Annotated in this window: 61 protein-coding genes and 1 riboswitch (2 of these 62 running past the window's edge); of the genes, 19 read left to right on the top strand and 42 right to left on the bottom strand. The window is 68.9% G+C overall.

The features are described 5' to 3' along the window. Positions 1 to 240, bottom strand: the start of a protein-coding gene (locus AC07VX_RS08865; protein WP_493164337.1) for a sigma-70 family RNA polymerase sigma factor. It extends 351 nt beyond the left edge of the window; 240 of the gene's 591 nt are visible here — the first part of the coding sequence; it begins with the start codon at positions 238 to 240; its stop codon lies beyond the left edge, outside the window. A 100-nt stretch (positions 241 to 340) separates the two neighbouring features. On the opposite strand from AC07VX_RS08865, the gene AC07VX_RS08860 reads away from it, so the two are divergent. The 4 genes from AC07VX_RS08860 to AC07VX_RS08845 are packed head-to-tail and all read left to right on the top strand — an operon-like array spanning position 341 to position 2,640. Next, entirely contained in the window at positions 341 to 604 is a 264-nt protein-coding gene (locus AC07VX_RS08860; protein ID WP_493164336.1) for a BufA1 family periplasmic bufferin-type metallophore, read from the top strand. Between the two features lie 4 nt (positions 605 to 608). Beyond that, positions 609 to 1,460 (top strand): MNIO family bufferin maturase, encoded by an 852-nt coding sequence (gene bufB, locus AC07VX_RS08855; RefSeq protein WP_493164335.1) that lies wholly within the window; start codon positions 609 to 611, stop codon positions 1,458 to 1,460. Further along, positions 1,457 to 2,155, top strand: coding sequence for an HvfC/BufC family peptide modification chaperone (locus AC07VX_RS08850; RefSeq protein ID WP_493164334.1), 699 nt, complete (start codon positions 1,457 to 1,459; stop codon positions 2,153 to 2,155). Before bufB ends, AC07VX_RS08850 begins: the two co-directional genes overlap by 4 nt. Then, a complete protein-coding gene (locus AC07VX_RS08845) occupies positions 2,152 to 2,640 on the top strand; it encodes a DoxX family protein (protein ID WP_493164333.1) in 489 nt (162 codons plus the stop codon). The genes AC07VX_RS08850 and AC07VX_RS08845 overlap by 4 nt, the downstream gene beginning before the upstream one ends. On the opposite strand, the gene tolA is transcribed toward AC07VX_RS08845, so the two are convergent. From tolA to AC07VX_RS08765, 16 genes are all read right to left on the bottom strand, one after another. Further along, entirely contained in the window at positions 2,618 to 3,484 is an 867-nt protein-coding gene (gene tolA, locus AC07VX_RS08840) for a cell envelope integrity protein TolA (RefSeq protein ID WP_493164332.1), read from the bottom strand. The genes AC07VX_RS08845 and tolA overlap by 23 nt on opposite strands. Further along, the gene (gene tolR, locus AC07VX_RS08835) at positions 3,484 to 3,918 is read right to left on the bottom strand and encodes a protein TolR (RefSeq protein ID WP_493164331.1); all 435 of its coding nucleotides are present in this window, start codon (positions 3,916 to 3,918) and stop codon (positions 3,484 to 3,486) included. Before tolR ends, tolA begins: the two co-directional genes overlap by 1 nt. A 1-nt stretch (position 3,919) precedes the next feature. Further along, entirely contained in the window at positions 3,920 to 4,594 is a 675-nt protein-coding gene (tolQ, locus tag AC07VX_RS08830; protein ID WP_493164330.1) for a protein TolQ, read from the bottom strand. Continuing rightward, complete coding sequence (gene ybgC, locus AC07VX_RS08825; RefSeq protein WP_493164329.1) at positions 4,591 to 4,986, bottom strand: tol-pal system-associated acyl-CoA thioesterase; 396 nt, start codon at positions 4,984 to 4,986, stop codon at positions 4,591 to 4,593. The genes tolQ and ybgC overlap by 4 nt, the downstream gene beginning before the upstream one ends. After that, positions 4,983 to 6,161, bottom strand: a complete 1,179-nt coding sequence (locus tag AC07VX_RS08820; protein ID WP_493164328.1) for a pyridoxal phosphate-dependent aminotransferase — start codon at positions 6,159 to 6,161, stop codon at positions 4,983 to 4,985. Before AC07VX_RS08820 ends, ybgC begins: the two co-directional genes overlap by 4 nt. Continuing rightward, on the bottom strand, positions 6,161 to 6,649 hold the full coding sequence (gene nusB / locus AC07VX_RS08815; protein WP_493164327.1) for a transcription antitermination factor NusB: 489 nt from the start codon (positions 6,647 to 6,649) through the stop codon (positions 6,161 to 6,163). The genes AC07VX_RS08820 and nusB overlap by 1 nt, the downstream gene beginning before the upstream one ends. Beyond that, entirely contained in the window at positions 6,646 to 7,119 is a 474-nt protein-coding gene (gene ribH, locus AC07VX_RS08810) for a 6,7-dimethyl-8-ribityllumazine synthase (protein ID WP_493164326.1), read from the bottom strand. Before ribH ends, nusB begins: the two co-directional genes overlap by 4 nt. 15 nt (positions 7,120 to 7,134) lie before the next feature. Continuing rightward, a complete protein-coding gene (gene ribBA / locus AC07VX_RS08805; RefSeq protein WP_493164325.1) occupies positions 7,135 to 8,232 on the bottom strand; it encodes a bifunctional 3,4-dihydroxy-2-butanone-4-phosphate synthase/GTP cyclohydrolase II in 1,098 nt (365 codons plus the stop codon). A 24-nt stretch (positions 8,233 to 8,256) separates the two neighbouring features. Then, positions 8,257 to 9,294 (bottom strand): bifunctional diaminohydroxyphosphoribosylaminopyrimidine deaminase/5-amino-6-(5-phosphoribosylamino)uracil reductase RibD, encoded by a 1,038-nt coding sequence (ribD, locus tag AC07VX_RS08800; RefSeq protein WP_493164324.1) that lies wholly within the window; start codon positions 9,292 to 9,294, stop codon positions 8,257 to 8,259. A 20-nt stretch (positions 9,295 to 9,314) separates the two neighbouring features. Further along, positions 9,315 to 10,622: a prepilin-type N-terminal cleavage/methylation domain-containing protein gene (locus tag AC07VX_RS08795; RefSeq protein WP_493164323.1), complete on the bottom strand. Its 1,308-nt coding sequence runs from the start codon at positions 10,620 to 10,622 to the stop codon at positions 9,315 to 9,317. A gap of 13 nt (positions 10,623 to 10,635) precedes the next feature. Further along, positions 10,636 to 11,946: a pilus assembly PilX family protein gene (locus AC07VX_RS08790; protein ID WP_493164322.1), complete on the bottom strand. Its 1,311-nt coding sequence runs from the start codon at positions 11,944 to 11,946 to the stop codon at positions 10,636 to 10,638. Continuing rightward, on the bottom strand, positions 11,943 to 12,683 hold the full coding sequence (locus AC07VX_RS08785) for a PilW family protein (protein ID WP_493164321.1): 741 nt from the start codon (positions 12,681 to 12,683) through the stop codon (positions 11,943 to 11,945). Before AC07VX_RS08785 ends, AC07VX_RS08790 begins: the two co-directional genes overlap by 4 nt. After that, positions 12,674 to 13,270, bottom strand: coding sequence for a pilus assembly FimT family protein (locus AC07VX_RS08780; RefSeq protein ID WP_493164320.1), 597 nt, complete (start codon positions 13,268 to 13,270; stop codon positions 12,674 to 12,676). The genes AC07VX_RS08785 and AC07VX_RS08780 overlap by 10 nt, the downstream gene beginning before the upstream one ends. Further along, positions 13,267 to 13,743, bottom strand: a complete 477-nt coding sequence (locus tag AC07VX_RS08775) for a type IV pilin protein (RefSeq protein WP_493164319.1) — start codon at positions 13,741 to 13,743, stop codon at positions 13,267 to 13,269. The genes AC07VX_RS08780 and AC07VX_RS08775 overlap by 4 nt, the downstream gene beginning before the upstream one ends. Before the next feature lie 99 nt (positions 13,744 to 13,842). After that, positions 13,843 to 14,049 carry a hypothetical protein gene (locus AC07VX_RS08770; protein WP_493164518.1) on the bottom strand — a complete coding sequence of 69 codons (207 nt, stop codon included), beginning with the start codon at positions 14,047 to 14,049 and terminating at the stop codon, positions 13,843 to 13,845. After that, positions 13,971 to 14,192, bottom strand: a complete 222-nt coding sequence (locus AC07VX_RS08765) for a hypothetical protein (protein WP_493164509.1) — start codon at positions 14,190 to 14,192, stop codon at positions 13,971 to 13,973. The genes AC07VX_RS08770 and AC07VX_RS08765 overlap by 79 nt, the downstream gene beginning before the upstream one ends. Here AC07VX_RS08765 and AC07VX_RS08760 point away from each other — a divergent pair. Continuing rightward, the gene (locus AC07VX_RS08760) at positions 14,130 to 14,420 is read left to right on the top strand and encodes a hypothetical protein (protein ID WP_493164517.1); all 291 of its coding nucleotides are present in this window, start codon (positions 14,130 to 14,132) and stop codon (positions 14,418 to 14,420) included. The genes AC07VX_RS08765 and AC07VX_RS08760 overlap by 63 nt on opposite strands. A gap of 116 nt (positions 14,421 to 14,536) precedes the next feature. Here the strand turns inward: AC07VX_RS08760 and nrdR are convergent, their stop codons facing one another. From nrdR to AC07VX_RS08745, 3 genes are all read right to left on the bottom strand, one after another. Beyond that, on the bottom strand, positions 14,537 to 14,980 hold the full coding sequence (gene nrdR / locus AC07VX_RS08755) for a transcriptional regulator NrdR (protein WP_493164318.1): 444 nt from the start codon (positions 14,978 to 14,980) through the stop codon (positions 14,537 to 14,539). Positions 14,981 to 14,989: 9 nt separating this feature from the next. After that, positions 14,990 to 16,243 carry a serine hydroxymethyltransferase gene (glyA, locus tag AC07VX_RS08750; RefSeq protein ID WP_493164317.1) on the bottom strand — a complete coding sequence of 418 codons (1,254 nt, stop codon included), beginning with the start codon at positions 16,241 to 16,243 and terminating at the stop codon, positions 14,990 to 14,992. A gap of 57 nt (positions 16,244 to 16,300) precedes the next feature. Then, a riboswitch (ZMP/ZTP riboswitch) is annotated at positions 16,301 to 16,426 on the bottom strand. A gap of 15 nt (positions 16,427 to 16,441) precedes the next feature. Beyond that, entirely contained in the window at positions 16,442 to 17,287 is an 846-nt protein-coding gene (locus AC07VX_RS08745) for a lytic transglycosylase domain-containing protein (protein ID WP_493164316.1), read from the bottom strand. Positions 17,288 to 17,506: 219 nt separating this feature from the next. Between AC07VX_RS08745 and ubiD the strand changes: the two genes are divergently transcribed. Next, complete coding sequence (ubiD, locus tag AC07VX_RS08740) at positions 17,507 to 19,045, top strand: 4-hydroxy-3-polyprenylbenzoate decarboxylase (RefSeq protein WP_493164315.1); 1,539 nt, start codon at positions 17,507 to 17,509, stop codon at positions 19,043 to 19,045. A gap of 160 nt (positions 19,046 to 19,205) precedes the next feature. Here ubiD and AC07VX_RS08735 read toward each other — a convergent pair whose 3' ends face one another. After that, on the bottom strand, positions 19,206 to 19,997 hold the full coding sequence (locus AC07VX_RS08735) for a YdcF family protein (protein WP_493164314.1): 792 nt from the start codon (positions 19,995 to 19,997) through the stop codon (positions 19,206 to 19,208). A 36-nt stretch (positions 19,998 to 20,033) separates the two neighbouring features. On the opposite strand from AC07VX_RS08735, the gene AC07VX_RS08730 reads away from it, so the two are divergent. The 5 genes from AC07VX_RS08730 to AC07VX_RS08710 are packed head-to-tail and all read left to right on the top strand — an operon-like array spanning position 20,034 to position 26,365. Beyond that, the gene (locus tag AC07VX_RS08730) at positions 20,034 to 23,492 is read left to right on the top strand and encodes a DUF748 domain-containing protein (RefSeq protein ID WP_493164313.1); all 3,459 of its coding nucleotides are present in this window, start codon (positions 20,034 to 20,036) and stop codon (positions 23,490 to 23,492) included. An 11-nt stretch (positions 23,493 to 23,503) separates the two neighbouring features. After that, positions 23,504 to 24,040, top strand: a complete 537-nt coding sequence (gene msrA / locus AC07VX_RS08725) for a peptide-methionine (S)-S-oxide reductase MsrA (RefSeq protein WP_493164312.1) — start codon at positions 23,504 to 23,506, stop codon at positions 24,038 to 24,040. After that, the gene (locus AC07VX_RS08720; RefSeq protein WP_493164311.1) at positions 24,040 to 24,681 is read left to right on the top strand and encodes an ABC transporter ATP-binding protein; all 642 of its coding nucleotides are present in this window, start codon (positions 24,040 to 24,042) and stop codon (positions 24,679 to 24,681) included. The genes msrA and AC07VX_RS08720 overlap by 1 nt, the downstream gene beginning before the upstream one ends. Continuing rightward, entirely contained in the window at positions 24,678 to 25,859 is a 1,182-nt protein-coding gene (locus AC07VX_RS08715) for an ABC transporter permease (RefSeq protein ID WP_493164310.1), read from the top strand. The genes AC07VX_RS08720 and AC07VX_RS08715 overlap by 4 nt, the downstream gene beginning before the upstream one ends. Before the next feature lie 20 nt (positions 25,860 to 25,879). After that, a complete protein-coding gene (locus AC07VX_RS08710) occupies positions 25,880 to 26,365 on the top strand; it encodes a DUF3299 domain-containing protein (RefSeq protein ID WP_493164309.1) in 486 nt (161 codons plus the stop codon). Here the strand turns inward: AC07VX_RS08710 and pdxH are convergent. Beyond that, positions 26,362 to 26,997, bottom strand: coding sequence for a pyridoxamine 5'-phosphate oxidase (gene pdxH, locus AC07VX_RS08705; protein WP_493164308.1), 636 nt, complete (start codon positions 26,995 to 26,997; stop codon positions 26,362 to 26,364). The two genes, AC07VX_RS08710 and pdxH, sit on opposite strands and share 4 nt — an antisense overlap. 133 nt (positions 26,998 to 27,130) lie before the next feature. Here pdxH and AC07VX_RS08700 point away from each other — a divergent pair, with 133 nt between their 5' ends. Beyond that, entirely contained in the window at positions 27,131 to 27,739 is a 609-nt protein-coding gene (locus AC07VX_RS08700; protein WP_493164307.1) for a nucleotidyltransferase family protein, read from the top strand. 1 nt (position 27,740) lies between these two features. Here the strand turns inward: AC07VX_RS08700 and AC07VX_RS08695 are convergent, their stop codons facing one another. Beyond that, on the bottom strand, positions 27,741 to 28,364 hold the full coding sequence (locus AC07VX_RS08695) for a gamma-glutamylcyclotransferase (protein ID WP_493164306.1): 624 nt from the start codon (positions 28,362 to 28,364) through the stop codon (positions 27,741 to 27,743). A 102-nt stretch (positions 28,365 to 28,466) separates the two neighbouring features. Here AC07VX_RS08695 and edd point away from each other — a divergent pair, with 102 nt between their 5' ends. Next, positions 28,467 to 30,296 carry a phosphogluconate dehydratase gene (edd, locus tag AC07VX_RS08690; RefSeq protein ID WP_493164305.1) on the top strand — a complete coding sequence of 610 codons (1,830 nt, stop codon included), beginning with the start codon at positions 28,467 to 28,469 and terminating at the stop codon, positions 30,294 to 30,296. 16 nt (positions 30,297 to 30,312) lie between these two features. Further along, the gene (eda, locus tag AC07VX_RS08685) at positions 30,313 to 30,933 is read left to right on the top strand and encodes a bifunctional 4-hydroxy-2-oxoglutarate aldolase/2-dehydro-3-deoxy-phosphogluconate aldolase (RefSeq protein WP_493164304.1); all 621 of its coding nucleotides are present in this window, start codon (positions 30,313 to 30,315) and stop codon (positions 30,931 to 30,933) included. Positions 30,934 to 30,942: 9 nt separating this feature from the next. Here eda and AC07VX_RS08680 read toward each other — a convergent pair whose 3' ends face one another. From AC07VX_RS08680 to AC07VX_RS08670, 3 genes are all read right to left on the bottom strand, one after another. Further along, on the bottom strand, positions 30,943 to 31,641 hold the full coding sequence (locus AC07VX_RS08680; RefSeq protein WP_493164303.1) for a substrate-binding periplasmic protein: 699 nt from the start codon (positions 31,639 to 31,641) through the stop codon (positions 30,943 to 30,945). Between the two features lie 68 nt (positions 31,642 to 31,709). After that, positions 31,710 to 31,928 carry a hypothetical protein gene (locus AC07VX_RS08675; RefSeq protein ID WP_493164302.1) on the bottom strand — a complete coding sequence of 73 codons (219 nt, stop codon included), beginning with the start codon at positions 31,926 to 31,928 and terminating at the stop codon, positions 31,710 to 31,712. A gap of 22 nt (positions 31,929 to 31,950) precedes the next feature. Next, entirely contained in the window at positions 31,951 to 32,370 is a 420-nt protein-coding gene (locus tag AC07VX_RS08670) for a DUF4902 domain-containing protein (RefSeq protein ID WP_493164301.1), read from the bottom strand. Between the two features lie 102 nt (positions 32,371 to 32,472). Here AC07VX_RS08670 and AC07VX_RS08665 point away from each other — a divergent pair, with 102 nt between their 5' ends. Both AC07VX_RS08665 and AC07VX_RS08660 read left to right on the top strand, forming a co-directional pair. Further along, on the top strand, positions 32,473 to 33,186 hold the full coding sequence (locus AC07VX_RS08665) for a helix-turn-helix transcriptional regulator (protein WP_493164300.1): 714 nt from the start codon (positions 32,473 to 32,475) through the stop codon (positions 33,184 to 33,186). Positions 33,187 to 33,527: 341 nt separating this feature from the next. Then, complete coding sequence (locus AC07VX_RS08660) at positions 33,528 to 33,746, top strand: hypothetical protein (RefSeq protein WP_493183882.1); 219 nt, start codon at positions 33,528 to 33,530, stop codon at positions 33,744 to 33,746. A 10-nt stretch (positions 33,747 to 33,756) separates the two neighbouring features. Here the strand turns inward: AC07VX_RS08660 and AC07VX_RS08655 are convergent, their stop codons facing one another. Further along, positions 33,757 to 35,358 carry a methyl-accepting chemotaxis protein gene (locus AC07VX_RS08655; RefSeq protein WP_493164298.1) on the bottom strand — a complete coding sequence of 534 codons (1,602 nt, stop codon included), beginning with the start codon at positions 35,356 to 35,358 and terminating at the stop codon, positions 33,757 to 33,759. A 90-nt stretch (positions 35,359 to 35,448) separates the two neighbouring features. On the opposite strand from AC07VX_RS08655, the gene AC07VX_RS08650 reads away from it, so the two are divergent. Together AC07VX_RS08650 and AC07VX_RS08645 are read left to right on the top strand one after the other, a co-directional pair. Next, on the top strand, positions 35,449 to 36,096 hold the full coding sequence (locus tag AC07VX_RS08650) for a CatA-like O-acetyltransferase (RefSeq protein ID WP_493164297.1): 648 nt from the start codon (positions 35,449 to 35,451) through the stop codon (positions 36,094 to 36,096). A 59-nt stretch (positions 36,097 to 36,155) separates the two neighbouring features. Then, positions 36,156 to 36,365: a DUF4287 domain-containing protein gene (locus AC07VX_RS08645; protein ID WP_493164296.1), complete on the top strand. Its 210-nt coding sequence runs from the start codon at positions 36,156 to 36,158 to the stop codon at positions 36,363 to 36,365. 1 nt (position 36,366) lies between these two features. Here AC07VX_RS08645 and xth read toward each other — a convergent pair whose 3' ends face one another. Both xth and AC07VX_RS08635 read right to left on the bottom strand, forming a co-directional pair. Beyond that, positions 36,367 to 37,137, bottom strand: coding sequence for an exodeoxyribonuclease III (xth, locus tag AC07VX_RS08640; protein ID WP_493164295.1), 771 nt, complete (start codon positions 37,135 to 37,137; stop codon positions 36,367 to 36,369). Between the two features lie 10 nt (positions 37,138 to 37,147). Beyond that, complete coding sequence (locus AC07VX_RS08635; RefSeq protein WP_493164294.1) at positions 37,148 to 38,026, bottom strand: LysR family transcriptional regulator; 879 nt, start codon at positions 38,024 to 38,026, stop codon at positions 37,148 to 37,150. Positions 38,027 to 38,134: 108 nt separating this feature from the next. Here AC07VX_RS08635 and AC07VX_RS08630 point away from each other — a divergent pair, with 108 nt between their 5' ends. Then, a complete protein-coding gene (locus tag AC07VX_RS08630; RefSeq protein ID WP_493164293.1) occupies positions 38,135 to 39,136 on the top strand; it encodes a zinc-dependent alcohol dehydrogenase family protein in 1,002 nt (333 codons plus the stop codon). Positions 39,137 to 39,143: 7 nt separating this feature from the next. On the opposite strand, the gene AC07VX_RS08625 is transcribed toward AC07VX_RS08630, so the two are convergent. The 13 genes from AC07VX_RS08625 to AC07VX_RS08565 form a co-directional block, all read right to left on the bottom strand. Next, positions 39,144 to 39,911 (bottom strand): SDR family NAD(P)-dependent oxidoreductase, encoded by a 768-nt coding sequence (locus AC07VX_RS08625; RefSeq protein ID WP_493164292.1) that lies wholly within the window; start codon positions 39,909 to 39,911, stop codon positions 39,144 to 39,146. A 93-nt stretch (positions 39,912 to 40,004) separates the two neighbouring features. Beyond that, complete coding sequence (locus tag AC07VX_RS08620; protein WP_493164291.1) at positions 40,005 to 41,426, bottom strand: dihydrolipoyl dehydrogenase; 1,422 nt, start codon at positions 41,424 to 41,426, stop codon at positions 40,005 to 40,007. Between the two features lie 49 nt (positions 41,427 to 41,475). Next, positions 41,476 to 42,429 carry a LysR family transcriptional regulator gene (locus AC07VX_RS08615; RefSeq protein WP_493164290.1) on the bottom strand — a complete coding sequence of 318 codons (954 nt, stop codon included), beginning with the start codon at positions 42,427 to 42,429 and terminating at the stop codon, positions 41,476 to 41,478. Further along, entirely contained in the window at positions 42,426 to 43,193 is a 768-nt protein-coding gene (locus tag AC07VX_RS08610; protein WP_493164289.1) for an SDR family oxidoreductase, read from the bottom strand. Before AC07VX_RS08610 ends, AC07VX_RS08615 begins: the two co-directional genes overlap by 4 nt. Further along, positions 43,186 to 44,133, bottom strand: coding sequence for an L-arabinose ABC transporter permease AraH (gene araH / locus AC07VX_RS08605; protein ID WP_493164288.1), 948 nt, complete (start codon positions 44,131 to 44,133; stop codon positions 43,186 to 43,188). The genes AC07VX_RS08610 and araH overlap by 8 nt, the downstream gene beginning before the upstream one ends. Before the next feature lie 35 nt (positions 44,134 to 44,168). Next, entirely contained in the window at positions 44,169 to 45,680 is a 1,512-nt protein-coding gene (gene araG, locus AC07VX_RS08600; RefSeq protein ID WP_493164287.1) for an L-arabinose ABC transporter ATP-binding protein AraG, read from the bottom strand. Position 45,681: 1 nt separating this feature from the next. Next, a complete protein-coding gene (locus AC07VX_RS08595; RefSeq protein WP_493164286.1) occupies positions 45,682 to 46,662 on the bottom strand; it encodes an arabinose ABC transporter substrate-binding protein in 981 nt (326 codons plus the stop codon). Positions 46,663 to 46,675: 13 nt separating this feature from the next. Then, complete coding sequence (locus AC07VX_RS08590; RefSeq protein ID WP_493164285.1) at positions 46,676 to 47,569, bottom strand: SMP-30/gluconolactonase/LRE family protein; 894 nt, start codon at positions 47,567 to 47,569, stop codon at positions 46,676 to 46,678. Further along, positions 47,566 to 49,962, bottom strand: coding sequence for a beta-galactosidase (locus AC07VX_RS08585; protein ID WP_493164284.1), 2,397 nt, complete (start codon positions 49,960 to 49,962; stop codon positions 47,566 to 47,568). Before AC07VX_RS08585 ends, AC07VX_RS08590 begins: the two co-directional genes overlap by 4 nt. A 42-nt stretch (positions 49,963 to 50,004) precedes the next feature. Next, the gene (locus tag AC07VX_RS08580; RefSeq protein WP_493164283.1) at positions 50,005 to 50,622 is read right to left on the bottom strand and encodes a 2-dehydro-3-deoxy-6-phosphogalactonate aldolase; all 618 of its coding nucleotides are present in this window, start codon (positions 50,620 to 50,622) and stop codon (positions 50,005 to 50,007) included. A gap of 1 nt (position 50,623) precedes the next feature. Beyond that, positions 50,624 to 51,520, bottom strand: coding sequence for a 2-dehydro-3-deoxygalactonokinase (locus tag AC07VX_RS08575; protein ID WP_493164282.1), 897 nt, complete (start codon positions 51,518 to 51,520; stop codon positions 50,624 to 50,626). Continuing rightward, positions 51,514 to 52,662 carry a galactonate dehydratase gene (dgoD, locus tag AC07VX_RS08570; protein ID WP_493164281.1) on the bottom strand — a complete coding sequence of 383 codons (1,149 nt, stop codon included), beginning with the start codon at positions 52,660 to 52,662 and terminating at the stop codon, positions 51,514 to 51,516. The genes AC07VX_RS08575 and dgoD overlap by 7 nt, the downstream gene beginning before the upstream one ends. A gap of 526 nt (positions 52,663 to 53,188) precedes the next feature. Next, a protein-coding gene (locus AC07VX_RS08565; RefSeq protein WP_493164280.1) for a hypothetical protein crosses the window boundary here: on the bottom strand, positions 53,189 to 53,416 show its 3' portion. Its footprint extends 69 nt past the window's final position; only the last 228 of its 297 coding nucleotides appear in the window; its start codon lies off the right edge, out of view — the gene reads right to left on this strand; it ends in the stop codon at positions 53,189 to 53,191.

Here is a 53,416-nt window from a genome sequence, read left to right as displayed (position 1 = left end):
GCGGCTGTTCTTGCGAATCTGGTCGACGAGCTTGTGCTTGAGGATGCCGATGAGCCAGGTCTTGAGCTGGCTCTGGCCCGCGAAGGCCTGGGGCTTTTCCAGCGCGGCGAGCAGGGTGTCGGACACCGCGTCCTCGGCCCAGGCCGGGTTGCGCAGTTGCAGCCGCGCGTATTTCAGCAAAGCGGGGCGCAGGGTTTCGATCTGGCGGCAGTAGTCCGCTGATGCGGTGTTGGCACTCATGGCGACGGCAGTGTAAGGACTGGCAGGTGTCTTGCGACTTCGTTCTCGCCGCCGGATGATCGGCCGCCTTCCATCCCCCCAACCCTTCGGAGAACTGTCCATGAAGACCCAAGCCCTCGTGTCCTCGGCCCTCGCTGCCGCCCTGTCCCTCGGTCTCGTCGCCCAGGCCCAAGCCGCCGACTCCGGCAAGGAAAAGTGTTACGGCATCGCCAAGGCCGGCCAGAACGACTGCGCCAACGCCAGCGGCAGCCATTCCTGCGCCGGCCAGTCCAAGGTGGACAAGGGCGCCGACGAATGGAAGTACGTCGCCAAGGGCACCTGCGAAAAGGAAGGCGGCTCGACCAAGGCCCCCGCCAAGAAGTGACCGCTTGACCACGACTCCCATGGCGCCGGCCGACCCCTGCGTGGGCATAGGCTGGCGCCAGCCTCACTATGAGGCCTTGCTGGCCGAGCGCCCCGCGCTGGGCTTCCTCGAGGTCCATTCCGAGAATTTCTTTGCCGACGGTGGGCTCACGCTGGCCGTACTTGATGCCGGCCGCGAGACCTACCCGCTGAGCCTGCACGGTGTCGGCCTAGGCCTGGGCTCGGCCGCGGGGCTGGACGACTGGCACCTGGAGCGCCTGGCGCGGCTGGTGCAGCGGGTGCAGCCGCGGTGGGTGTCCGACCACGCCTGCTTCGCCCGCGTCGCCTCGGGCCTGCATGCCGGCGACCTGCTGCCCATCCCCTTCAACGACGAATCGCTGGCGCTGATGGTGAGGCATGTCGAACAGGTGCAGCAGCGCCTGAGCCGCCCCATGCTGGTGGAGAACATCAGCGCCTACGTCGGCTGGGCCGGCGATACGCTGGCCGAGCCCGAGTTCTTCAACGAACTCACGCGCCGCAGCGGCTGCGGCCTGCTGCTGGACGCCAACAATCTGTTCGTCAACGCCCGCAACGAAGGCCTGGCGCCGGACGCCGCCGCGGCGCAGGCCATGCGCTGGGTCGACGCGATCCGCCCGGGCAGCGTCGGCGAGATTCACCTCGCCGGTCATTGCGAACTGGCTGACGGGCTCGTCATCGACGATCACGGCAGCCGCGTGCGCGACGAGGTCTGGCAGGTTTATGCGCATGCGATCCGGCGCTTCGGCCCCACGCCCACACTGATCGAGTGGGACACCGCCGTGCCCGGACTGGACGTGCTGCTGGCCGAGGCCGGGCGGGCGAAGGCCTTGCAGCCATGAAGGCCGATCAACAGGCCTTTGTCGACGCGCTGCTCGGGCGTGATGACGCACCGCCATCCCTGCGCGGCAGTGAGCGCGGCCTGGCGGCCTACCGCAACAATCTCCGGGCCCTGTCGGCCCAGGCGCTGACCGTGCCTTTCGCGCGGCTGCGCAGCGAACTCGGCGAGGACGAGTTCGCTGCGCTGGCCTGGACCTTCTGGCGCCACCACCCGCCCGAGCGCGGGGACCTGGGCCAATGGGGCGGAGCGCTCGCAGGCTTCCTGATCGAGCGTGCTGGCGAGCACTCCGGGCTGCCCGATCTGGCCCGGCTCGACTGGGCATTGCACCGCGCCGAGCGTGCGGCCGATGCCGAACTGGACGCCGGCTCGCTCGCCCTGCTGGGCTCCAAGCCGCCCGAACAGCTGTGGCTGGCGCTGCGCCCGGGCGTCGCGCTGCTGGCCCAGCGTGACGGGCCGGTGCTCGTCTGGCGCCAAGGCTGGCGGGGCGAGTCGCAGGCGTTGCCGGCCGGCGAGGCCGCCTTCGTGCGCGCGGTCTTGGACGGTGTGAATCTTGCCGACGCGCTGGAGGGACCGGCAGTGAAAGGTTCCGGCCCGGCAGCCGACTTCGACTTCGGCGCGTGGCTGCAAGCCGCGCTGCGCAACGCCTGGCTTCAAGGGGTCAGGGTCACACCACCGAACCTCACCACGACACCATGAAAGCTCTGATCAACACCGCGCTGCGCGCCTTCACCGACCCCGGCCTGCAGCCGACCCGACTGCCGGCGCCGCTGGACACGCTGGTCAGCCATCTGCAGTCGCTGGCGCTGCTGGCGGCGCGGCTGTATGTGGCCAGGATCTTCTTCATGTCGGGTCTGACCAAGCTGCGCGACTGGTCTTCCACGTTGGCCTTGTTCAACGACATATACCAGGTGCCGCTGCTGCCGCCCACGCTGGCCGCCTACATGGGCACGGCGGGCGAGCTGGCGCTGCCGGTGCTGCTGGTGCTGGGCCTGGCCGGGCGCTTTGCGGGCTCGGGCCTGTTCGTCGTCAACCTGATGGCGGCGCTGTCGCTGATGGCCGATGACTTCACGCCGGCCGCCGAGGCGCAGCACACACTGTGGGGCGTGCTGGCCCTGGTCATCGCCTTGTTGGGCTCCGGCCGCTGGTCAGCCGACCGCTTCATTCGCGTGGGCGGAAAGTAAGGATCAGCACCGGCGGCACGCGGCCGTCGACGTCGCGCGGCAGGGTCTCGGCCTTTTCGATGGCACGCAGCACGGCGCGGTCCCAGTCGCCGTCAACGCTGGCCTTGAGCACCTTGGTGCCCAGGATGCGGCCGTCCGGTCCGAGCGTCACCTGCACCTCGGCGGTCGGGTTGGCGGCACCGTCGTCCGCGTAGATGATGAGCGGGCGGATCTTGCCCTTGATGCGGCCGGCATAGCCTGCCGACGGCGCGGAGTTCTGAGCCGCCGCGCCGGTGGAGCCCGGCGTGCCGCCGGCCATGCCCTGGATACGGCGCAGGTTCTCCTGGCGCAGCGCCTCGCGGCGGGCGTCGGCGTCCTTGGCTTCCTTGGCCTCTTTCGCGTCCTTGGCCGCCTTGTCCTTCTTGCGCTGCTCCTGCTCTTCCTTGGCGGCCTTTTCCTTCGCCGCCTTCTCCTTGGCTTCCTTGGCCTCTTTTTCCTTGGCGACCTTCTCGCGTTCGAGCTTGGCGGCCTGCTCGCGCGCCTTCTCTTCCTTGAGCTTCCTGGCCTTGGCGATGGCGATCTCGGCCTCGCGCTGCTCCGCGGCTTCTTCCGCCGCGCGTTGTTGCGCGGCCTTCAGGTCCGGCTTGGGGGCTTCGGGTTCGGGCTCCGGCGGGGCCTCTTCGCGCGGCGCGGCCACCTGGGGCACGGCGGACCACAGCTCGGCCTCGAAGGCGGCCGACGTGTCGCTGCGCCAGTGCAGGCCGTAGCTCAGCGCCAGGATCAGCAGGCCGTGGGCGATCAGCGCCAGCGTCAGGCCGCGGCCCATGCCGGCGGCTTCTGGCGGACGCAGCGTGGCGGCGGTCATCAGTTGGAGGACGCGCCGCTCTTCACGGCCAGGCCCACGCGCTGGACGCCGGCTCGCTGCAGCGTGTCCATGACCTGCACGACGGCCTCGTACTTGACGTTCTTGTCGGCCGAGATGACGACGGGACTGGTGGCGTCCTTGCCCTGGCCCTTCTTGACGCGCTCGGCCAGCCGGTTCATCGGGATGGACTCGGGCTCCAGCTGGTCGATCTTGATCTTGAGCTTCTCGTCGGTGCCGACGATGACCTGGATGACGTGCTCGGGCTGCTGGCGGCTCTTGCCCACGCTGGGCAGGTCCACGAGGCCGGTGGTGATCAGCGGTGCGCTGACCATGAAGATGATGAGCAGCACCAGCATCACGTCGATGAACGGGACCATGTTGATCTCGTTCATCGTGCGGCGCCGGCGGCCGCCGCGGGCGGAAACCGAGGCCATGTCAGTGCTGCGTAGCGTTGCGTTGCAGGATGTTGGAGAACTCCTCGATGAAGGTCTCCAGCGTGATGGCGCTGCGGTCGATCTGGCGCGCGAAGCGGTTGTAGGCCAGCACGGCCGGGATGGCCGCGAACAGGCCGATGGCCGTGGCGACCAGTGCCTCGGCGATGCCCGGAGCCACGGTGGCGAGCGTGACCTGGGTCAGGTTGGACAGGCCGACGAAGGCGTGCATGATCCCCCAGATGGTGCCGAACAGGCCCACGTAGGGCGACACCGAGCCGACCGAGGCAAGGAAGGACAGGTTGCTTTCCATCGCGTCCAGCTCGCGCTGGAAGCTGGCGCGCATGGCGCGGCGGGCGGCGTCGAGCAGGGCGCCGGCATCGGTGACGCGCTTTTCGCGGAGCTTCAGGAACTCGCGCATGCCGGAGGCGAAGATGCGCTCAAGCGGCGCGCCGTCGGTGCGGTTGCCGACGGCCTGGTAGAGGTCGTTGAGGTTCTTGCCGCTCCAGAACTCGGCCTCGAAGGCGTCGTTGCGGCGCTTGATCTGGCCCAGGCCGATGAGCTTGCCGAAGATGACGCTCCAGCTCGCCAGCGACACGAGCAGCAGGCCCGCGATGACGAGCTGCACGGCAAAGCTGGCGTGCAGGATCAGGGAGACGATAGAGAGGTCTTGGTTCATTGGGCAATGGCCTGCACGACGGCATCGGGCAGGCGTTGGGGTTTCAGGTCGCCGGCGCGCACGCAGCCGATGCGGATCTCGCCTTCGCACAGCAGGGTGTCGCCGCGCAGCGCACGCTGGCGCACGATGAGGCTGGCGCGACCGGCCGGCTCTGGCTCCACGGTGACAGTCAGCATGTCATCCAGCCGTGCCGGCGCGAGGTAACGCAGGCTGGTGGCAGCGACGACGAACATGACGCCCGTGTCCTCGCGCAACTGGTGCTGCTCGACGCCGGCCGCGCGCAGCCATTCGGTGCGGGCGCGCTCGAAGAACTTCAGGTAGTTGGCGTAGAACACGATGCCGCCTGCATCCGTGTCCTCCCAGTACACCCTGATCGGGAACTGGAAGTTCATGCCAGCACCCTGCGCAGCCGGGCCACGGCTTCCTGCAGGTCTTCGATGGACGAGGCGAACGACAGGCGCATCCAGCGCTGCGGATCGGTGAGGCCGAAGTCGCGGCCGGGCGTCAGCGCCACCTGGGCGCTCTCCAGCAGTTCGTGCGCGAACGCCCAGCTGTCGGCATGCAGGCGCGACACTTCCATCCAGACGTAGAAGGCACCATCGGGCGCGACTGGGACGCCGAAGCCCAATTCGCGCAGCGCCGGCACGATGTAGTCGCGGCGCTCGCGCAGCACGGCGCGGCGGCGCTCGAACTCGGCGATGGACTCGGGCTCGAAACAGGCGAGCGCCGCCTTCTGCGCCAGCGTGGAAGGGCAGATGTAGAGGTTTTGCGCCAGCCGCTCGATGGCGGGCACGAGGGCCGGGGGCAGCACCAGCCAGCCCAGGCGCCAGCCCGTCATGCCGAAGTATTTGGAGAAGCTGTTGACCGAGACGATGTCGTCGCCCAGCGCCAGGGCGCTGTGGCCGAAGTGCTCCTCGTAGCTCAACGGCAAGTAGATCTCGTCGACGACGGTGACGCCGCCGCGCCCGCGCACGAAGCCCGCCATGTCGGCCAGCACTTCGGGGGCGATGGAGGTGCCCGTCGGGTTGCTCGGCGAGGCCAGCAGCACGCCGCGCGTCGCCGGCGTCCAGGCCTGACGGACCTGGGCCGCATCGAGCTGGAAGCGCTCCGCCGGGCCGGTGGGCAGCAGGCGCGGCGTGGCGTCGGCTGCCGTCACGAAGTGGCGGTTGCAGGGGTAGCAGGGGTCGGGCATCAGCACCTCGTCGCCGCGCTCGAAGAGCGCGAGGCAGGCGAGTTGCAGGGCAGCGGAGGCGCCCGCCGTGACGGCGATGCGCTCCGGTGCAACGACCAGGCCGAAACGCTGGCCATACCAGTGCGAGATGGCCTCGCGCAGGGCCGGCAGGCCGAGGGCGTCCGTGTAGGGCGTCGGGCCCTGGGCAACGCGGGCGGCGGCTTCGCGCACCGCCGGCGCAGCGCCGAAGTCGGGCTCGCCGATGTTGAGCCGGATCATGCGCCGGCCGCCCCGGGCGGGATCACAAAGCGGCCCGGCCGCGACCCGGGCCGCGGCCTTGGCCAGCTCCATCACGTAGAAGGGCTCGATGCGGTCGAGCCGACCTGCAAGCTTCATCAGCGCTTGGCCGCCACCTCAACGGGGCGCAGGTCCCCGGCCGCTCGGTCCAGCACGCCGTTGACGTATTTGTGGCCGTCAGTGCCGCCGAAGGCCTTGGCCAGTTCGACGGCCTCGTTGATGGCGACCTTGTAGGGGATGTCGACGCAATGCTTGAGCTCGTACGCGCCGATCATCAGGATGGCGTGCTCGATGGGCGAGAGCTCGGTGGTCTTGCGGTCGACGTGGCGGGACAGGATGGCGTCGAGGTCGGCGGCCTCATGCACGCAGCCTGCCAGCAGGGCGTCGTAGTGCTTGACGTCGAGCTTGGCGTAGCCGTCCTGCTCACGGCCCAGGGCCGTGATGGCGCCGAGGTCTTCGCCGGTGAGCAGCCACTGGTAGAGGCCTTGCACGGCTGCCTCGCGCGAGCGGCGGCGGGCGGACTTGACGGGAGCGCGCTTGACGCCGGGCTTCGAGGCCGTCTTGGATGCGGTCTTGGGTGCGTTCACTCGATCTCTTTCAGCAGATTAGCCATCTCGACGGCGACACGGGCGGCGTCGCGGCCCTTGGGCTCGGCGCGGGCCCAGGCCTGCGCTTCGTTCTCGACGGTCAGGATGGCGTTGGCGATCGGGATGCCATGGTCCAGGCCGACGCGGGTGACGGCCGAGCCACTCTCGTTGGCCACCAGCTCGAAGTGGTACGTCTCGCCGCGGATGATGCAGCCCAGGGCGATCAACGCGTCGTAGTCGTTGCTCTCGGCCAGGGCCTGCAGGGCCAGCGGCACTTCGAGGGCGCCGGGCACGGTGATGTGGCGGACGGCCTCGGCCGGCACGCCCAGCACCGACAGCTCGGCCAGGCAGGCACTGGCCAGGGCCGAGGTGATGGAGTCGTTGAAGCGGGCCTGCACGATGGCGACGCTGAGTTCGCTGCCGTCGAGTGCGCCCTCGGAACCGGGCAGGCCTTGGTCGGAGTCTTGCATCGCTTGCCTCTCGGGTCAGCAGGAAGGGGGAGCGACGAAGCCGGTGACTTCGAGGCCATAGCCGGTCATGCTGGGCATGCGGCGCGGGCTGCCCAGCAGCTTCATGCGGTGCACGCCGAGCGCCTTCAGGATCTGCGCGCCGACGCCATAGGTGCGCAGGTCCATCGCGCCCTTGGAGGCGGGCGCAGGCTCGCTGGACTGCACGCGGGCGAGCACGCCGGCAGCGTCTTCGCCACAGTTCAGCAGCACGGCCACGCCGGCGGGACTGGCCTTGAGCGCAGCCAGTGCCGCGGGCAAGCCCCACGAGTGGCCGCAGGAACCGGCTTCGAGCAGGTCCATGACCGACAGCGGCTCGTGCACGCGCACGAGAACTTCGCCATCCGGCTGCCATTGACCGTGGCTCAAGGCAAGGTGGGTGCCGCCCGTGCGGTCGGTGAAGACCTGGCAGGTGAACTCGCCCTGGGCCGTGTTCAGGCGGCGCTCCGCGACGCGGGTGATCAGGCTTTCGTGGCGGCTGCGGTACTCGATGAGGTCGGCAATGGTGCCGATCTTGAGGCCATGCTCGGCCGCGAAGATCTCGAGATCGGGCAGGCGGGCCATCGTGCCGTCATCCTTCATGATCTCGCAGATCACGGAGGTGGCCGACAGACCGGCCATGCGGGCCAGATCGCAGCCGGCCTCGGTATGGCCGGCGCGCATCAGCACCCCGCCGTCCTGGGCCTGCAGCGGGAAGATGTGGCCGGGCTGGACGAGGTCGCTGGCCTTGGCGTCCGCGGCGACAGCGGCCTGCACGGTGCGCGCACGGTCGGCGGCCGAGATGCCGGTGGTGACGCCGGTGGCGGCCTCGATGGACACGGTGAAGGCCGTGCCATGCTGGGTGCCGTTGCGGCGAGTCATCGGCGGCAGCTGCAGGCGCTCGCAATGCTCGCGCGGCAGCGTCAGGCAGATCAGGCCGCGGCCATGCTTGGCCATGAAGTTGATGGCCTCGGGCGTGACAAGGTCGGCGGCGAGGACGAGATCGCCCTCGTTCTCGCGGTCTTCCTCGTCAACCAGGATGACCATGCGGCCGGCGGCCAGCTCGGCGACCAGCTCGGGGATGGGGGAGATGGGCATAGCCGGCGATTGTAGGTGGCGACCCTAGGTTGGGCGCAGGCGAAGGCGAAGGCGCAGATCCTGGCCGACGGGTGTGGCTTCGACAAGCCGCCAGCGGCGGGCGCTGCCGAGATCGTCCAGCGCAGCCAGTGTCGCCAGCGGACGCCCCTCGCCAATCAGCACCGGCGCCTGGTAGACGAGCAGTTCGTCGACGAGGCCGGCGTCGAGAAAAGCGCCGGACAGCGTCGGGCCGGCTTCGACGTGAAGCTCGTTGATGCCCTGGGTGCCGAGGTCGGCGAGCAGGGCGGGAAGGTCGGCGCGGCCCGGGCCGATGACGCGGGCCTCGCCGGGCGGCTGCAGGATGCGGGCCCCAGCAGGCATGCGGCCCCGAGGGTCGAGCACGATGCGCAGGGGTTGCCTTGTAGCCGGCACGAGGCGCACGTCCAGGCGCGGGTCGTCCGCCAGCACGGTGCCGATGCCCGTCAGCACGGCACCGGCACGCCGCCGCCAGGCATGACCGTCCGTGCGGGCCGGCTCGCCGGTGATCCACTGGCTGTGTCCATCGGGCAGGGCGGTGCGGCCGTCAAGGGAGATGGCTGACTTGAGCCGCACGAAGGGGCGGCCGCGCTGCATGCGCGAGAAGAAGCCGATGTTGAGTTCGCGTGCCGCGTCGGCGATGGCCGCACCGGCCAGCTCGACCTGGATGCCGGCGGCCTTCAGCCGCGCCAGGCCCTGGCCGGCCACCTGGGGGTTGGGGTCCTGGATGGCGGCGATGACGCATGCAATGCCGGCGCCGATGAGCGCGTCGCAGCAGGGCGGCGTACGGCCGTGGTGGGAGCAGGGTTCCAGCGTGACAACGGCCGTGGCGCCGCGGACGTCATGGCCGCGGGCGGCAGCTTCGCGCAGCGCCATCACTTCGGCATGGGCCTGCCCCGCCGCCTGGGTGTGCCCCGCGCCCAGCTCTCGGCCATCAGGCGACAGGATGACGCAGCCGACGCGCGGGTTGGGGTCGCTCAGCCCCACGGCCTGCTCGGCCAGGGTCAGCGCGCGCTGCAGCGCAGCAGTGATGTCCGACGGATTCATGCCGCCAGTCTAGCCAGCGGTCAGGGCTGCAGCTGGACGGTGGAGTAGTTTGCAAAGATACCGTTCGCCGCATCGACGGCGGGCGCGGTGGGGCAGCTGAGGTCGCCACGCACCACCAGGAAATTCTGGCGCGCCAGGGAACCTATGACCTTGCCATAGACGGCCGGGTGCTCGAAGTTCTCCAGCGATTTCTTGTCCGGCGTGTAGGCGTCGCCACTGCCGTCGTAGTCGGCGCTGTAGCGGCAGACACGGTAGTCCGACGCTGTCGTGCCGGTGCTGAAACCGGTCAGCACGAGCTTGCCGGACCATGTCGGCGGCGTGCCCGTGGGGTAGACGATGCAGTAGTAGTTGACGAAGGGCTGAGCGCTGGGCGCGCTGCCGGGCGAGTCGTTGAAGCAATCAAAGCTCGGCGCCGTGGCGGTGTAGCCGTCAGTGAGGATGTTGCCGTAGGCATCCTTGAGCGGGGTGCCGTTGGCGTCGAGACGGGGCAGCACATAGTTGCCTGCAACGATGTCCAGCCCGAGCGGGATGGCACTTGCCTCGGGGGCCGCGGGATTGGCCGGGTTCGAGTTCGAGAAGCTGATGGTGCCCCGCAGCAGGTAGCCGACGGTGTTGTTGTTGCAGCTGGCCACGTCCGCCGCGGTCAGCGAGGACACCGGTGTGCCGGCGGGAATCGAGCATTTGCCGACGATGACGCCGGTCAGGTTGTTGAAGACCCAGACCACGCTGCCCAGGCTGCTGGGGCGGAAGGCGCTGTTGTTCTTGTCCAGCTGCTTGGCCCCCTCGGGGATGACCGGGTTGCGCGCCGACGGCAGTGTGACGGCGCCGGCCTGGGGCGTGAAGCCCACGACCGCGCTGAAAACCGGGTCCACGGCGGCGATGACGGTGTCCAGATTGATGAACTGCGGATCGCCCGCACGGTCATTCCAGCTCACCGACACGCGGACGGTCACGCCCTGGCCGCCGGAGGCCAGCGGGCTGACCAAGCGCTGCACGTTATACGTCGTGTTGGAGTCGGCGGGCGTCCTCGCAGTGGGTTGGGTCTGGTTGGTGATCTCGCCGTAGACCTTGGCCGTGGCCGGCGTACCGGCGCCACGCGATAGTTCGGAGTAGGCCCGCAAAGTGGCGATCTCCGCGCGGGCGATGCGCATGGCCTCGCTGCGCTGCTTGGCCAGGTCGGCACCAAAGCGCAGGTTGCTCATCAGGCCCACGAGGGCCAGCATGCCGAAAGACATCACCAGCAAGGCCACCAGGGCTTCGATGAGGGTGACGCCGCGCTGGCGCACCGAGGCAGCGCGGAGGAGTGGGGGAGGGAGCAGCTTGGGCATCGGCGAACCTCGGTCAGAAGCTGACGCCGTCGATCCAGCCGCCGGAAACCCGCACATAGCTGCCCTGACGATTGCGGAGCTGGTTTGCGACGGATTGAAGGTACTGGATGTCCATGTTGCCCGTCGCAGTCATGTTGCCCTGGACCAGCACCATGCCGGTGATCAACGACGTCAACCCGCCGGTGTTGGTCCAGTCCAGATCGCCCAGCGCCACCAGCATGCCGTTGATCTGCATGGGCCCGGTCAGTGTGACGGCGCCGTTCACGACGATCAGGGGCGGGTCGTTGACGGCACCGACGACGACGTTGGTGCTGACGGTCATGGCGCCTTCGACCCAGAGGATGCGGCTGCCGGCGTTGTAGGCGTTCTGCAGCGCAGGGCCGCAATCACCCGCGGCGCAGTTGACGACGCGCAGCGACGGGTGGTTCCTGTAACGACTGGCGGCCATGCCCATGTAGAGCCGGAAGAACGCGTCGGTCGTCATGTTCTTCAGGCCGGTGTCGTCGAAAACCCGTGCCTGGCTGGACGGCGTGCCCGGCACGCTGTCCATGCGGCTGTCGATGAGAGCGGGGGGCGCCTCGCCGGACACCACCAGCGTGCCGACGGAGGCCGGATCGGTGTTGTGCAGGCCGAGGCCGCCGCTGCCCGACGTCGTCAGCGCGCCCTTGACGGTCAGGGGGCTGGCCGGCGACGACGGCACGGCAGGAACGAACGCGATGGATGCCACCTGGGTCGATGTCGCGATGGCCCCGAGGCTGCGCGACTCCGCGCCGGTCGTGCAGCTGTCGGCACTGCTGTCGGTACAGCCTTGCGACGTGACCAGGAAGTTGCCGAAATGCGGATTCGGGCTCTCGGAGCCGAGGGCGATGCCGACGCTCGGCACGAGATTGCCGGCCACGACGGTGGCGGGCTGGGTCGTCCGGTTGTCGGGCGCCGGGCATCGGCAGACCAGCCCGGCATTCGAGCGAACGCAGTCCACGGCGAAGCTGGTCGCAACCGCGCTCTTGCTTTGCGCGCTGCGGTCCGCGGCCGACACGGCGAGGTATTTGTCGACGAAACGCGTTCCGCCGCTGTTGACCGGTTGGCAGTTGGCGTCGATGCCCGTGCCGTTGAGCATGGCGACGGCCCATTCCAGGCCGCCCTCGGCCATTTCCTGCGCCATGCTGGCCCGGTAATAGCTGCCGGAGATGCGCTGCTCAAACATCAGGCTGCGGTTGGCGTAGGCCGCGAGCAAGGCCATGACGAGGAAAAGGATCATGACCACGACGAGCGTGGCCGCGCCTCTTTGCGCCAGCGGCTTGCGGGTGTTCAGCGGACGGATCATGTTGGGCAAGCCCCACTGATGTCGTCAGCACGAATCTTTTCGCTGACCGTCAGGGTACGTTTGACGTTGCTGTCGGACTTTGAAATGGCCTTGATCGTGAAATCCACGCGCCTCACCGTCAGCGTCGGGCAGACACTGCCGGCTGGGCAGTTGCAAAGGTCTGCCAGCGATACCTGCTGGGAGTCGATGACCGGAATGAAGTCATCGATCAGCACCGTGTCCGGATCGGTGATGGGTTGCCAGTTGGGCTGGCCGTTGACCACGCCGAGCTGCAGATACAGCGTCTTGTTGCTCAGGCGGATGCCGAATTGCTCGTTGTTCGCGACGACGTTGCTGGTGTTCATGGTGGACGTGCCGGCCGCCGCCTTCGCATAACGGTAGAACAGGTCCTTGCCGCCCTGTGTCTGCGTCAGCTCGGTGTACGGGCTCGACGCCGCGGGTTTTGCCGCAACCGTGCCCGCGTTGTGCTCCGGCTCCCAAACACCGTTGGCCGGGAGGCCGCGATAGCCGGCGCGGCGCAGATCCTGCTGCAGCAGGTCGGCCGCGACGCGCAGATCCTGCTGGATCTGTACCTCCAGCATTAGGCGGCGGTGCTCGGTGATCTGCCGTGTCGCGACCACGGCCGCACCGGCGGTGACGATCAGGCCGACGGTGATGCCCACCATCAGCTCGACCAGCCCCAGGCCACGCTCGCGGCTGCACGAGGGACGACGGGATGTGCGGAGGTTCAGGCGCATGTCACATACCCGCTCATGTCACTGTTCGGCGAGCAGATCTTGATCCGCCCGGCGGTATTCACCTCCACGCGCAAGGTGTACCCCTTTCTCTGGCCCACCACGTTGACGCGGAACCCCTCGGTGGCGATGCCCATCTGGTCGCGGGAAAACCTGAGCTGATTGGCCGTGCCGGCCCAGGTTGTCGCCGCCGAACTGAATTTCACGTGATCCAGCGGCAGTTGGAACAGGCGCAGCATCTTGGTGCTGCTGCCAGGGCAGATATTGCTCGCCGCGTAGTAGCACTTGCATCGGCTGTTGAAGCCGGACGACGTCGTGACGGCCGCGCAACTCATCGTGTTGTTCGGATCGGGGTCAAAGCGAACGAACAGCAGGGAATTGGTGGCGTTGGTTTCCGCCTTGGCATAGCTCAGGATGCTGGCAACCTCGTCGGCTGCAGCGACGACGCGGCGCCTTTCCATCAAGTCGGCCATCGAAGGCGCGGCGACTGCCAGCAGGATGGACAGCACGCCCAGCCCGACCAGAATTTCCACCAGGGTCAGGCCGGCTAGGCGCGCGGACAACGCATGAAAACGCTTTTTCATGATCATTTCGGCCAGCAGATGGCAGACGTGTCGCGGTCGGTGCCGGTGCCTTCCGGATCCCCCGTGGCCGTGTAGGCGGGCATCGCACCTCTCAAGGTCACGGTAAAAGTCTTGCAGGCCCTGTCAGCGGCCTGCTTGGCGCCGGATACCGGCGTTGCCGTGGCGATGTAACCAATATTGAAGCTCGGCGGCGAACCCACGCCGCTCAGGGAGATCTGGTAATACGGCGTGATCTGGGCAACGTTGAGATTGTTCAGGTCGGTCAGCGTCGACGCATAGTTGCTGACGTTGCTGCGATAGCGCTCCTGGGCCTGCATGACGGCCGTCAATGCGGCCAGGGCATCGGCCCGCCGACCACGCTGGAGGTGGGAGGTGTAGGCCGGATAGGCGATCGCGGCGAGGACGCCGGCAATGGCGAGCGCAACCATCAGCTCGATCAACGTGAAGCCTTGGCTTCGGGAGCGGTGAAAGGTGCGCATGCGCGGATTCTCGGCAGCCCCCCCTGGCAGGCGGTCGGCACGCATACCGCTCGTCCCCTGAGTTGTGCCGCCGGTCGGCAACCACCATGAATGAGGGGATCAGGCGCACTTGGGCATGCTGGCCACCTTGCTGCCGACATAGCAGCTGCGCACGCGACCGGTGATGGCGACGACTTGTCGGATCGCCGTGCCGTCGCCCAGGCGCAGTTCGATACTGCCCGTCTGCGTCACCAGGGCTTGGCGATGCTGGAACTCAAGGGTCTCGGCATTGCTGCTGATCTGCACCGCTGGCTGCTGGGTAGCCACTCGGCCTTGATGAGCTGGCTGCCGAGATTCTTGCAAACGGTCTGGCCGCCCGTGCAATCGAAGTCGTTCCGGGTGCCCGCGTGCAGCACATCGCAGGCGCCGGCGCCCTTGCCGCTGACGCGGAAGAAGACCGAATCGCCCAGCCGTGCAGCCTCGCTGCGAGCAAAACGCAGATCCGTGGCGAGGGCTTCCGCGCTGCCGCGGAGCTTCTGCTCCTGGCGCAGCTTCCCCATGGCGGGCACCGCCTGCCCGAGCAGGGCGGCACAGATGCCGATGCCGGTGCAGAGTTCGACGAGGGTGAAACCACGGCTGCTGCGGCGGGGCCTTTGGCGATGCGGTTCATGGTGCTTCCCTGGGTTCGTTGCGAGTGAACGAACGCTAGAAAGCGGCCCTCGCCGCGTCTTTCCCCCTTAGGGCGGATCGAGGGGGGGATGGCGGGAGGCGCATCCCCTCGCTTCCCCTTGAAGGGGGACAGGGTCAACCCGGATCAGATCTCCCGGATCAGCTGCCGGAACTCGTCGACGTCCTCGAAGCTGCGGTAGACGGACGCGAAGCGCACGTAGGCCACCTTGTCGATCCGCTTGAGCTCCCGCATGACCAGCTCGCCCAGCCGGGTCGACGCGATCTCGCGCGCACCGCTGGCGAGCAGCTTCTCCTCGATGCGGTTGATGGCCGCGTCGATCTGCTCGACGCTGACCGGCCGCTTGCGCAGAGCCAGCTGCATGGAGGCACGCAGCTTGGACGCGTCGAAATCGGCGCGCCGCCCGTCCTTCTTGACGACCGAGGGCAGGGCGATATCGGCCCGTTCATACGTCGTGAAGCGCTTGTCGCATGACAGGCAGCGGCGCCGGCGCCGGACGACGTCGCCCTCGTCCGACTCCCGGGTTTCGGCGACCTGGGTTTCAGTGTGAGAGCAGAACGGGCAGCGCATGCCGGCGGCTTAACCGCGGTAGACCGGGAAGGCAGCCGTCAGCGCGGCGACCTTCTCGCGCACGGCAGCCAGGTTGGCCTCGTCGTGCGGCTTGTCCAGCACATCGGCGATCAGGTGGGCGGTCTGGCGGACCTGCTCCTCCTTGAAGCCGCGCGTCGTCATCGCAGGCGTGCCCAGGCGGATACCGCTGGTGACCATGGGCTTTTGCGGGTCGTTGGGGATGCCGTTCTTGTTGCAGGTCATGTGGGCGGCGCCCAGGATGGCCTCGGCTTCCTTGCCGGTCAGGTTCTTGGGGCGAAGGTCCACCAGCATGACGTGGCTCTCGGTGCCACCGGAGACGATGCGCAGGCCGCGCTCGATCAGCGTCTCGGCCAGCACCTTGGCGTTCTTGACGACCTGGGCCTGGTAGGCCTTGAACTCGGGCGTCAGCGCTTCCTTGAAGGCGACGGCCTTGCCGGCGATGACGTGCATCAGCGGGCCGCCCTGGATGCCGGGGAAGATGGCCGAGTTGATCTTCTTGGCGATGTCTTCCTTGTTCGTCAGGATGATGCCGCCGCGCGGGCCACGCAGGCTCTTGTGCGTGGTGGACGTGACGACGTCGGCGTGGGGCAGGGGGTTGGGGTAGACACCCGCGGCGATCAGGCCGGCGTAGTGGGCCATGTCGACCATGAAGTAGGCGCCGATCTCCTTGGCGATCTTGCCGAAGCGCTCGAAGTCGATGCGCAGGGAGTAGGCGGAGGCACCGGCGATGATGAGCTTGGGCTTCTTTTCGCGGGCCAGGGCTTCCATGGCGTCGTAGTCGATCTCTTCCTTGGCGTTAAGGCCATAGGAGATGACGTTGAACCACTTGCCGCTCATGTTCAGCGCCATGCCGTGGGTCAGGTGGCCGCCTTCGGCCAGGCTCATGCCCATGATGGTGTCGCCGGGCTGCAGCAGCGCGAAAAACACGCCCTGGTTGGCCTGCGAGCCTGAGTTGGGCTGCACGTTGGCGAACTCGGCGCCGAAGAGCTGCTTCAGGCGGTCGATGGCCAGCTGCTCGACGACGTCGACGTACTCGCAGCCGCCGTAGTAGCGTTTGCCGGGGTAGCCCTCGGCGTATTTGTTGGTCAGCTGGCTGCCCTGGGCCTGCATGACGGCCGGCGAGGTGTAGTTCTCGCTGGCGATCAGCTCGATGTGGTCTTCCTGGCGGCGATTCTCGTTCTGGACGGCGGTCCAGAGCTCGGGGTCGACCAGGGCGAGGGTGGAGGTGTTGCGGTCAAACATGCTGGTGTTCCGAAGGTCAGGCGGTGAATCCCCGGCGCTCACGAGCGAGCGTGAGTTCAGGGCTGCCCAGGCGAACGGCTGATAGCGGTTGCCATGTCGACAGAGGGCGGCCGCCTCACGCTCCCCGGTGGTGGCCCACCTCGGGTCAGCTCGTGACCCTGATCGCCAGTCGCGTGAGCGGCCAGTGTAGTGCAGGCCTCAGCGCAGCAGGGCAACCTGGGCAGATTCGCCGGCCGGCGAGGAGGCGGCTTCGCGCGACGGGCGCGCCGTGGTGCTGGCGGGCACCGTGCGGCCGGCGGCCACGGACTTGAGCAGATCGTGCTCGGCAAGCACGCGTCCGGCGTAGCCGGTGTCCTCGGCGATGTTGGCCGCGCCGACGTAGTAGCGCAGCCCCTCTTCAAGGCTGCCTGCGCGCTGGATGCACTCCTTCAGCACCTGCACACCGACGCGCAGATTGGTCACCGGATCGAAGGCGGCCAACGTGCCGCCGAAGGCCTCGTACTTGTCGTCGTGCACGCGGGTCATGACCTGCATCAGGCCTTGCGCACCCACGGCGCTCTGCGCAAACGGATTGAAGCGCGACTCGATGGCCATGATGGCCAGGATCAGCGTCGGCTCGACCTTGGCGCGCTGGCCCACAGCCCAGGCTTCCTGCACCAGGCGGCTGATCGGCTCGGGCGCCACGCTGTAACGGCGTGCCAGCCAGTGCGCCACGGCGGCCTGCTGGCGGCTGAGCTCGCGCGGGTCGGTGGCGGTGGCGCGGGCAATGGCATCCGGCTCGGCGGTGGCCAGCAGCGTGTTGCCCTCGGCCTCTGCGCGGGCCTCGTGGCGGGCGCTGAGCCAGCCCAGCGTGGCGGACTCCACCTTCTCGCGCAGGCCGGCCTGGCTCGTGAACACCAGCAGCACCGACACCACGGCCAGCCCAACGAGGGCCAGCGTGTTGTGGCTGACCACGAGCAGGCCGTTGCCGATGTCCTTCACGAACAGCGACGCCGATTCCCGCGTGTGGCGAGCCAGGCTGATGAGGTCTTGACGTGTCGTCATGCGACTCCTTGTGTCGCGGCCCGCTTCAGGCTGCCTCGGGGTGAGGCGGTCTGGGTGGAGCGACGGTGATAATTTCCCGGCCGATGGCTTGGGTCTGTGGCATCTGCGTGCCCGGAGGACCTGACCGGTTGGGTTTCAGTACAAACCCGAAGCCACGAATTTTACGGGTCGAAGATAACCAGTCAAGGTTGTTTTGGCCCTTCAAAACTACTTTTAGTTATGAAATACAGCGACCTGAGGGACTTCATGGCCGGGCTGGAAAGCCTAGGAGAGCTCAAGCGCGTGCGTGAAAAAGTCTCGCCGGTGCTGGAAATGACAGCCCTCAGCGACCGCGTGCTGAGGGCCGGCGGACCAGCCCTGCTGTTCGAGTCTCCCGAGGGTCATGCCACCCCTGCCTTGACCAATCTTTTCGGGACAACACGACGCGTCGCACTCGGCATGGGCGCTGAATCTCTGGCCGATTTGAGGGACGTCGGGCGGGTACTGGCCAGTCTCAAGGAGCCCGACCCGCCAAAGGGCTTGAAGGACACGGCCAAGCTGCTGCAGATGGCCAAGGCGCTGTGGGACATGAAGCCCGCCGTGCGGCGCCACGCCCCCTGCCAGGAGGAGGTGTTCGAAGGCGCCGACATCGACCTCGGCCGACTGCCCATCCAGACCTGCTGGCCGGACGACGCAGCCCCCCTGATCACGTGGGGGCTCGTCATCACCCGGGGTCCGACCCGCACCCGACAGAACCTCGGCATCTACCGTCAGCAACTGATTTCGTCCCGCCAGGTCATCATGCGCTGGCTGGCGCACCGAGGCGGTGCACTGGATTTCCGCGACCATGCACTGACCCATCCGGGCGAGCCGTTCCCCCTCGCCGTCGCCCTGGGCGCGGATCCGGCCACCATCCTGGGCGCCGTCACGCCCGTGCCGGACAGCCTGTCCGAATACCAATTCGCCGGCCTGCTGCGCGGCTCGCGGACCGAACTGGTCAACACGTGCGTGGGCAAGAACTTGCCGCTGCAGGCGCCCGCCTCGGCCGAGATCGTGCTGGAAGGCCACATCCCGCCCGCCGCGCCCGGGTTCACCGGCGTCAGCGAGCGCGGCGTGCCGCTGAAGGAGAAGGGCGGCTACCTGCACGCGCTGGAAGGCCCCTTCGGCGACCACACCGGCTATTACAACGAGCAGGACTGGTTTCCCGTCTTCGAGATCACGCGCCAGACCCAGCGCAAGAACCCGATCTACCACTCCACTTACACCGGCAAGCCACCCGACGAGCCCGCCATCCTCGGCGTGGCCCTCAATGAGGTCTTTGTGCCGATCTTGCAGAAGCAGTTTCCGGAGATTGTCGACTTCTACCTCCCGCCCGAGGGCTGCAGCTACCGCATGGCCGTCGTGTCGATCAGGAAGTCCTACCCGGGCCACGCCAAGCGGCTGATGTTCGGCATCTGGAGCTTCCTGCGCCAGTTCATGTACACCAAGTTCATCGTCGTCGTGGACGACGACATCGACACGCGCAACTGGCAGGAGGTGATCTGGGCCATCACGACCCGCATGGACCCGGTGCGCGACACCACATTGGTGGACAACACCCCCATCGACTATCTCGACTTCGCCTCGCCCGTCAGCGGCCTGGGCGGCAAGATGGGGCTGGACGCCACCAACAAATGGCCCGGTGAGACCAGCCGCGAATGGGGCCGTGGCATCAGCCTGCCGCCCGAGGTCACGAAGCGTGCCGAGGCGCTATTCGGGCAACTCTTCTTGAAGCCCTGACCGCGCTCGCCTACTGTTGAAGTGCCTTTTGAGGCAAACCCTCTGGCGCAATCCCTTGCGCGCCAGGAGCCCTTCGGCAGATCGCCGTAGAGCCCCAAGGTGGCATCGCCACCCACCCCGCCCGGCCCGCAAGCCCGGCGGGGTTTCTATTTGTGCTGCCTCAGCGTCCGGCCAACCAGGCCAGCGTCTCGTAGACGACGTACCTGACCCGCCCGAAGCCCCCGACCGAAGGGCACCAGTCACCGAAACTGCTCAGCGCATCCTCCCGCAACCCTACCGGTGCGGGCAGCAACTGGATGCCGAGCGGCGCCGCCTCGGCCTCGAAAGCCCGTAGCGCGCGGCGCATGTGGGCGTCGTGCGTGACGAGGACGACCTGCTTCACCCCTGCAGCCGCCAGCAGGGGCAGGGTCTGGGCAGCGTTCTCGCGCGTGTCGCGCGAACGGCCTTCGGCCCAGCGCAGCGGCAGGCCGTATTCCTCGGCCGCCACTCGGCCCACCGTGATCGCTTCGGGCTGGCGCAATTCCGTCGCCGTCCAGCCAATGCCGCCGGAAAAGCCCAGCGGCCAGCCGGTGCGCCGAGCCAGCCAGACGCCGTAGGCCAGGCGCTCGGCGGTGAGCTCGGTCGGCGCGCCGGCGCCATATTCCGGCGCCAGCCGCCTGACACCCCCACCCAGCACCAGCACCGCGCCATCGCTGCGGCCACGCAGCGCGTCGACCCGGCCGGGATTCAGCAGCGCAGGCTTGCCCGCGGCCCGGCTCAGCAGCTCGCCCACCGCCTCCGTGCCTGACAGCCAGACGCCGGCCAGCGCCAGGCCCAGCAGCGTCGCGCCAAGACGCCGGCCGCGCCTGAGCCGCCAGCCTCCCCAGGCCGCCAGCAGCAGCAACGGCGTGGGCGGCAACGCGACCACGAGCAGCAAGGACTTGAAACCGGAATAGTCGAGGTGCAGGCTCACGGCGGCATCATCGCCGACATCAATAATGCAGCTGCCGTGACGACCACCTCCCGCTCCCCCGCCCGCATCGCCCGTCTCGGGCTCCTGACCCTGGCCGCGCTGTCGGCCGTCGGCACCTTGCTGCTGCTCGTGGTGACGCTTGCCCTGCCGAGCTGGGTCGGCGGTCGCGGGGCGGCGCTGGCCACGCAGGCCCTGGGCAGGCCGGTGCACATCGAGCAGGCCAGCTTCCAGCCCTGGCGCCTGGCGCTCGTCGTCGAGGGCCTGAGCATTGCCGGCCCCGGCGCCGGCACCCCCCCGCTGTTCACGCTGGCTAAGCTGGACGCCGCCCTGTCCCTGCGCTCCCTGCTGCGCGGCCGGGCTGTCATCGAGTCCCTGGCTCTGACCCGACCCGAGCTGCGCCTGACCCGCACGGCCGTCGGCCGTTACGACGTCGACGACCTCATCCAGCGTTTTGCCGCCAAACCCGGCGCGCCCGAGGAGGCCGATCCCGAATTCGCCGTCTACAACATCGAGCTGAGCGAGGGCCGCATCCTGTTCGACGACCGCCCCGTGCAGCGCAGGCACGAACTGGCCGGCCTGCACCTGGCTCTGCCTTTCCTGTCAACGCTGCCGGGGGACGTAGAAGTCAAGGTGCTGCCCCAGCTGCGCGGCAAGCTCGACGGCGTGGCCTTCGACAGCCGCGCCGAGGCCCTGCCTTTCGCGGACGATGCGAGCGCGCGCCTGTCTTTCAAGTTCGCCGGCCTGGATCTGGCCCCGCTGGCTGCCTATGTGCCCGCCAGCGCACCCATCCGTTTGACCGGCGGGCGGCTGGACGTCGACCTGGCGGTGGATTTTGCGGAGCGCCCCAAGCAGCCCCCCGGCGTCAAGCTCAGCGGCCTCGTCCAGTTGCATGAACTTTCGCTGACGCAGCCAGATGGCCAATCCCTGCTCGGCTTCAAGCGCCTGAGCCTGCCGCTGGCCGATGTGCAGCCACTGCGCCGCCAGCTCGGCTTCGGCCAGATCCTGCTGGAGTCGCCCAGCGCCTGGCCGCGCGCGCTGCCGGCACAGCCCCAACAGGCGAACGCGCCGGCCGCACCCCCCTGGCAGATCACCATGGCGGGCGCCGAGGTCAGGGACGGCCGCGTCACCGTCAAGGATCTGGTGTTCGACGCCATCCAGCTCAAGCTCGCCGCCGCGGCGTGGCCGCTGAAGGCGTCCACCCAGCTCGACGCCAGCCTGCGGCTGGACCAGGCCATGCTGGCTGCGCAGGCCAGGCTGTCGCCCGAACTGCTGCAGGCCGACGCCACGCTGACCGGCCTGGCTCTGGAGCGCCTTGCGGCCTGGCTGCCGCTGCCCGCTGGCGCCCGGCTGAGCGCCGGGGTGTCGACCCGACTCGGCCTGAGCGTGAAGGAGCCGCTGGCCGCCGGCGCCGCCGACCGTGCCCAGCTGACGCTGGCCGAGCTGCGCCTCGACGACGCCCGCCTGGGTCTGCCTGGCGTGCCCAGGCTCTTCACACTGGCTTCCGCGCAGCTCGACAAGGCCAGCATCGAGCCCGCCAGCCATCGCATCGACCTGGGCACGCTGACCCTGAACACGCCGCGCGCGCAGCTTGCCCGCGATGCCGACGGCCGCCTCAACCTGACCCCGCTGCTGACGACCGACGGCACCGCAACCGCTGCAGGCCCGACCTGGAAGCTGCAGCTCGCCGGCCTTGCCGTCGAACGCGGCGCGCTGCGCTGGCGCGATGCCGCCGTGCCCGCAGGCATGGCGCCCGTGGCGCTGGCGGTCGAGCCGCTGCGCCTGCAGCTCGGGGCCTTCAGCTGGCCGGCGGGTGCACCGCTGCAGGCCCAGCTCACCGCCCAGCTCGCGCCCATCGGTGCCAACGACCAGCCCGTCTCGGCCAGCGCCGGCAGCGCGCAGTGGACGGGCCGCGTCGGCCTGGCGCCGTTGTCGGCCACTGGCAATCTGCAGGCCAGGGCCCTGCCGCTGCAACTGCTCGACGCCTATCTCGACCCGGCCTGGGGTCTGCACCTGCAGCGGGCCGAGCTGGGTCTCAAGGCCGAGGTCAACGCCAGCCAGCAGGCCGGCGGCGACTGGGCGGCAAAGCTGAGCGGCGACGTGCGCGTCGGGCCGCTGGCGCTGCTGCAGACGCGTTCGGTCGACGGCCAGCGCGTCGTCGGCGAGGACCTGCTGAGCTGGCAGGTGCTGCAGCTCGACGGGCTCAGGCTCGCGTTGACCCCGGGCGCGCCACCGCGCCTGGCGGTGAGGGAGGCCCAGCTCGACGATGCCTACGCCCGCCTCATCGTCAACGAGCAGGGCCGCTTCAACCTGCGCGACATCGGCCCGGCCGAAGCGGCCTCGGCGCCGGCAGCGCCTGCGTCGGCACCTCAGCCCGAGTTCGCAGCCGAGCGCATCCGCGTCAGCCGCGGCACCGTCGACTTCAGCGACCGCTTCGTGCGCCCCAACTACAGCGCCCGCCTGACCGAACTGCAGGGGTCGCTCGGCGCCTTCTCGTCCGCCAACCCCGCCATGGCACCGCTGACGCTGCGCGGCAAGGTCGCCGGCACGGGGCTGCTGGAGATCGACGGACAGCTCAAGCCCGGCGCGCCGCTGGCCATGGACGTCGCCGCCAACGCGACCGACATCGAGCTCGCGCCGCTATCGCCTTACGCGGCCAAGTACGCCGGCTACGCCATCGAGCGCGGCAAGCTCTCCACCAAGCTGCGCTACCAGGTCGAGCCGGGCGGCCAGCTCGTCGCCAGCAACCAGATCATCCTGAACCAGCTCACCTTCGGCGAGCGCGTCGAGAGCCCCGACGCGACCTCGCTGCCGGTGCGCTTCGCCGTCGCGCTGCTGAAGGACCGCGACGGCGTCATCGACGTCAACCTGCCCGTCAGCGGCTCGCTGAACGACCCCGAGTTCAGCGTGGGCGGCATCGTCTGGAAGCTCATCCTCAACCTGATCGGCAAGGCGCTGACCTCTCCGTTCGCATTGTTCACGGGCAGCGACAGTGCCGAAGAGGCGCAGATCGCCTTTCTGCCGGGCCGCACCGAGCTTGCCGCCATCGACCAGCTCGATCGCATCGCCAGGCTGCTCGTCGACAAGCCCGGTGTGCAGCTGACGCTGACCGGCCGGGCCGCTGTGGCGGCCGAGGGCCAGGCCATCCGCGAGCAGCGCCTGGCCCAGGCCTTGAAGGCCGAGAACGCCGCCACGCCCGATCTGGCGCTCAAGCGCCTCTATCAGGCCAGCAAACTGCCCAACAAGCCCAAGAACATGCTGGGCCTTGCCAAGGACCTGCCGCCCGAGCAGATGCGCGGCCTGCTGCTGGGCAGCTATGTGGTGGACGACGAGGCGCTTCGCCAGCTCGCCATCGCGCGCGCCACGGCCGTGCGCGATGCGCTGCTGGCCCGCGGCGCGCCGAATGCGCGCGTCTTCCTCGCCGCCCCCAAGCTCTGCGACCAGGCTTGCGACGAGACCTGGCGGCCCCATGTCGAGCTGACCCTCGGCGCCCACTGAAAGTCCCCCCAATGCCTGCAACGAATCTCGAACGCATCACCCTGGCCGGCGGCTGCTTCTGGTGCCTGGAGGCCGTCTACGAGCGCGTGCGCGGCGTGCACCACGTCGAGAACGGCTACAGCAACGGCCAGCATCCCAACCCGAACTACGAGCAGGTCTGCAGCGGCAATACCGGCCATGCGGAGGTCGTGCGCGTGGACTTCGACCCCGCCGAGGTCTCGCTGCGTGAACTGCTGGAAGTGTTCTTCACCATCCACGACCCGACAACGCCGAACCGCCAGGGCGCCGACGTCGGCACGCAGTACCGCTCGGGCATCTACTGGCACACCGAAGCCCAGCGCCAGCTCGCAGCCGAAGTGCTGAAGGAGGCCAACGACCACCACGCCGGCCGCGTCGTCACCGAGCTGCAGCCCGAGGCCAACTACCACCCGGCCGAGGCCTACCACCAGCACTACTACGCCCGCAATCCGGAGCAGGGCTATTGCGCCTTTGTCGTCGCAGGCAAGGTGGACAAGTTTCTGGCGAGCTTCAGGCGTCTGGTCAAGTGATGCTGGCCTGGAGCGGGCTGCGTCATCGCTACGCCGGCGGCACCGAGATCGCCTACGCCGACTTCGCGCTGGCCGCCGGCCGGCATCTGCTGCTGCGTGGTGCCTCGGGCTCCGGCAAGTCGACGCTGCTGGCCCTGCTGGCGGGGCTGCTGCGCGTGCAGCAGGGCGAGCTGCACGTCGCCGGCGCCGAGCTGCAGGCCATGAACCCGCGCGCGCTGGACGCGTGGCGTGGCGCAACGCTGGGCGTCGTGCCGCAACGCCTGCATCTCAGCGAGGCGCTGACGGTGGCCGAGAACCTCGCGCTGCCGGCATTAGCGGCGGGGCAGGGCGCCGACCCGGCGCGCGCCAACGAGCTGCTGACGGCGCTTGACATTGCCGAACTCGCCGGCCGGCGGCCGCATCAGCTCAGTGTCGGCCAGGCCCAGCGCGTGGCCCTGGCCCGCGCGCTGATGCGCCGGCCGCGACTGCTGCTGGCCGACGAGCCCAGCGCCAATCTGGACGACGAGCACACGCTGACCATGCTGGCCCTGCTGCTGGACGCTGCGGAGCGGGAAGATTGCACCTTGATCATCGCCAGCCATGACGCGCGCGTCGTCGAGGCGCTGAGCGAACGCGAGGATGTGTCCGAGGTGGTGCTGTGATCCGCCTGGCTTGGCGGTATCTGTGGTCCAGCCCGCTGACGACGGCGCTGAACCTGCTGCTGCTGACCCTCGGGCTCGCCGCCGTCACCTTCGTGCTGCGCGCCAGCGCCCAGGTCGAGGCTGGGCTGAAGCGCGATCTCGCCAACATCGACCTCGTCGTCGGCGCCAAGGGCAGCCCGATGCAGATCATGCTGGCCGGCGTCTTTCATCTCGACGCGCCCACCGGCAACATTCCGCTGGCCACGCTGGAGCTGCTGAAAAGCCAGCCCCTGGTGGCTCAGGCCGTGCCGCTGTCGCTGGGCGACTCCTTGCGCGGCTACCGCATTGCCGGCACGACGCCGGACTACATCGACCTCTACGGCGCCAGGCTGGCCCAGGGCGTCCTGTGGGCCAGGCCCATGCAGGCCGTGCTGGGTGCCGAGGTGGCGCGCACGAGCGGGCTCAGGCCCGGCGACCGTTTCGCCGGCAGCCACGGCCTGGCCGAAGGCGGCGGCGCGCACGGCGGGCACCAGTTCGAGGTCGTCGGCGTGCTGGCCGAGTCGGGCAGCGTGCTGGACCGCCTCGTGCTGACCGACCTGGCCTCGGTCTGGGAGGTGCATGAAGACCACGCGGCCCATGACGAGGACAGGCCGCGCGAGATCACGCTGGCCCTGGTGCGCTACCGCAGCCCGCTGGCTGCCGTCACGCTGCCGCGCTGGGTCAACGCGCAGGACGGCCTGCAATCCGCCGCGCCCGCACTGGAGACCGCACGACTTATGCGCCTCGTCGGCGCCGGCACCGAGGTGCTGCGCGGCTTCGGCATTGTGCTGCTGGCCGCTGCCGGGCTGTCCGTCTGGGTCGCGCTGCTGCACGCCGTGCGCGCGCGTCAGGGCGATCTGGCCATGTTGCGCATGCTGGGCGCTCCGGCCCGCCGCGTCGCCGCGTTGATCGCGCTGGAGGCGCTGCTGCTCGCCGGTCTCGCCGCGGCGCTCGGCCTTGCGGCGGGGCACGGCTTCGTCGCTTTGCTGGAACGCTTGCTGGCCGAGCGGCAATCGCTGCGCCTGGGCGCCCTGGGCTGGAGTGAGGCCGAATGGCTGGTGCCGCTGCTGGCCGGCGGTCTCGCGCTACTGGCCGCAGCCTGGCCGGCCTGGCGGGCCTACCGGCTGGATGTCACGACACTGCTGCAAGCTCCGCGCTGAACACCGACAATCCCGCCATCATGAAGTTCAAGCCTTTGCTCGCTCTCTGCCTCGTTGCCACCGCCGTTTTCGCCCAGGTTCCACCCGGCGTCGGCCAGGGCCCCGGCTACCACGACCCGCGCAGCCCCTTCAAGCCACTGGAGGAACGCGCCGACATCGTGTCCTGGAAACTGCTGTCCCAGGTCACCGCCAAGGCCGAGAAGAAGAAGATCGTGCCGACCTTTCCAGCGGCCGTGCAGGCGCTGGACCGCAAGACCGTCAAGGTCCAGGGCTTCATGATGCCGCTCGAGGCCGGCGACAAGCAGCAGCATTTCCTGCTGTCCTCGGTGCCGACGACCTGCTCCTTCTGCGTGCCCGCCGGCCCCGAGGGGCTGGTCGAGGTGCGCACCAGGAAGCCGGTGCGCTACACGCTGGAGCCGGTGGTCGTCGAGGGCGTGCTCGCTGTGCTGAACGACGATCCCTACGGGCTCTACTACCGCGTCGAGGACGGCAGCGCCGTCAACTAGGGCGCGAGTCTTTCGCGCGCCCAGCGGCCGGCGTCCAGGCTGAAGACCAGCCGGTCATGCAGCCGCGAGCGGCGGCCCTGCCAAAACTCGAAGCGGTCCGGCACGAGTCGGTAGCCGCCCCAGTGCGGCGGCCTCTCGGGGTTGAGCCCGTGTTGGACGGCCGCCTTGGCCGCATTGGCCACCAGCACGGCGCGCGAGGAAATGACCCGGCTCTGCGGTGACGCCCAGGCGCCCAGGCGCGAGTCCAGCGGGCGGCTCTTGAAGTAGTCGTCCGATTCCTCGGCCGATGTCTTCTCGACACGGCCCTCGATGCGCACCACCCGCTCCATCTCCACCCAGTGGAATTGCAACGCGGCGTAAGGGTTGCCTGCTAACTCCTCGCCCTTGCGGCTTTCGTAGTTGGTGAACCAGACCATGCCGCGCGCGTCGAAGCCCTTGAGCAGCACCACGCGCGTCGAGGGGCGGCCGTGGGCGCCAACCGTTGCCACCGTCATTGCCGTGGGTTCGGACACGTCGTGGGCGATGGCCTCGTCCATCCAGCGCTGGAAGAGGGCCAACGGGCCTTCCGTGGCCTGGGCCTCGTCCAGTTCCCCCAGTTCGTAACTCTTTCGAAATTCACTCAGCTTGCTCATGGGGTGGAAGTATGCAGACCTTCCCTTAAGTGAACCTACCAGTTTCAAGCGCGGTGCCACTCGGCATGCTTGTGGCACTGCAGCAAACGGCAAAGACCGGCGCTCGGAGAGAGGGATTGGAAGGATCACGCAAATGACAAAGCGACGCCCCGCCGTCGTGGTGCTGGCCGCAGGTCGCGGCTCGCGCTTCCGCGGTTCGGGTCACAAGCTTGAGCAGCAACTGGGCAACGTGTCCGGCGGCGACACCTTGCTGGGGCGCACGCTGCGCCACGCGATTGCGACGCAGTTGCCTGTCGTGGTGGTGACGACAGCCGCGCTGGCACCGGCCGTCCACAAGCTGATCGCGGCGCGGGACGTCGTGACGCTTCCGGAGCGCGACAGCCACGGCCGCCCCCAACCCATTGGCATGGGGCATTCCATCGTTGCCGGCGTCAGCGCCACCGGCCATGCCGACGGCTGGCTCATCCTTCCGGCGGACATGCCGCTGGTGCAGCCCAGCACCATCATGGCCGTGGCAGAAGGCCTGGAGCGCTATCCGGTCTGCTACGCGCAGTACCGTGGCATCCAGGGCCATCCCGTCGGCTTCGGCACGGAGCTCTATTCCGAGCTGATGGCCCTGCAGGGCGACGAGGGCGCGCGGCGCATTGTTGCGCGCTACGCCGCGCAACCCGTTGCCGTAGACGATCCCGGCGTGCACATCGACGTCGACACGGCGGAAGACCTCGAACGGCTGCGCGGCTAGGTCAAAGCGGAGCGCACAGACCGTGCTGCGAAGCCAGGCGCGCCTGGCGCTCCAGCTCCATGTCCCGGATGCCATGCTCGCGCAGCCCGTGGACGGTGCGCAGCAGATAGTCCAGCGTCGTGCCGTAGCGGCCACTGGCGTGCCGGAAGATGTGCAGCAGCTCGGGCTCGTGCAGCGGACCGGTCCAGTTGGGGCTCTGGCGCGACAGCGTGAACGCCAGCGCGCGCAAGCGGCCCGAGAGCGTGTCGCAATTCAGCCAGCGCGGCTCGTAGACGCCATTGGGCATCTCGCGCGCCCACAGCCGCTGCAGCACCTCTTCGCCACCGGCACGAGGGATGCGGTAGATCAAACCGCGGCAGCTGCCGCCCGAAATCAGGGCAAGCACCAGGCCGGGCTCCTGCGGGGAGCCGCGGTTCACGCGCGAGCGCATGCGCAGCACGCGGTGAAAGCCCAGCACCCGCGCCGGCAGGGCCTCGGCATACTCGAACTCGGGGCGCCAGATCAGCGAGCCGTAGGCAAACAGCAGCAGATCGTCGCCGCTGGCCCGCCATTCGGCGGCCGTGCGCTGCAGCAGATGGGCGCTGCGTACCGGGCCGTGGGGAATATGAATTGCCTGTGACGCCATCACCTCCATCGTACCCAGCCCGTAACCCGCGAGACCCTGGAGACAAGTAATATGGTTACCTAAATTCCAAAGGGCCAGTTACGAGAGCCACAGGAGACCCGAATGCACGCCACACTCGATCAAGTTACAGAACGCATCCGCGAACGCAGCACCAAGCTGCGGGGCGACTACCTCGCCCGCATCGCCAAGATGAGCGGCCGCCAGCGCGGCTTCGAGCGCATGGGCTGCGCCAACGTCGCCCACGCCGTCGCGGCCCTGCCGTCCAACGACAAGCTGCGCATAGTGGCCGAGAAGGCGCCCCACCTGGGCGTCGTCACGGCCTACAACGACATGCTGTCGGCCCACCAGCCCTACGAGGGCTACCCCGAGCAGATCCGCGCCGAGGCGCACCGCCTGGGCGCCACGGTGCAGGTGGCCGGCGGGGTGCCAGCCATGTGCGACGGCGTGACGCAGGGCCTGCCTGGCATGGAACTGAGCCTGTTCTCGCGCGACACCATCGCGATGAGCACCGCCATCGCGCTGACCCACGACGTCTTCGACGCGGCCCTGCTGCTGGGCATCTGCGACAAGATCGTGCCGGGCCTCCTGATCGGCGCACTGCACTTCGGCCATCTGCCCTGCGTCTTCGTGCCGGCCGGCCCGATGAGCTCGGGCATCTCCAACAGCGACAAGGCCAAGGTCCGCGAGCTCTACGCCCAGGGCAAGGTCGGCCGCGACGAGCTGCTGAAGAGCGAGTCTGCCGCTTACCACGGCGCCGGCACCTGCACCTTCTACGGCACGGCCAACAGCAACCAGATGCTGCTGGAAGCCATGGGCCTGCACACCCCGGGCAGCGCCTTCGTGCATCCGCACGACGACCTGCGCTCGGCGCTGACGCGCGAAGCCGTCGGAACGGCGCTCAACATCAGCGGGCGCGTGCCAGGCCAGGCCGCCAAGCCCATCGGCCAGCTCGTCGACGAGCGCTGCATCGTCAACGCCATGGCGGCCCTGCTGGCCACCGGGGGCTCGACCAACCATCTCATCCACTGGGTCGCCGTGGCGCGCTCGGCCGGCATCCTGATCGACTGGACGGACTTCTCCGACCTGTCGGCCGTTGTGCCGCTGCTGGCCCGTGTCTACCCCAACGGCAGCGCCGACGTGAACCAGTTCCAGGCCGCCGGCGGCCCGGGCTTCGTCATCCGCGAGTTGCTGGACGCCGGCCTGATGCACGAAGACGTCATGTCAGTGGCCGGCGACAGCCTGCGCCCCTACGCCTTCGTGCCGCGCGCGGTGGGGCAGGGCGGCGAGGTGGTGCGCGAGGCGCTGCCGGCCGCTAGTGGTGACGACGGCGTCGTGCGGACCGCCGTGGAGCCTTTCAGCGCCACCGGCGGCCTCAAGCTGCTCGCAGGCAACCTGGGACGCGCCGTCATCAAGGTTTCGGCGGTACCGGAGGACCGCCACACCGTCGAAGCCCCTTGCCGCATCTTCACGACGCAGGAAGCCATGCTGGCTGCGTTCAAGGCCGGCGAGTTGGAGCGCGATGTCGTCGTCGTCGTGCGCTTTCAGGGCCCGCATGCCAACGGCATGCCCGAGCTGCACAAGCTGACACCGCCCCTGGCGGTGCTGCAGGGCAAGGGCTTCAAGGTCGCCCTCGTCACCGACGGCCGCATGAGCGGTGCCTCGGGCAAGGTGCCCGCAGCCATCCACGTCAGCCCCGAAGCCCTGGCCGGCGGCCCGCTGGCCAGGCTGCGGGACGGCGACGTCGTGCGCGTCTGCGCATTGACCGGCGCGTTGTCGGCCCTTGTTGGCGAGGCCGAATGGGCCGGTCGCGAGGTCGCCAAGATCGATCCTGCCGAAGCCGACGTCAACGCACATGGTCTGGGCCGCGAACTCTTCGCCGGCTTGCGCCGCAACGTGCTGAGCGCCGAGGAAGGCGCTGTCACCTGGTTGTAAAACAGAAAAGATCCACATGCTCGACACCCTGAGCCTGGCCAGCCACGGCCCCGTCATCCCCGTCATCGTCATCCAGCGCCTGGAAGACGCCGTGCCCCTGGCCGAAGCCCTGGTGGCCGGCGGCATCAAGGTGCTCGAAGTGACGCTGCGCACGCCCGTCGCGCTGCAGGCCATGGAAGCCATGGCCAAGGTGCCCGGCGCCATCGTCGGCGCCGGCACGCTGCGCAGCCCTGCCGACGTGGCCAACGCGAAGAACGCCGGCTGCCAGTTCGGCGTCAGCCCCGGCTACACGGACGCGCTGGCCACCGCCTGCAAGGCCCAAGGGCTGCCGCTGCTGCCGGGCGTTTCCACCGCCTCCGAGGTCATGCAGGCCAATGCGGCCGGCTTCGGCTTCCTGAAGCTTTTCCCGGCCGTCGCCGTGGGCGGCGTCAACCTGCTGAAGTCGCTCGCCGGCCCCTTCCCGGACGTGGCCTTCTGCCCAACCGGCGGCATCTCGCTGGAGACGGCGCCGCAGTTCCTCAAGCTGCCCAACGTCAAGGTCTGCGGTGGTTCCTGGCTGACGCCGCAGGACGCCGTCGATGCCAAGGACTGGGCGCGCATCACGCAGCTGGCGCGCGAGGCCTCGGCGCTGCGCTGAGACGGGCCTTCAGCGCCGGGCAGCGTCGGCCGCCGCGCCCGGCACCTCGGCCTCGTAGCGGCGGCGGATCTGCTCGATGCTGCCGTCGCGAAGCGCCGACTCCAGGCCGCGCCGCAGCGCGTCGAGCAGCTCCGGTGTCGCGGACTTGCGGGACACGTGCAGCCAGAAGTCCTGGCCGCCGATGACCAGCGGCGGTGCAAAGCGGTCGAGAGGCAGTTCCAGCCGACGCGCGGCACCCAGCAGGCCCAGCCGGCTGCCGAAGGCAGCCTTCACACGGCCTGCAGCCACCATGCGCACCGACATCTCGTTGTTCTGCACGCGTTCGAACTGAACGCCAGGCACCGTTTCCAGCCGGGCATCCAGCGGTGCGCTGCGCGCGACCGCGATGGTCGCGCCCGCCAGATCGGCCAGCCGCTCGATCCTGGACGCCGGCAGGCTGAGCACCACGGTCTGCATCGGCAGCACGCGCGCCACCTGCACCGCCACCTCGGCGAGTTCCTCGTTGCTGAAACGGATCACCATGTCGGCGCTGCCATTGCGCAGGCTCACCACGGTGCGCGCGTAGGGGACGATCTGGTTGACGGCCTGCAGGCCGGCCCGCTCGGCGATGAGATTGCCGATCTCGTACATCATGCCGCCGCTGACGCCGCCCTCGACCACGCCGAAGGGCGCGGACTGGATGGTCTCGATGCGCAGGGGTTCGGGCATCGCGCGCGCGCTCGTGCCGGCCAGCTGCCAGGCGGCAAGCAGGGCAAGCGAGAGTCTGCGGCTGCAGTTCAAGCGGGATCGGCGAGATCGAACAACGGGCATGTGATGCTGGCGTATGCGTAGATCTTGCCATCATGACCGATGAAATCGGCCTCGGCCTTCGTCGCCTGCCGTCCGCGTTGCCCCACGCGGACGACGGCACCCGCCAGGGGCGCCTTCTCGCTCAGGCCGCGCCCGTGGCTGACCCTGAACTCCGGCGCCGCGTAGCGGCGGCCGATCGGCAGCACCGAGGAAGGTTCAGCGTACGGCTCACGCCGCCAGGCGACGGTCGGGCCTGTCGATCCGACGCGCCGCCGGCGCATGGCTGCGCAGTTTGTCAAGCACCGGCCCCTGCCAGGGCAGCAGGTAGACCAGCGTTGCCAGCGTGGCGCGGCGCCGCGACGACAGCAGCGGCCGGCCGCGCTCGTCCAGCAGCAGCACATTGGAGCGGACGTTGAGCGGATCGGCCTGCACGACGGTGCCCTCGCCGATCTCGACCCAGTCCCATTCCACCCAGGCCCGGGCATCGGCATAGCTGCGCTCCCAGCGCGTCGTGCCACCGACGCCGCGCCCATTGCCGCGCGGTCGATGCAGATCGGTCCGGGCGTGCATGACATCCTGGGCGGCGCTGGACAGTGCGGCAACGGGCCAGCAGACACTGCCTTCGGGCAGCTGGATCAAGGTCGACATGGACAGCACCTCTGAGTCTTTTGATTCGGATGGCTGCGTAGTCTCTGGTCACGGTCGGCGCCGAACAAGCTGGCAGACTTGTCAGGTATGGTCCGGCCCGAAATGAACTACCAGCAGCTGATCGACGTCGGCCTGAGCGAAGACTTTGCGAGCTTCGAGCGCCGTCTCGTCGCCACGGCGGATGCCATGGGTTTTCCCATCATTTCGGGTGTGTTGATGCGCGGTCAGCTGACGGCCAACGGCGTCGATGGCCGCTCCTTCGGCAACACGCAGCCAGGCCATGCGGAGGCCTACAAAGATGCGTCAAAAGCGTTGCGAGATCCGGTGCTCGATCGGCTCCTGACTCAGCCGTTGCCCGTGGTCTACGACCAGAGGACCTACGTTGGTGCAGGCTCGGGTGAGTTGTGGGAAGCACAGGCACCGTACGGCTACAAGACCGGCGTTGCCGTCAAGTTGCACTTGCCTGGCGACAAGACTTTCCTGCTTGGCATCGACCGGGAAGAGGCGCTTCCGTCACGAGGCGAAGGGCTGATGCAACTGATCGGCGGGTTGCAGTTGCTCGCTTCACACGCGATGGCCGCCGCCGACAGTCTCTTGAGCCAGAAGCTCCACAAGCCCGAATTTCCCAAGCTGACCAAGCGCGAGCTCGACGTACTGAGCTGGACGGCCCAGGGCAAGACAGCCTGGGAGGTCGGCGTCATCCTGAGCATGAGCGAGAAGACGGTAAACTTCCATCTGGGCAACGCCATGCGCAAGCTGGAGGTCACTTCCAAGCACCAGGCGGTGCTCAAGTGCGTGGCGGCGGGGGTTTTCTAGATCTGGGTTTATCTCTAAAACCTGGAAGACTTGCTAGGTTTCTAGGGGGGCGGAAACAGGGACAGTTCGGTCCATCGCATTCACTTCCGCACTTCCGGAGCCCCCCATGGAATTCATCAGCATCTTTTTTGAGATCTTCGGCCTTCCTTACGGCGGCTGCTGACCCATCCCAAGGGTTCGGTGGCGGAACACAGTTGATGATGACCCATGATGATGACCAGCTCCAGACAACGAGCTCCGCATCGCTCTCGGCCGTAAGACTGACGCGTACCGCCCCAACCCCGTTGCCGCCCAAGATTGCGGGAACCGTGTCCATCTCTGCACACACCTACGCCCGGCTGTTGAGCCTCGCTGACCAGGCGCCGCTCGAATGTTTGGCGCTCACGTCGCGCACGCTCGCCTACGCCAAGACGCTGGGCTACAACCAGATAGGCCAGATCCGCGGCACGCCCGCGAACCGCTTGCTGGCCGATCTTGGCGCTGAGCGTGCCGAGGAATTGAATCGGGCGCTGTTCGACTTCGGTCTGCGCCCACCTGCCGACGCCGACGACGCCGACTGAGGAGGCGCGCTCAGGCGCGCTTGGCCGCCCGGCGCAGTTCCACCGCGTCGGGCAGGGCGCGCGACTCGTTCGCCGCCAGCCGGAAGACCCGCAGCGCCGCAGCGACCTGCTCGGTGTCATGCAGCATCCGCTCCGCCCCCCGCGCGAGCTGTTCCACCATGGTGGCGTTCTGCTGCGTGATGCCGTCGATCTGGCGCATGGCATCGTGCACCTCGGCCACACCGCGAAGCTGTGCGCGGGCGCCCTCGTCGATGTTGGCGATCAGACCGGTGAAGGCGCGCACCTGGGCCAGCGTCGCATCGATGCTCTCCCGGGCCGCACGGGTCTGGGTCTCTCCCTCGCGTACCCGGCGCGTCGAGTCGTCGATCAATGACTTGATCTCACGCGCGGCCATCGAACTGCGCTGGGCCAGTGCCCGCACCTCGCCTGCGACGACCGCGAACCCCTTGCCATGCTCGCCCGCGCGCGCCGCCTCGACGGCTGCGTTCAGCGCCAGCAGATTGGTCTGGAAGGCGATGCTGTCAATGAGTTGCACAATTTCACCGATACGGCTGGAGGAGCCCGCAATGCCGCCCATCGTGTCGGTCACGGAATGGACGACTTCGACGCTGCGGCTGGACACATCGTGCAGTTCTCCGGCCACGCCGCTGGCCTTCTGGGCATCGGCGCTCGTGTCTCTCACCGTCGCCGCGATCTGCTCGATGCTGGCAGCGGTCTGCTGCAGGTTGGCGGCCTGAGCCTCCGTGCGCTGGGCCAGGTCACGGTTGCCCTGGGCAATCTCGTCGCTGACGCCGCGGATATGGTCGATCTCTCGACGCGTGTCGATGACCATGGCGCAGAGGTTGACGCTCACCTGGGTCAGGGCCGATTCGAGGCTGCGCGTCAGCCGGCTGCCCGCCGATTGGAGCCGGGCCGACAGGTCGCCGGCCGCCAGCGCGTTCGCGAAGCCCTCGACGGCACCCAAGGCGCGGCGCATGCTGGCGTGCTGCCAGGCCGCCAAGCTTGCCGCCGCCGCGACGCCGACGCCGGCAGCGGCCCAGGGGCCGGCCAGGGCGAAGGCGGTGCAGGTCGCGCCGGCGGACAGCAGCGGCGCCGGAATGGCAGCCAGCCAGGGCAGGCGCCGGGCCAGACGCTGGAGCCCACCTGCCAGCCCGGGTCGGATCAGCTCGCCGCCCTGCAGCCGGTGCCGCAGCCGCCCCGCAGCCTTTTCCTGGCGCATCAGCGCGAAGAGTTGTTCCGCCGCGTCGATCTGGGCACGCGTCGGCTCGGACCGCACCGACAGATAGGCCACCGGATGGCCGCCATCCAGCAGCGGGGTCACGTTGGCCAGCACCCAGTAGTGGTCGCCGTTCTTGCGGCGGTTCTTGACGATGCCCGACCAGGGAAGGCCGGCGGCGATCGTGGCCCACATGTCGCGGAAGGCTTCCTCGGGCACGTCGGGGTGGCGCAGCAGGTTGTGCGGCTGACCCAGCAGTTCGTCGAGCGAATAGCCGCTGGCTTCGACGAAGACCGCGTTCGCATGCAGGATGCGGCCCTTGAGATCGGTGGTGGAGACCAGCGTGCGGCCGGTGGGGAAGGGGTGTTCGCGGTGGGTGACGGACTGCAATCGCATGGAAAAACCTCTCTGACATGCGAGCATGGCGCCTTGCCGCGGCCAACCCTTGATCTGGCGCAAGCCCACCGCGGCCGAACCGAGTTCAGCATGCAAGACCGTGACATCCCTCTCGAAGCCTGGCCGCGCCGTGCGGCCCTGGAACATTTCCGCCGCATGGCCCAGCCGGCCTTCAGCGTGACCGTGCCGGTCGACGTGACCGGGCTGCGCGAACGCGCAGCCCGCCACGGCGCCACGCCCTGGCTGGCCTACCACCATGCCGCGCTGGAGGCGGCCAACGCCGTCGACGCGATGCACCAGACGCTGACGGCCGGCGGCACCGGCGTGCGCGAGTTCGCCGTCATCCATGCCAGCACGACGGTGCTGCGCGACGACGGCAGCTTCGGTTTCCTGACGCTGCCGCGCGACCCGTCGCTGGCCGACTTCGCGGCGCGCGCCAGGCCCAACATCGAGCGCGTGCGTCGCGCCAGCGGCGACCTCTTCGCCGCCGACGAGCCCGGCGAGGTGCGCGAGGAAACGCTGGTGCACATGACCGCCTTGCCCTGGCTGGCCTTCACGGCCTTCACACACGCCCGCGGCCAGGGCGACGATCGGCCCAAGGTGGCCTTCGGCCGTTTCACGGAAACGGCCGGCAGATTGCTGATGCCGGTGGCTGTGGACGTGCACCACGCGCTGTGCGATGGCGTGCACGTGGGCCGCTTCTTCGAGCGGCTGCAGGCGAATCTGGACGCGATCTGACGACGCTGTCGAATCCGCGCCCCGTCAATCGTTGTCCGGGAGGCAACGAAAGGAACCCCATGCCCGCCGAAGAGAAAGTCAAAGGCCCAGTCTCCTACTTTCCGTCCATCGAGAAGAAGTACGGCCAGCCCATCGCCCACTGGGAGCAAGTCATCGCCAGCGCCGGCCCGCTCAAGCACATGGAGCTGGTCAACAGGCTCAAGGCCGAGCACCAGATGGGCCACGGCCACGCCAACGCGCTGGTGGCCTACTTCCTCGCCAGGAAGTAAATCACCCGTCGATCGTCACGATCACGGGCGCGTGGTCGCTGGGTCGCTCGTTCTTGCGCGGAAGCTTGTCGATCTCGCAGGCCGTCACGCGGGCTTTCAGCGCTTCGCTGACGAGGATGTGGTCGATGCGCAGACCCTGGTTCTTGCGGAAGGCCAGGTTGCGGTAATCCCACCAGCTCCAGCTCTTGGGCGGCTGCTCGAAGAGGCGGAAGGCGTCGGTCAGGCCCAGATCGATGAGCTGCCGGAAATGCGCGCGCTCCTCAGGCGTGCAGTGGATCTGGCCGGCCCAGGCCACGGGGTCGTAGACGTCGCGGTCCTCGGGGGCGATGTTGAAGTCGCCCATCAGCACCAGCTCCGGGTGCTGCTTCATTTCCTCGGCCAGCCAGCCGCGCAGGCCGTTCAACCAGTTCATCTTGTAGGTGAACTTGTCGCTGTCCGGCGCCTGGCCGTTGGGGAAGTAGCCGCCGATGACGCGCACGCCGCCCACCGTGCCGGCGATGACGCGGGCCTGCTCGTCGGCAAAGCCGGTGATGTTCTTGACGATGTCGGTCGCCGGCTCACGGCTGATGAGGGCCACGCCGTTGTAGGTCTTCTGCCCGAACCACTGCACCTGCCAGCCGGCCTCGCCGATTTCCATCGTCGGGAACTTGTCGTCGGTGAGCTTGGTTTCCTGCAACACCAGTGCGTCGACCGGGTGGGCTGCCAGCCAGTCCAGCACCTGGGGCAGGCGGACGGCGAGGGAGTTGACGTTCCAGGTGGCGAACTTCTTCATCGCGGCGGGTTCAAGAGGTTGCGTGGACGGGCATTGTGACCGGCGCCAGCTCGGCCACGACATGAGCCAGCAGGCGCTGCAGCCGGCCCAGCCGGCGCAGATCACGGTGGTATCCGACGTACACCTCGCGCGGCGGCGGTGCATCGTCGCAGTCGGCACGCTGCAGGCCAGCGTGGCGGTCACCCAGCAGGCGCGGCAGCACCGTCCAGCCGCAGCCGGCGGCGGCCAGCGCGGCCTGCACCTCGCGGTTGTTGCTGCGCATCGCGACCTGGGCATTCGGCAGCACGCGCTGCAGCCAATGCACATCGGGCATCTCGGCAAAGGCCGTGTCCATGGTCACCAGGCTCAGGCCGGCGCCGTCGCCCCAGGTCGGCATCGGCAGGCCCGGCGCGCCGTAGAGAGCGTAGTCCAGCGTCAGCAGCCGGCGCTGCACGACGTCGGCGCCCTCGAAGGGGCGGATGCGAAAGACCAGGTCGGCCTCTCGACGGGACAGGTTGTAGAGCCGCGAGTCGGTGATCAGCTCGATGCAGACGCGCGGATGGGCCGAACGAAAACGCGCGAACACCGGCGACAGCACATGCAGGCCGAACCAGTCCGAGGCCGACACGCGGATCAGCCCCTCCACCTCGTCGCCGCGCCCGGCCAGCCGGCGCTCGAAGCCCAGCGCCTCCTCCTCCATGCGCTCGGCGTGGTCACGCACCTGCTCGCCGAGCTCGGTCAGCACGAAGCCGGTGCTGCCGCGCTGAAACAGCGGCTGGCCCAGGCCGTCCTCGAAGGCTTTGAGCCGCCGGCCCATCGTTGGCTGTGACTGCCCGAGCGCCCGCGCAGCGCCACCCAGCGAACCCGCCCGGGCCACCGCGAGGAAAACCTTGATGTCGTTCCAGTCCATGCCCCAAAGCATACAAATTTGCATGCCTGAATTTCAAACTCATTGGTTTTCATTCGCTGACGCATGACCAAAACTGCAGACATCCCTTTTCACTCCCTGGAGTTAGCGATGTCTTCCACGATGCAAGCCCTGCGTGTCGACCATGCCGGTGCCGCCTTTGCGGCCGTTCAGCTGCCCCGCCCCGAGCCGGCCGAGGGCCAGGTTCTCGTGCGCATTCATGCCAGCGGCGTCAACCCGCTGGACACCAAGATCCGTGCCGGTCAGGCCGCCCACGCCCGCCAGCCGCTGCCCGCGGTGCTGGGCATCGACATGGCCGGCGTCGTCGAGGCCGTCGGCCCAGGTGTGACGGCCTTGCGAGCAGGCGACGAGGTCTACGGCATGGCCGGCGGCATCGGTGGCCTGCAGGGCACGCTGGCCGAATGGGCGGCCGTGGATGCCCGCCTGCTCGCGGTGAAGCCAGCGCGCCTGTCGATGCGCGAGGCGGCGGCGCTGCCCCTGGCGGTCATCACCGCCTGGGAAGGGCTGGTGGACCGGGCCGCCGTGCGCGCCGGCCAGACCGTGCTGGTGCAGGGCGGCGCAGGTGGCGTGGGCCATGTCGCAGTGCAACTGGCGCGCTCGCGCGGTGCCCGCGTGTTCGCGACCGTGGCCGCCGAGGACTTCGAGCTCGTCAGGTCCTGGGGCGCGACCCCCATCGACTTCCGAACTCAGACGGTGGAGAGCCTGGTGGCCGAGCACACCGCCGGCCAGGGCTTCGACGTCGTGTTCGACGCGGTGGGTGGGGCCGTGCTCGACGCCTCCTTCACGGCCGTGCGCCGCCACGGCGGCCATGTCGTCAGCATCCTCGGCTGGGGAACGCACAGCCTGGCGCCGCTGTCATTCCGCGCGGCAACCTATTCAGGCGTCTTCACGCTGCTGCCGCTGCTGAGCGGCGAGGGCCGGGAGCGCCACGGCGCCATCCTGCATGAAGCCGCTGCCCTGGTGGATGCCGGCCGGCTGCGCCCGCGCCTGGACGAACGACGCTTTACGCTGGCGACAGCCGGCCAAGCCCACGATCTCGTCGCAACGGGCCAGGCCCGCGGCAAGGTCGTCGTCGACATCGCCGAGCGCTGAGCCGGCTTCAGCGGCAGGTGTAGCCGCCGTCCACCACCAGTTCGCTGCCGGTGACGAACTTGCTTTCCTCGCTAGCCAGGTAGACGCAGGCCCAGCCGATGTCGTCGGCCTCGCCCATGTGGCCCAGCGGGTGCAGGGCGGCGGTGGCGGCCTTGGCGGCGGCAGGATCGGCCTGGCTCTTCAGGAAGCCGTCGACCATGGGCGTCCAGATGAAGCCGGGATGGACGCTGTTCACGCGGATGCGGTCGCCGGCGTAGAGCAGGGCGTCGGTCTTGGTCATCATGCGAACGGCGCCCTTGCTGGCGTGGTAGGGCGGCACGTCGGCGCCGCCCACCAGGCCATAGATGCTGGACAGATTGATGATGCTGCCGCTGCCGGCCTCGCGCATCTGCGCGATGACATGCTTGGTGCCGAGAAACACGCCGCGCACGTTGACCGCCTGCACGCTCTCGAACTCCTCCACGCTGAGTTCGTCTGTGGGCTTGTTGGGCCCGGCGATGCCGGCGTTGTTGACCAGCGCCGTGATCGGCCCGAAACGCTGCTTCACGTCGGCAAAGACGCGCTTCACCTGGGCCTCGTCGCTGACGTCCAGATGCCAGTAGGCCGCCTGGCCGCCGCGGGCGCGTATCGCCGCCGCGACCGCCTCGCCGCGCGCGTCGTCGAGGTCGGTCACCGCCACGCGGGCACCCTCGGCTGCCATCAGCCGGCTGATGGCTTCGCCGATGCCCATCGCACCACCGGTGACGACGGCCACCTTGTCCTTGAGTCTGTCCATGCCGATCTCCTGGGTCTGGCCACCCTGCGGGTGAATGGCCCACTGTCGCCGCGTTGCCGCCTGGGCGGCTTGAGATCGATCAAGCGCTGTGCATCAGGCCCCGGCCTCGGCGGAGGTGTCGCAGTCCAGGCAGTTCTCGATGGGCGGCGAGGGCAGGTGCAGGTCGTTGCTGAGCTGGCGCAGCGCCGTGCGCAGGCCTTCCTCGACGACCGGGTGATAGAACGGGCTGTCCAGCATTTGCTGCACCGTGTCGCCGCGCTGCACGCTCCAGGCCAGCAGATGGCCGACATGCTCCGCCGCCGGGCCGATCATCTCGGCGCCCAATAGCCGTCCCGTACCGCACTCGGCATAGACGTGCAGGCCGCCACGATTGACGAGCATGACGCGGCTGCGCCCCTGGTCGGCAAAGCTGACACGGCCGGTGTCGAAGACCGCCCCCGCGGCGGTCAGCTCGGCATGGCTGGCGCCGGCGATGGCGATCTGCGGCTCGCTAAAGACGATGGCCAGCGGCGCACGACGAGGGCGGCGGTGCACATCGGGCCAACGCGCCGCGTTGTCGCCGGCGATGCGCCCGGCGTCGGCAGCCTCGTGCAGCAGGGGGCGGTCATGGGTGGCGTCGCCGGCGATGAAGACCGGCATGCCGCCCCACTGGCCGGTGTGGCGGTCGATCAGCGGACGACCTTCAGCATCGCGCGGCAGGGCCAGCGCCTCCAGCCCCAGCCCGTCGAGATTGGCCTGACGGCCGGCGGTGCACAGCAGGGCGTCGAAGCGTTCGCCGCCGAGCAGCACCTGGTCGCCATCCAGCACCGGGTCCAGCGCAGTGGCGTTCAGCGTCAGCGGCAGGTCCTCGGCAAAGAGGCGCCGCGCCAGGGACTGCAGTTCGGGGTCGGTCAGCGGCCCGACCCGCCCGCTGCGCGCGAACAGGCGCACGCGCACGCCGAGCTTGTGCAAGGCCAGGGCCAGTTCCAGGCCGATGACGCCCGCACCGACGACGGCAACCGACTTCGGCAGATCGATCCAGTCAAACACGTCGTCGTTGACGATGAGCCTGCCGCCCAGCCGCTCGCGCCAGCCAGCCGGCACGAAGGTCCGCGAACCCGTGGCGATGACGACCGCCCTCGCTTCGACGCGCTGGCCGTCGACGTCCAGCATGCCCTGTGCGAGAAAACGCGCGCGCCCGAACAGCCGCGTGTCCTCGGGCCAGCCGTGAACGGTCTCCACGACAAAACCGACGAAGCGGTCACGCTCGTCCCGCACCCGCTGCATGACGGCGCGGCCGTCGATGCGCGGCGCCTCGGCCTGCACGCCGAAGCGGTGCGCATCGCGCACAGCCTGAGCGGCTTCAGCCGCGGCGATCAGCAGCTTGCTGGGCATGCAGCCGACGCGCGCGCACGTGGTGCCGTAGCGGGCGGCCTCGATGAGCAGCACCTTGTCGGTATGCACGCGCGCGGCGCGATAGGCGGCCATGCCGGCAGTGCCGGCGCCGATGATGGCGACGTCGCAGGAAAGGGTCATGGGCAGGCTCCTGGAGGGCTGGGCCGGCCAAGGATAGCCGCCAGCCCTCTCAGTGTCCGCCCAGGTGGCGGCGGGCCGCCTCTTCGCGCAGGCAGGCCAGCATGAGCTCCGCGCCCGGCGAAAGCTGGTGGCCGCGGCGGGTGACGATGCCGTAGGCGTCCATGCGCAGGCCGAGGTCGAAATCCAGCACGGCCAGCAGGCCGGCGGCCAGATAGGGCTTGACCAGTTCCTGCGGCAGAGCGGACACCATGTCAGACTGGCCCAGCAGGCTGGTGATGACGGGCAGGGACAACGTCTCGACGGTCTGCTGGGGCTGATCCAGCCCGGCCGAGAGGAAAAGGGCGGTCAGGCGGTCGCGCAGGATGCTGCCGCCGGGCGGCAATATCCAGCTCTGGCGAGCTAGCTCGGGCAGGCTCAGGTCGCTGCGGCCCGCCAGCGGGTGGCCGGCGCGCACGACGAGGCTGTGCGGCTCGTCGGTCAGCGGCTCGAAGCTGAGCTGGGCGGCGGACTCGCTGTCCAGCACGCGACCGATGACGAGATCGAGCTCGCCGTTCTGCAGGTGCTGGATGAGTATCTTGCTGGTGTCCACCGACACGGCCACATGCACGCGCGGCTGGCGGGCCTTCAAGACCGTGATGGCGGCGGGCAGCAGCGTCGTGGAGGGCGTCAGCACGGCGCCGACGGCCACGCGGCCGGACAGGCCCGACAGCAGTTCCATGACCTCCTGGTGGCCGGCATCCAGCTCGGCCAGTGCCGCCCCGGCGCGGCGGATCATGACCTCGCCATACCAGGTCGGCGCCACGCCGCGCGGCAGGCGTTCGAAGAGCTTGACGCCCAGGGCGTGCTCCAGGTCGGCCAGCAGCTTGGAGGCAGCCGGCTGCGTCAGGTTGGCGGCCTGGGCGGCATGCAGGATCGAGCCGTGCCGCCCCAGTTCCACCAGCAGCACGAGCTGGCGCGTCTTGAGGTGGGAGCGGACGAAGCGATCCGAGCGCGGGTCGGTCATTCGTGATAGAGCTGGGAGCGGCCGCCATCGATGAGGATGTCGGTGGCGTTGATGAAGCGGGCTTCGTCGCTGGCGAGGAAGAGGGCAGTGTAGGCAACCTCGATGGGCTCGCCGACGCGCTTCGGGGGCAGCAGTTCGACCTGGCGCCGGGCCGCTTCCGGATCACTGGCCAGCCATTCGACGACACGCTCCGACAGGATCAGCCCCGGAGAGATGGAGTTGACGCGGATGTTGTGCGCAGCGTACTGGATGCCCAGCGCCTTGGTCATGCCGATCAGCGCATGCTTGGCGACGGGATAGGGGAATGCATTGGGGATGATGCGGTGGCCGTGGACGGAGGCGACGTTGACGATGCTGCCGCCGCCTTGCGCCAGCATGCCGGGCAGCACGGCGCGGCTACAGTGCATGGCGCCGTCCAGGTCCACCGCGAAGCAGCGCTGCCACTGCGCCGTCGTCATGGCCAGCGGCTCGGTGAACACATCCATGCCGGCGTTGTTGATCAGCACGTCGATGGCACCAAAGCGCTCAGCGCCACGGGCCGCCATGGCGCGCACGGCGGCTTCGTCGGCGATGTCGGCGGCGATGAACAGCGCGTTGTCTTCGCCCAGCTCATGCACCAGGGCTGCGCCCAGCGCTTCATCGGCCGCCAGGCCGTTCAGGATGACCTTGGCCCCCTCGGCGACGAAGAGCCGGGCCACGGCCTTGCCGATGCCCTGGGTGGAACCGGTCACCAGCGCGACCTTGCCTTGCAGTCGATCAGCCACGGCGCTCGCCTCGCGTCTTCAGCTGGTCCAGCAGCACGGCGGCCAGCAGGATGAGGCCGCGCACCAGGTACTGGTAGAACGCATCGACGTTCAGCAGGTTCATGACGTTCTCGACGGTGCCCATGATGAGCACGCCGATGACGACGCCGAAAATGCGCGCCTTGCCGCCCTGCAGCGACACGCCGCCCAGCACGCAGGCGGAGATGACGTCCAGCTCGAAGCCGGTGGCCGCGTTGGGCTGGCCGCTGGTGATGCGGGCCGACAGGATCAACCCCGCCAGCGCCGTGACGACGCCTTGCAGCAGGAAGATCCACACGCGCAGCCGCTCCACGCGCACGCCGGCCAGGCGCGCGGCCTCGGGGTTGCCGCCGATGGCCAGCGTGTTGCGGCCGAACACCGTGTGGTTGAGGAGCACGCCGAAGATGACGAAGCACAGCGCGGTCATCCAGATCGGCAGCGGCAGGTTCATGAATGTGGTGTCGCCGAAGGAGATGAAGCCCTCGTCGGCGATGCCCACGGCCTGGCCCTTGGAGGCGATGAAGGCCAGGCCGCGCACCATCAGCATGGTGGCCAGCGTGGCGATCAGCGCATTGACGCGAAGGTAGGCGATGAGCACGCCGTTGCCCGCGCCGATCAGCGCGCCGGCGAGCAGGCCGCTGCCGATGGCCAGGCCGACGCTGCCGGTGCGCTCCAGGACCATGGCGCCCAGCACGCCGGCGAAGGCGATCGTAGAACCCACGGAGAGGTCGAAGTCCCGCGAGGCCAGGCACAGCATCATGGTGCAGGCCACCATGCCGATCTGCGCGACCGACAGCAGCAGGCCGACGATGTTGGCGCCGGAGAAGAAGTTCTCCACCGAGAAGGCCAGCACGACGAACAGCAGCGCGTAGCCCAGCGTCATGCTGTGTTCCTTGAGCAGGGCGCGGGACGTGGTGGACATGGCGGGGCGTCGAGAAAGAGTAGTCGTGTTCATGATCAATGAAGGGCTGCGGCAGGCGCCCCGTCGGGCAGGGCCAGCGCGAGTGCGGCGGTCTCGTTGGCATCGGCACGGGCCAGCTCGCCGCTGATGCGGCCGTCGCGCATGACGATGAGGCGGTCTGAGATGCCCAGCACCTCGGGCAGTTCGCTGGAGATGACGATGACGCAGCAGCCCGTGGCCGCCACGTCGTGGATGATCTTGTAGATCTCGTTCTTGGCGCCGACGTCGATCCCGCGCGTCGGCTCGTCGAGGATGAGCACCTTGAGGCCCGGCTCGGCCAGCCAGCGCGCCAGGATGACCTTTTGCTGGTTGCCGCCCGACAGCAGACGGATCTCCTGCTCTCGGCTGGGCGTCTTGACACGCAGCTTGCGGATGAAGTCGTCGGCGCGCTGGGCCTCCTGGGCGTGGCGCAGGAAGACGCCGCCCGCCAGGCCATGGCGGCGGCAGCTGATGTTGATGTTCTCGGCCACGGAAGAGTGCGCCAGGATGCCCTGCTCCTTGCGGTCCTCGGGGCACAGCACGATGCCGGCGGCGATCGCGTCGGCCGGGCTTCGGGCGGCGACTGATCTGCCATCCAGCAGCACCTCGCCACCACGGCGCGCGTCGGCGCCGTAGAGCAGGCGCATCAGCTCGCTGCGGCCGGCGCCCACCAGGCCGAAGAACCCCAGCACCTCGCCGCCGCGCACGCCAAAACTCAGCGGCTCGGGCAGACGCGCGCTGTGCAGGCCGCGGGCTTCAAGGCGGACGGGGCCCTGCTGGCGCGCGCGGTAGTCGTAGATGTCCTGCAGCTCGCGGCCCACCATGTCCGCAATCAGCCGCTCGCGCGGCACCTCGGCCATCAACTCGTGAGTCACGATCCTGCGGCCGTCGCGGAAGATGGTGCAGGCGTCGCACAGCTCGTACAGCTCTTCCAGCCGGTGCGAGATGTAGATCAGCGTGCGGCCCTCGGAACGCAGGCGCTTGACGAGCTTGAACAGGATCTCCGTCTCGCGATGCGACAGGCTGCTGGTGGGCTCATCAAACGCGATGACCTTGGCGTCCTGCATGACGGCCTTGCAGATCTCCACCATCTGGCGCTGGGCGATGGACAGCTCCGACAGCCGCGCGGCCGGGTCCAGCTCCACGCCTATGGATACCAGCTGCGCGGCCACCAGCCGGCGTGCGGCCTTGTGGTCGACCAAGCCGAAGCGCGTGGGCAGCCGACCCAGCAGCACGTTCTCCGCGACCGTCAGCTCGGCCACGTACTGCAGCTCCTGGTGAATGATGGCCACGCCGGCGGCAATGGCGTCGCCCGCCGACGTGAAGTGGCGCTCCTGCCCGTCCAGCAGCAGGCGGCCGCCGTCGGGCCTGTACTGGCCGCCAAGGATCTTCAGCAGCGTGCTCTTGCCGGCGCCGTTCTCGCCGAGCAGGCCCATCACCTGGCCGGGGCGCGCCTCGAAGCTGACCCCGTTCAACGCTTTGACGCCGGGGAAATGCTTGCTGATGTTGTCGAACTGCAGGGAAGCCATGTCAGAGGCCCATCTGCTTGCGCAGTTCGGCCTGGTTCTGGCGCGTCATCAGCGTGCCGGCCGTCAGCGTGACGGGCGCTGGCGCCTTGCCGGCCGTGGCCCACTCGTAGACGGCCACGGCGGTCTCATAGCCGTGGCGCCTGGGGCTGATCAGCACCGTGCCGTAGAAGGCGGTCGGCGTGGGCTTGGTGAACTCGTTGAGCGCCGTCTGGCTGCCGCCGATGCCGATGGCCAGCATGGCGTCCTGCTTGATGCCGCGGCCTTCCGCCGCGCGGACGGCGCCGAGGGCCGCCTCGTCGTTGAGGCCGAAGGCCACCCAGCGCTTGAACTTGGCGTTCTTCGTGAAGGCGATGTTGGCGGCGTTGAAGGCGCTCTCGGTGTCGGTCTTGGCCTGCGGCGCATCCACCACGTTGGCGGCGGGCACGCCGGCGGCCTTGAGCGCATCCACGGCGCCCATGGTGCGGTCCCTGGCGGTGGGCAATTGATCAAAAGCCACGCGCAGCACGCCGACCTCGTCGAGCTTCCAGCCACGCGCCTTGACCTCGGCGAGCAAGCCAGCACCGACCTGCTTGCCGATCTCGTAGCCCGAGATGCCCATGTGGGGGATGTCGGCGATGGGCTTGCCGGCGCCGTCGACGAGCTGGTCGTCCACCGACATGACCTTGAGGTTGTGGCGCTTGGCGGCGCGGTTGACGGCCACGCCCAGCTTCACATCGGGCGCGCAGATGACGAAGCCGATCGCCTTCTGCGCGGCCAGATTGTCGATGGCGGCCATCATCTTCTCGCCGTTGGGGATGCCGATCTTCACGAGGGTGAACCCCTTGTCCTTGGCGGCCTGTTCGGCGTAGCGCCATTCGTCCTGGAACCAGGGCTCCTCGGCCTGCTTGACGAGGAAACCGACCTTGACCGGTTCGGCGGCCTGCAGCGCGAAGGGCGCGGCCAGCAGGGCCAGGGCGAGAGCGGCGCGTCTTTGAATCTTCATGGTTGTCTCCTTCTCAGTCTTCAAACAGGGCGTCGGCCACGCCCAGAGCCCTGGGCAGGCGCAGCCCGAACAGGCTGCCGGACAGTGGCTGTGCGGCCAGTGCATCGCGGCCCAGCTCCGCGCGGGCGGAGGTGAGCATCAACTGGTCCATGCCCTCGCCACCGATGGCAGGGCAGGTCGTGTGGGCAGCCTGGGCGGTGAACACGCCCATCAGCGCGCCCGAAGGGTCGTAGCGTGCCACACGGCCCGCCCCCCATTGGGCGTTCCACAGGCAGCCTTCGGCATCGATGACCGAGCCATCCGGCCAGGCATCCGCACGGTCCATCTGCGTGAACAGGCGGATGTTGTCGACCTGGGCGTCCGCAGCGTCGTAGTCGCACTGCTGGATGCGCTGGGTCAGCGTGTCGCAGAAGTACATCGTGCGGCCGTCCAGGCTGAAGCAGATGCTGTTGGCGATGGCCACGGCCGGCAAGGCCAGGCGGCGCAGGCCGTGCGGCATCGAGTACTGGTAGAAGCTGCCGATGGCGCGGCGCTCCCTGGCCTCGTTCAAGGTGCCGAACACGAAGCGTCCGCTGCGGTCGGTGCGGCCGTCGTTGACGCGGGTGCGGGGCTCGGCAGCGTCCACCGGCGCCAGCGTCTGCAGCTGGCCCGGCTCCAGCTCTTCGCCCAGCGTGGCCAGTGCCAGGCGCTTGGCCAGGCCCAGCAGCACGCGGCCGGAGCGGCAATGGGCGAAGCTGCCCAGCCGGTCGGGCAGGCGGCAGGACAGCGGCGCCGCCTCGCCGGGCCGCCAGGCGTGAAGCGTGGCGGCCTCGATGTCGGTCCACCACCAGCGGCCGCCCTGCCACTGCAGGCCTTCGCCCAACGTGGCGCCGTGCGGCAGCGCAAGTTCGAGGGCTGTGCTCGTCATGGCGAGATGGCGGCGCGGCGCACCGTGAGCAGCCGGGCGCCGCGCAGCTCCGCAACCTGGCTCTGGCCGGCGGCGAAAGCGGGGCGGTGGGCGGCATCGATGTAGATGGGGGCGTCGGCGCGCAGCGGCAGCACGCTGAGCTGCAACTCGGCACCCGGCTTCAGCGCGAACTGCCGCAGGCCGATCTGCCAGCGCTGGCCGTTGTAGTACCAGTCATCCAGCAGGGTGGTGCCGGCGAAGACGCGGCCGATGTCGCCTACGAAGTCCAGCTCCAGCAGCACGTCCTCGACCCTGGGTGCGAGTGGTTGTGGCAGCTTCAGCGACCAGGTCGCTGCGCCGGCAAAGGCTTCGGGGATGGGCTGCACAGCTGCCCTGGCGAGGCCTCCCTTCAGCACGGCTGGCGCGTTGCCGGCCTTGCGCGTGAGGCTGACCTGTAGCGTCGGCTGGGCGTTGTCGCCGTCCAGCTCCAGGCGCTGCAGCAGGCCGTCCTGGCTCACCCGCAGGCCGGCCGCGCGCGGCTGGGGCAGGGCAGGGAAGATGGCGGCGCGCAGCGCTTGCGGGCCGACGCCGCGCAGCTGAAGCTTGCCGTCGGCACCCACCCAGGCCTGCTGCTCGCTGAAGACCAGACGGCGCCGGCCGGCGATCTCCAGCACGCTGAGCTGCTCGACCTGCTCCGGTGCCAGCAGCAGCAAGCTGACGGCGCGGCCGTCGCGGCTGCCGATGCGCTGCAGTTCGGCGCCCGGCTTCAGCGTCCTGAGCCCGTCGGCCAGCGCGAACTCCGCGGGAATGCCGGCTGCGGCGGCGAACACGTGGACGATGCCCTGTGCGCCAGCGTCGATGCGCGCAACCGGCTGGGCCGTGGCGTGGCGCAGCTTCACGCCGTCCAGGTCGAGGTTGATCGGCCAGATGAAGTAGGCACCGTCGGGGATGTCGACCGGCGTGCTGGGCAGCGTCAGTGTGCCGCCGGGCAGCCGCACCTCGAAGCGCACGCCGGCCTGCGCCGGCATGGCGTACTGGCGCACATGGTTGTTGAAGAACAGGAAGGCGCTGTCGCCGTTGCTGCGGACAGCCCAGCGCGGCGTCTGCAGGTCGGCCGGGTTGGCGGGTGTGCGCTCGGGCTGGCGCACCGTCATCGGCGCCAGTGCGGCGCCGTAGTCGCGAAGGAAGTAGTGGAAGGGGCGCAGCCGGGCCAGCACCGGGCGCTGCTGGCCGTCCGGCCCGAGCGGCGCCTGGAAGTCGTAGCTGATGCGAGGCGTGTCGTTGTAGCCGCCGCTCAGCGAGCTCTCCTCCAGGCCGGTGCCGCCCGCGCCGACCGGGTTGCGGCCGCCGTGGAACATGTAGTAGCCCAGCAGATTCACGCCCGAACCGAGCTGCACGGGCAGCATGCTGGCGATGTCGTCCGGCGACACCAGCGTGCGGCGGCGGTACATGGCAGGCAGGCCGGCGCCATATTCCGCGCCGAGGAAGGGCACCTTGTCCTTGTCGGTTTCGGCCGTGCCGGGCGCATGCGACTGCGTCTGCGCGCCAAGGTCGCCACTGACGCGGGTGTCGAAGCGGAAGGCGTGCGTCTCCTTCGGCGCCAGTTCCTTCGTGCTCGTCGCCCAGGGCTCGTCGGGGTAGCCGCCGAAGACGGGCGTGACCTCGCCGGACGGATAGACCGTGCCGTCCCAACCGGTGACCGTGTAGAGCGGCACGTCCATGCCGGCCTTGAGCGCCAGGGCCTTCAGCGCGCCGATGTGCTCCTCGCCCCTGCCCGGGCCGCGCAGGTTGTACTCGTTCTCCAGCTGCACGCCGACGACGGGGCCGCCGTCCTTCCACAGCAGGCCCTTGAGCTGCGCGCCGATCTCGGCGTACAGGCGTTCGACATGGCCGAGGTACTGCGCGTCGTTGCTGCGCGTGGGCATGGCGTCGACAACCCAGTCCGGAATGCCGCCGTAGCGCGCCTCGCCATGCGCCCACGGCCCCAGGCGCACGATGACCTTCAGGCCCGCCGCCTGGGCCAGCTTAACGAAGCGGCGCAGGTCATGGTTGCCCTGCCAGTCGAAGGCACCGGGCTGCTCCTGGTGGTGGTTCCAGAACACGTAGCTGGCCACGATGTCGATGCCCGCGGCCTTCATCAGCCGCAGCTGGGCGTCCCACTGCGCGGCCGGCGCGCGGCTGTAGTGGTATTCGCCCATGACGGGCAGCCAGGGCCTGCCGTCGCGCAGCAGGTACTGGCTGTTGACGGCCAGCGCCTGGCCATCGGGGGCTCGGGCCGTGCCCAGCTTCAAGTGGCCCACCTGCGGCGGGGCAGCCGCCGCGCGGGCGTCCAGCTTCAGCACCGTGTCGGCACTGGCGGCGGGGCCGAACGCGGCCAGCGCCAACCCCGCGCAAAGCGTGAGGATGCGGTTCATGGGCAGTCTCCGGATGTTGTCGTTGTTGTTGTCCGCAGGTCGCTAGTACGCCTGCCAGGCCTGCACGAAGGCGTTGGCGCGCCGGCCCACCTCAACAGCACCGAGGCCCGGGCTGTACAGCGCCGAACCGAGGCCGAATCCGGAGGCACCCGCCTTGCGGTAGACGGCCATCGTCTCGGGCGAGATGCCGCCCACCGGCAGCAGGCGCAGCTCACGCGGCAGCACGGCGCGCATGGCCTTCACGACCGGCGGCGTGACCAGTTCGGCCGGAAACAGCTTGAGGGCGTCGGCGCCGGCCTGCAGCGCCGCGAAGGCTTCGGTCGGCGTGGCAGCACCCGGCACGCAGGCCATGCCGCGCGCCTTGGCCACGCGGATGACGGCCACGTCGGCATGCGGCATGACGATGAGGCGGCCCCCGGCGATCTGCACGTCGCGCACGGCATCGGCACTGAGCACGGTGCCGGCGCCGATGAGTGCGTCGCCGGGCATGCGGCGGGCCAGGCGGCCGATGGAGTCCAGCGCCTGGGGCGAGTTCAGCGGCACCTCGATGACGCGAAAGCCTTCGGTGTAGAGGGTATCGGCGATGGCCTCGACCTCATCGGGCTTGACGCCGCGCAGGATGGCGACGAGGGGAAGTTGTTGCAGTGCCTGATCGAGCATGTCAGAGCCCCAGGGTTTGCGCGAGCCGCCACAGGCCGGCCGGCGCGGTGTTGTCGAGTTGCAGCGGCGTGGCGATGCCGAAGCGGCCGAGGGCCAGCGCGTAGCGCTCGCACAGCGCCGGGTCGCCGACGAGCGCCAGGCGTTCGGGTGCGGCAGCTCTCAGCTCGTGGGCGATCTCGTGGCCGATGAGCAGGCCGGAGAGGTAGTCGGGCAGCTGCTCGGGCGGCAACCGCTTGAACAGGCCCAACGTGCGCACGGCAAAGAGCTGGTGGCCCAGCGCGCCGCCCTGGCGCGCGGCGTCCACGCCGGCCAGGAAGGCCTGAGCGGAGGGCGGGGCGCTGCCGTCGGCCGGCATCAAGCGCGCCAGCACCGAATGCTGGCGCAGCAGCGCATAGAGCTCGCCGGTCATGTGGGTGGCAAAACCCGTCACCCGGCCGGCCTCGACGCGCGCCCACTTGGCATGCGTGCCGGGCAACACCAGGCAGGCCTGCGCCGCCAGCTCGGGGTGCAGGGCCAGCGCGCCGACGATCTGTGTCTCCTCGCCGCGCATGACGTCGGGCTGGGCGCCGTCGTGCATCAAGCCGGGCAGGATCCAGAACCTGTCGTTGACCTGCAGCGCCTGGCCGGCCAGCGCGGCGGCATCGGCCGGGCAGGGCGCGTAGGCCGCCTCGCGCCAGCCATGCTGGCTGCCGACCATGCCGCAGGCCAGCATGGGCAGGGCGGGCCAGCCCTCGACGACGGCGGCAAGCGCCTGCGCGAAGGCGGGCTCGCCGGACAGCGTCGAGGCGCCCTGTTCGGACTGGCGCGACGCCAGCACGGCGCCACCACCCCCCAGCAGGAAGGCACGCAGCCGCGTGCTGCCCCAGTCCAGCGCGATGAGGCGGGCGTCGCTCACCATTCGGCGACGCTCCCGTCCGCGTGGCGCCACAGGGGGTTGCGCCAGTCGGGCGCCACCTTGCTGGCGGCAATGACCTTTTCCTCGTCCACCACCACGCCCAGGCCCGGCTTGGTCAGCGGCTTCATGTAGCCGTTCTCGACGTGGAAGTCTTCCTTGTTCACCACGTAATCCAGCAGCTCGCCGCCCTGGTTGTAGTGGATGCCCATGCTCTGCTCCTGCAGCACGGCGTTGTGCGAGACGAAGTCGACATGCAGGCAGGCCGCCAGCGCGATAGGGCCCAGCGGGCAGTGCGGAGCCAGGGCCACGTCGTAGGCCTCGGCCATCGAGGCAATCTTCATGCATTCGGTGATGCCACCGGCGTGCGACAGATCGGGCTGCACGATGGACAGGCCGCCAGCCTGGAACACGCGCTTGAACTCGAAGCGCGAATACATGCGCTCGCCGGCCGCCAGCGGGATGGCCGTGTGCTGGGCCAGGCGGGCATAGACCTCGTCCTGCTCGGCCAGCACCGGCTCCTCGACGAACAGCGGGCGGTAGGGTTCCAGCGCCTTGAGCATCACCTTGGCCATCGGGGCGCCGATGCGGCCATGGAAATCAATGCCGAACTCGATGTCGTGGCCGAAGGCCTCTCGGATCTCGGCGATGCGGGCCACCGCCTCGTCCACCTTGCGGGCGCTGTCGATGAGGCCCATCTCCTCGGAGCCGTTCATCTTGAAGGTGTCGAAGCCGCCTTCGCGCAGCCGCTTGATGTCGCGGATGACGTCGGCCGGACGGTCTCCGCCGACCCAGGAGTAGACCTTCATCCGGTCCCGCACCAGGCCACCCAGCAGTTCATGAACGGGCGCGCCCAGCGCCTTGCCCTTGATGTCCCACAGCGCCTGGTCGATGCCGGCGATGGCGCTCATCAGGATGGCGCCACCGCGGTAGAAGCCGCCGCGGTACATGACCTGCCAGAGGTCGTTGATGCGTGACGGGTCCTGGCCGATCAGGTAGGGCTCGAACTCATGAACGGCGGCCTCGACGCTGCGCGCCTTGCCCTCGATGACGGGTTCGCCCCAGCCGCTGATGCCGGCGTCGGTATCGATTTTCAGGAACATCCACCGCGGCGCGAGGCGGTAGGTCGTCAGCTTGGTGATTCGCATGGGCCGTGTTTGCTACAGGAACGGCCGTGAGCTTAGGAGGGGCTGCTAGTTCTGAAATATCGATTATTTGCAGCGAGCTATATCAAATTCACATTCCTTGCCCGCCCGAGCAGAAAAACAAAAGGGCTGCAAAGCAGCCCTCAAGGTGTCGGCGGGCTGGTCATGCCCGCCGGAGTTCGGCGCTTCAGACGCGGTCCTGGCCGTACTTGCCGCCCACGGCGTCGCGCAACTGGCCAAAGACGGCGAGAGTCGAAAACGCCAGAGTCACGATCAGCAGTTCCATATATTTCCCTTTCTTCGTTGTTGACCGTTTCATCTTAGGGTTTCCACCATGACAAACAAGGGTTAACCCTATGCATTGCCTGCATGGAACGATGCGGTACCGCTAAGGGCGATAAAGCTAGCCCAAGCCCTGTAACGGCGACAATGTGCAGCGTTTCAAATGACCAGCGCCGCCTTGGATGCCCGATGCCTATTGGGCAAAGTCGAGATTTGAGCCCCCGGCAAAATGTCGGGGGTGGGGCCGTCAGTGGGCCTTTTTAGCCTTCCCAGGCTTGGACATGCGCGACAGCAGCATTTCCCAGACTTCGCGCTCGGCTTCGGTGCGTGCGCGGGCCAGGTTGCAGTGCAAAACGGCCTCAGCGGAATCGACCTCTGCAAGCTCTGCAAGGCCCTTCACGACTGGGTTCTCGGGCAATGAGCGGCCCGAGCGGTAGTTAGACATGGAGTTAGGGTTGATGCCCAGCATCTTGGC

Source organism: Roseateles sp. GW821-FHT03B02, from assembly GCF_059421025.1.
This window is presented reverse-complemented; position numbering and strand designations above follow the sequence as displayed.

Bases quoted from the DNA above. Each gene is read 5' to 3' on its own strand.
- AC07VX_RS08860 (WP_493164336.1), top strand. From the start codon at position 341: ATGAAGACCCAAGCCCTCGTGTCCTCGGCCCTCGCTGCCGCCCTGTCC.
- AC07VX_RS08850 (WP_493164334.1), top strand. From the start codon at position 1,457: ATGAAGGCCGATCAACAGGCCTTTGTCGACGCGCTGCTCGGGCGTGAT.
- AC07VX_RS08845 (WP_493164333.1), top strand. From the start codon at position 2,152: ATGAAAGCTCTGATCAACACCGCGCTGCGCGCCTTCACCGACCCCGGC.
- tolA (WP_493164332.1), bottom strand. From the start codon at position 3,484: ATGACCGCCGCCACGCTGCGTCCGCCAGAAGCCGCCGGCATGGGCCGC.
- tolR (WP_493164331.1), bottom strand. From the start codon at position 3,918: ATGGCCTCGGTTTCCGCCCGCGGCGGCCGCCGGCGCCGCACGATGAAC.
- tolQ (WP_493164330.1), bottom strand. From the start codon at position 4,594: ATGAACCAAGACCTCTCTATCGTCTCCCTGATCCTGCACGCCAGCTTT.
- ybgC (WP_493164329.1), bottom strand. From the start codon at position 4,986: ATGAACTTCCAGTTCCCGATCAGGGTGTACTGGGAGGACACGGATGCA.
- AC07VX_RS08820 (WP_493164328.1), bottom strand. From the start codon at position 6,161: ATGAAGCTTGCAGGTCGGCTCGACCGCATCGAGCCCTTCTACGTGATG.
- ribH (WP_493164326.1), bottom strand. From the start codon at position 7,119: ATGCAAGACTCCGACCAAGGCCTGCCCGGTTCCGAGGGCGCACTCGAC.
- ribBA (WP_493164325.1), bottom strand. From the start codon at position 8,232: ATGCCCATCTCCCCCATCCCCGAGCTGGTCGCCGAGCTGGCCGCCGGC.
- ribD (WP_493164324.1), bottom strand. From the start codon at position 9,294: ATGAATCCGTCGGACATCACTGCTGCGCTGCAGCGCGCGCTGACCCTG.
- AC07VX_RS08795 (WP_493164323.1), bottom strand. From the start codon at position 10,622: ATGCCCAAGCTGCTCCCTCCCCCACTCCTCCGCGCTGCCTCGGTGCGC.
- AC07VX_RS08790 (WP_493164322.1), bottom strand. From the start codon at position 11,946: ATGATCCGTCCGCTGAACACCCGCAAGCCGCTGGCGCAAAGAGGCGCG.
- AC07VX_RS08785 (WP_493164321.1), bottom strand. From the start codon at position 12,683: ATGCGCCTGAACCTCCGCACATCCCGTCGTCCCTCGTGCAGCCGCGAG.
- AC07VX_RS08780 (WP_493164320.1), bottom strand. From the start codon at position 13,270: ATGATCATGAAAAAGCGTTTTCATGCGTTGTCCGCGCGCCTAGCCGGC.
- AC07VX_RS08775 (WP_493164319.1), bottom strand. From the start codon at position 13,743: ATGCGCACCTTTCACCGCTCCCGAAGCCAAGGCTTCACGTTGATCGAG.
- nrdR (WP_493164318.1), bottom strand. From the start codon at position 14,980: ATGCGCTGCCCGTTCTGCTCTCACACTGAAACCCAGGTCGCCGAAACC.
- glyA (WP_493164317.1), bottom strand. From the start codon at position 16,243: ATGTTTGACCGCAACACCTCCACCCTCGCCCTGGTCGACCCCGAGCTC.
- AC07VX_RS08745 (WP_493164316.1), bottom strand. From the start codon at position 17,287: ATGACGACACGTCAAGACCTCATCAGCCTGGCTCGCCACACGCGGGAA.
- ubiD (WP_493164315.1), top strand. From the start codon at position 17,507: ATGAAATACAGCGACCTGAGGGACTTCATGGCCGGGCTGGAAAGCCTA.
- msrA (WP_493164312.1), top strand. From the start codon at position 23,504: ATGCCTGCAACGAATCTCGAACGCATCACCCTGGCCGGCGGCTGCTTC.
- AC07VX_RS08720 (WP_493164311.1), top strand. From the start codon at position 24,040: ATGCTGGCCTGGAGCGGGCTGCGTCATCGCTACGCCGGCGGCACCGAG.
- AC07VX_RS08710 (WP_493164309.1), top strand. From the start codon at position 25,880: ATGAAGTTCAAGCCTTTGCTCGCTCTCTGCCTCGTTGCCACCGCCGTT.
- pdxH (WP_493164308.1), bottom strand. From the start codon at position 26,997: ATGAGCAAGCTGAGTGAATTTCGAAAGAGTTACGAACTGGGGGAACTG.
- AC07VX_RS08700 (WP_493164307.1), top strand. From the start codon at position 27,131: ATGACAAAGCGACGCCCCGCCGTCGTGGTGCTGGCCGCAGGTCGCGGC.
- AC07VX_RS08695 (WP_493164306.1), bottom strand. From the start codon at position 28,364: ATGGCGTCACAGGCAATTCATATTCCCCACGGCCCGGTACGCAGCGCC.
- edd (WP_493164305.1), top strand. From the start codon at position 28,467: ATGCACGCCACACTCGATCAAGTTACAGAACGCATCCGCGAACGCAGC.
- eda (WP_493164304.1), top strand. From the start codon at position 30,313: ATGCTCGACACCCTGAGCCTGGCCAGCCACGGCCCCGTCATCCCCGTC.
- AC07VX_RS08680 (WP_493164303.1), bottom strand. From the start codon at position 31,641: ATGCCCGAACCCCTGCGCATCGAGACCATCCAGTCCGCGCCCTTCGGC.
- AC07VX_RS08670 (WP_493164301.1), bottom strand. From the start codon at position 32,370: ATGTCGACCTTGATCCAGCTGCCCGAAGGCAGTGTCTGCTGGCCCGTT.
- AC07VX_RS08665 (WP_493164300.1), top strand. From the start codon at position 32,473: ATGAACTACCAGCAGCTGATCGACGTCGGCCTGAGCGAAGACTTTGCG.
- AC07VX_RS08655 (WP_493164298.1), bottom strand. From the start codon at position 35,358: ATGCGATTGCAGTCCGTCACCCACCGCGAACACCCCTTCCCCACCGGC.
- AC07VX_RS08650 (WP_493164297.1), top strand. From the start codon at position 35,449: ATGCAAGACCGTGACATCCCTCTCGAAGCCTGGCCGCGCCGTGCGGCC.
- AC07VX_RS08645 (WP_493164296.1), top strand. From the start codon at position 36,156: ATGCCCGCCGAAGAGAAAGTCAAAGGCCCAGTCTCCTACTTTCCGTCC.
- xth (WP_493164295.1), bottom strand. From the start codon at position 37,137: ATGAAGAAGTTCGCCACCTGGAACGTCAACTCCCTCGCCGTCCGCCTG.
- AC07VX_RS08635 (WP_493164294.1), bottom strand. From the start codon at position 38,026: ATGGACTGGAACGACATCAAGGTTTTCCTCGCGGTGGCCCGGGCGGGT.
- AC07VX_RS08630 (WP_493164293.1), top strand. From the start codon at position 38,135: ATGTCTTCCACGATGCAAGCCCTGCGTGTCGACCATGCCGGTGCCGCC.
- AC07VX_RS08625 (WP_493164292.1), bottom strand. From the start codon at position 39,911: ATGGACAGACTCAAGGACAAGGTGGCCGTCGTCACCGGTGGTGCGATG.
- AC07VX_RS08620 (WP_493164291.1), bottom strand. From the start codon at position 41,426: ATGACCCTTTCCTGCGACGTCGCCATCATCGGCGCCGGCACTGCCGGC.
- AC07VX_RS08615 (WP_493164290.1), bottom strand. From the start codon at position 42,429: ATGACCGACCCGCGCTCGGATCGCTTCGTCCGCTCCCACCTCAAGACG.
- araH (WP_493164288.1), bottom strand. From the start codon at position 44,133: ATGTCCACCACGTCCCGCGCCCTGCTCAAGGAACACAGCATGACGCTG.
- araG (WP_493164287.1), bottom strand. From the start codon at position 45,680: ATGGCTTCCCTGCAGTTCGACAACATCAGCAAGCATTTCCCCGGCGTC.
- AC07VX_RS08595 (WP_493164286.1), bottom strand. From the start codon at position 46,662: ATGAAGATTCAAAGACGCGCCGCTCTCGCCCTGGCCCTGCTGGCCGCG.
- AC07VX_RS08590 (WP_493164285.1), bottom strand. From the start codon at position 47,569: ATGACGAGCACAGCCCTCGAACTTGCGCTGCCGCACGGCGCCACGTTG.
- AC07VX_RS08585 (WP_493164284.1), bottom strand. From the start codon at position 49,962: ATGAACCGCATCCTCACGCTTTGCGCGGGGTTGGCGCTGGCCGCGTTC.
- AC07VX_RS08580 (WP_493164283.1), bottom strand. From the start codon at position 50,622: ATGCTCGATCAGGCACTGCAACAACTTCCCCTCGTCGCCATCCTGCGC.
- AC07VX_RS08575 (WP_493164282.1), bottom strand. From the start codon at position 51,520: ATGGTGAGCGACGCCCGCCTCATCGCGCTGGACTGGGGCAGCACGCGG.
- dgoD (WP_493164281.1), bottom strand. From the start codon at position 52,662: ATGCGAATCACCAAGCTGACGACCTACCGCCTCGCGCCGCGGTGGATG.